Origin of the sequence: Geobacillus sp. 47C-IIb (assembly GCF_014679705.1) — a bacterium.
In the GTDB taxonomy this organism is placed as follows: domain Bacteria; phylum Bacillota; class Bacilli; order Bacillales; family Anoxybacillaceae; genus Geobacillus; species Geobacillus thermodenitrificans.
In genome coordinates, this window is the sequence record NZ_CP061473.1 from 545,001 (window position 1) to 600,719 (window position 55,719).

General features: G+C 52.0%; 61 protein-coding genes and 1 rRNA gene (2 of these 62 running past the window's edge). 11 read left to right on the top strand and 51 right to left on the bottom strand.

The genetic code is table 11. From position 1 onward, the window contains the following. Positions 1–782, bottom strand: a 16S ribosomal RNA gene (locus IC804_RS02660) (it extends 775 nt beyond the left edge of the window). Between the two features lie 600 nt (positions 783–1,382). Between IC804_RS02660 and IC804_RS02665 the strand changes: the two genes are divergently transcribed. Further along, entirely contained in the window at positions 1,383–1,673 is a 291-nt protein-coding gene (locus IC804_RS02665) for a hypothetical protein (RefSeq protein ID WP_008879552.1), read from the top strand. Positions 1,674–1,737: 64 nt separating this feature from the next. After that, entirely contained in the window at positions 1,738–2,181 is a 444-nt protein-coding gene (locus IC804_RS02670) for an Hsp20/alpha crystallin family protein (protein WP_008879553.1), read from the top strand. Positions 2,182–2,196: 15 nt separating this feature from the next. On the opposite strand, the gene IC804_RS02675 is transcribed toward IC804_RS02670, so the two are convergent. The 4 genes from IC804_RS02675 to IC804_RS02690 are packed head-to-tail and all read right to left on the bottom strand — an operon-like array spanning position 2,197 to position 6,972. Beyond that, complete coding sequence (locus tag IC804_RS02675) at positions 2,197–3,219, bottom strand: LacI family DNA-binding transcriptional regulator (protein ID WP_081157159.1); 1,023 nt, start codon at positions 3,217–3,219, stop codon at positions 2,197–2,199. A 56-nt stretch (positions 3,220–3,275) separates the two neighbouring features. Further along, complete coding sequence (gene galT / locus IC804_RS02680; RefSeq protein ID WP_081157160.1) at positions 3,276–4,802, bottom strand: UDP-glucose--hexose-1-phosphate uridylyltransferase; 1,527 nt, start codon at positions 4,800–4,802, stop codon at positions 3,276–3,278. Positions 4,803–4,804: 2 nt separating this feature from the next. Then, positions 4,805–5,791, bottom strand: a complete 987-nt coding sequence (galE, locus tag IC804_RS02685; protein WP_008879556.1) for a UDP-glucose 4-epimerase GalE — start codon at positions 5,789–5,791, stop codon at positions 4,805–4,807. Further along, entirely contained in the window at positions 5,788–6,972 is a 1,185-nt protein-coding gene (locus tag IC804_RS02690; RefSeq protein ID WP_008879557.1) for a galactokinase, read from the bottom strand. The genes galE and IC804_RS02690 overlap by 4 nt, the downstream gene beginning before the upstream one ends. 157 nt (positions 6,973–7,129) lie before the next feature. On the opposite strand from IC804_RS02690, the gene IC804_RS02695 reads away from it, so the two are divergent. Continuing rightward, positions 7,130–7,912 carry an EcsC family protein gene (locus IC804_RS02695; protein WP_029760954.1) on the top strand — a complete coding sequence of 261 codons (783 nt, stop codon included), beginning with the start codon at positions 7,130–7,132 and terminating at the stop codon, positions 7,910–7,912. 57 nt (positions 7,913–7,969) lie between these two features. On the opposite strand, the gene IC804_RS02700 is transcribed toward IC804_RS02695, so the two are convergent. The 7 genes from IC804_RS02700 to IC804_RS18800 form a co-directional block, all read right to left on the bottom strand. Next, positions 7,970–10,159: an alpha-galactosidase gene (locus IC804_RS02700; protein ID WP_081157161.1), complete on the bottom strand. Its 2,190-nt coding sequence runs from the start codon at positions 10,157–10,159 to the stop codon at positions 7,970–7,972. Positions 10,160–10,316: 157 nt separating this feature from the next. Beyond that, on the bottom strand, positions 10,317–11,969 hold the full coding sequence (locus IC804_RS02705) for a glycerol-3-phosphate dehydrogenase/oxidase (protein WP_008879560.1): 1,653 nt from the start codon (positions 11,967–11,969) through the stop codon (positions 10,317–10,319). Positions 11,970–12,144: 175 nt separating this feature from the next. Next, positions 12,145–12,711: a glycerol-3-phosphate responsive antiterminator gene (locus IC804_RS02710; RefSeq protein WP_008879561.1), complete on the bottom strand. Its 567-nt coding sequence runs from the start codon at positions 12,709–12,711 to the stop codon at positions 12,145–12,147. 15 nt (positions 12,712–12,726) lie between these two features. Further along, positions 12,727–12,882: a hypothetical protein gene (locus IC804_RS02715; protein WP_008879562.1), complete on the bottom strand. Its 156-nt coding sequence runs from the start codon at positions 12,880–12,882 to the stop codon at positions 12,727–12,729. Between the two features lie 16 nt (positions 12,883–12,898). Next, positions 12,899–14,296, bottom strand: a complete 1,398-nt coding sequence (locus IC804_RS02720) for a HAMP domain-containing sensor histidine kinase (protein ID WP_029760956.1) — start codon at positions 14,294–14,296, stop codon at positions 12,899–12,901. Continuing rightward, complete coding sequence (locus tag IC804_RS02725) at positions 14,293–14,967, bottom strand: response regulator transcription factor (RefSeq protein WP_008879564.1); 675 nt, start codon at positions 14,965–14,967, stop codon at positions 14,293–14,295. Before IC804_RS02725 ends, IC804_RS02720 begins: the two co-directional genes overlap by 4 nt. Before the next feature lie 226 nt (positions 14,968–15,193). Further along, positions 15,194–15,316, bottom strand: coding sequence for a hypothetical protein (locus tag IC804_RS18800; protein WP_008879565.1), 123 nt, complete (start codon positions 15,314–15,316; stop codon positions 15,194–15,196). A 230-nt stretch (positions 15,317–15,546) separates the two neighbouring features. Between IC804_RS18800 and IC804_RS02730 the strand changes: the two genes are divergently transcribed. Then, positions 15,547–16,011: an Hsp20/alpha crystallin family protein gene (locus IC804_RS02730; protein WP_008879566.1), complete on the top strand. Its 465-nt coding sequence runs from the start codon at positions 15,547–15,549 to the stop codon at positions 16,009–16,011. Between the two features lie 172 nt (positions 16,012–16,183). On the opposite strand, the gene IC804_RS02735 is transcribed toward IC804_RS02730, so the two are convergent. Next, positions 16,184–16,378: a hypothetical protein gene (locus IC804_RS02735; protein WP_190300704.1), complete on the bottom strand. Its 195-nt coding sequence runs from the start codon at positions 16,376–16,378 to the stop codon at positions 16,184–16,186. A 63-nt stretch (positions 16,379–16,441) separates the two neighbouring features. Here IC804_RS02735 and IC804_RS02740 point away from each other — a divergent pair, with 63 nt between their 5' ends. Together IC804_RS02740 and IC804_RS02745 are read left to right on the top strand one after the other, a co-directional pair. Then, complete coding sequence (locus tag IC804_RS02740) at positions 16,442–16,627, top strand: hypothetical protein (RefSeq protein ID WP_008879568.1); 186 nt, start codon at positions 16,442–16,444, stop codon at positions 16,625–16,627. Next, entirely contained in the window at positions 16,627–16,881 is a 255-nt protein-coding gene (locus IC804_RS02745) for a sigma-G-dependent sporulation-specific acid-soluble spore protein CsgA (protein ID WP_008879569.1), read from the top strand. Before IC804_RS02740 ends, IC804_RS02745 begins: the two co-directional genes overlap by 1 nt. A 44-nt stretch (positions 16,882–16,925) precedes the next feature. On the opposite strand, the gene IC804_RS02750 is transcribed toward IC804_RS02745, so the two are convergent. Further along, the gene (locus IC804_RS02750) at positions 16,926–17,270 is read right to left on the bottom strand and encodes a YppG family protein (RefSeq protein WP_008879570.1); all 345 of its coding nucleotides are present in this window, start codon (positions 17,268–17,270) and stop codon (positions 16,926–16,928) included. 184 nt (positions 17,271–17,454) lie between these two features. On the opposite strand from IC804_RS02750, the gene IC804_RS02755 reads away from it, so the two are divergent. Together IC804_RS02755 and IC804_RS02760 are read left to right on the top strand one after the other, a co-directional pair. After that, positions 17,455–17,655: a YppF family protein gene (locus tag IC804_RS02755; RefSeq protein WP_008879571.1), complete on the top strand. Its 201-nt coding sequence runs from the start codon at positions 17,455–17,457 to the stop codon at positions 17,653–17,655. Positions 17,656–17,739: 84 nt separating this feature from the next. Beyond that, complete coding sequence (locus IC804_RS02760) at positions 17,740–17,910, top strand: hypothetical protein (protein ID WP_008879572.1); 171 nt, start codon at positions 17,740–17,742, stop codon at positions 17,908–17,910. A 72-nt stretch (positions 17,911–17,982) separates the two neighbouring features. Here the strand turns inward: IC804_RS02760 and IC804_RS02765 are convergent, their stop codons facing one another. Next, a complete protein-coding gene (locus IC804_RS02765; protein WP_008879573.1) occupies positions 17,983–18,345 on the bottom strand; it encodes a YppE family protein in 363 nt (120 codons plus the stop codon). A gap of 114 nt (positions 18,346–18,459) precedes the next feature. Next, complete coding sequence (locus IC804_RS18450) at positions 18,460–18,915, bottom strand: hypothetical protein (RefSeq protein WP_223812884.1); 456 nt, start codon at positions 18,913–18,915, stop codon at positions 18,460–18,462. Here IC804_RS18450 and recU point away from each other — a divergent pair. Beyond that, positions 18,914–19,519 (top strand): Holliday junction resolvase RecU, encoded by a 606-nt coding sequence (gene recU / locus IC804_RS02775; RefSeq protein WP_081157162.1) that lies wholly within the window; start codon positions 18,914–18,916, stop codon positions 19,517–19,519. The two genes, IC804_RS18450 and recU, sit on opposite strands and share 2 nt — an antisense overlap. A gap of 33 nt (positions 19,520–19,552) precedes the next feature. After that, a complete protein-coding gene (locus tag IC804_RS02780) occupies positions 19,553–22,279 on the top strand; it encodes a transglycosylase domain-containing protein (RefSeq protein ID WP_190300664.1) in 2,727 nt (908 codons plus the stop codon). A 128-nt stretch (positions 22,280–22,407) separates the two neighbouring features. Here IC804_RS02780 and IC804_RS02785 read toward each other — a convergent pair whose 3' ends face one another. The 18 genes from IC804_RS02785 to IC804_RS02870 form a co-directional block, all read right to left on the bottom strand. Beyond that, positions 22,408–22,917: a YpoC family protein gene (locus IC804_RS02785; protein WP_011887679.1), complete on the bottom strand. Its 510-nt coding sequence runs from the start codon at positions 22,915–22,917 to the stop codon at positions 22,408–22,410. Further along, a complete protein-coding gene (gene nth / locus IC804_RS02790) occupies positions 22,895–23,566 on the bottom strand; it encodes an endonuclease III (RefSeq protein ID WP_008879578.1) in 672 nt (223 codons plus the stop codon). The genes IC804_RS02785 and nth overlap by 23 nt, the downstream gene beginning before the upstream one ends. 78 nt (positions 23,567–23,644) lie before the next feature. Continuing rightward, positions 23,645–24,352, bottom strand: a complete 708-nt coding sequence (locus tag IC804_RS02795; protein WP_008879579.1) for a DnaD domain-containing protein — start codon at positions 24,350–24,352, stop codon at positions 23,645–23,647. Between the two features lie 68 nt (positions 24,353–24,420). Next, entirely contained in the window at positions 24,421–25,713 is a 1,293-nt protein-coding gene (asnS, locus tag IC804_RS02800) for an asparagine--tRNA ligase (protein WP_008879580.1), read from the bottom strand. Between the two features lie 233 nt (positions 25,714–25,946). Continuing rightward, complete coding sequence (locus IC804_RS02805; protein ID WP_008879581.1) at positions 25,947–27,128, bottom strand: pyridoxal phosphate-dependent aminotransferase; 1,182 nt, start codon at positions 27,126–27,128, stop codon at positions 25,947–25,949. 21 nt (positions 27,129–27,149) lie between these two features. Next, a complete protein-coding gene (locus tag IC804_RS02810; protein WP_008879582.1) occupies positions 27,150–27,629 on the bottom strand; it encodes a cell wall elongation regulator TseB-like domain-containing protein in 480 nt (159 codons plus the stop codon). A 5-nt stretch (positions 27,630–27,634) separates the two neighbouring features. Continuing rightward, positions 27,635–27,805 carry a YpmA family protein gene (locus tag IC804_RS02815; protein WP_008879583.1) on the bottom strand — a complete coding sequence of 57 codons (171 nt, stop codon included), beginning with the start codon at positions 27,803–27,805 and terminating at the stop codon, positions 27,635–27,637. A gap of 393 nt (positions 27,806–28,198) precedes the next feature. Further along, the gene (gene dinG, locus IC804_RS02820) at positions 28,199–30,934 is read right to left on the bottom strand and encodes an ATP-dependent DNA helicase DinG (RefSeq protein ID WP_081157164.1); all 2,736 of its coding nucleotides are present in this window, start codon (positions 30,932–30,934) and stop codon (positions 28,199–28,201) included. Positions 30,935–30,984: 50 nt separating this feature from the next. Continuing rightward, on the bottom strand, positions 30,985–31,368 hold the full coding sequence (gene panD, locus IC804_RS02825) for an aspartate 1-decarboxylase (RefSeq protein ID WP_008879585.1): 384 nt from the start codon (positions 31,366–31,368) through the stop codon (positions 30,985–30,987). 12 nt (positions 31,369–31,380) lie between these two features. Next, positions 31,381–32,250 (bottom strand): pantoate--beta-alanine ligase, encoded by an 870-nt coding sequence (panC, locus tag IC804_RS02830; RefSeq protein ID WP_008879586.1) that lies wholly within the window; start codon positions 32,248–32,250, stop codon positions 31,381–31,383. Further along, complete coding sequence (gene panB, locus IC804_RS02835; protein ID WP_029760965.1) at positions 32,247–33,086, bottom strand: 3-methyl-2-oxobutanoate hydroxymethyltransferase; 840 nt, start codon at positions 33,084–33,086, stop codon at positions 32,247–32,249. Before panB ends, panC begins: the two co-directional genes overlap by 4 nt. A gap of 260 nt (positions 33,087–33,346) precedes the next feature. Beyond that, the gene (locus IC804_RS02840) at positions 33,347–34,336 is read right to left on the bottom strand and encodes a bifunctional biotin--[acetyl-CoA-carboxylase] synthetase/biotin operon repressor (RefSeq protein ID WP_008879588.1); all 990 of its coding nucleotides are present in this window, start codon (positions 34,334–34,336) and stop codon (positions 33,347–33,349) included. Beyond that, positions 34,294–35,508 carry a CCA tRNA nucleotidyltransferase gene (locus IC804_RS02845; protein WP_008879589.1) on the bottom strand — a complete coding sequence of 405 codons (1,215 nt, stop codon included), beginning with the start codon at positions 35,506–35,508 and terminating at the stop codon, positions 34,294–34,296. The genes IC804_RS02840 and IC804_RS02845 overlap by 43 nt, the downstream gene beginning before the upstream one ends. After that, on the bottom strand, positions 35,505–36,641 hold the full coding sequence (bshA, locus tag IC804_RS02850; RefSeq protein ID WP_008879590.1) for an N-acetyl-alpha-D-glucosaminyl L-malate synthase BshA: 1,137 nt from the start codon (positions 36,639–36,641) through the stop codon (positions 35,505–35,507). The genes IC804_RS02845 and bshA overlap by 4 nt, the downstream gene beginning before the upstream one ends. Beyond that, positions 36,638–37,348 (bottom strand): bacillithiol biosynthesis deacetylase BshB1, encoded by a 711-nt coding sequence (bshB1, locus tag IC804_RS02855; protein ID WP_029760967.1) that lies wholly within the window; start codon positions 37,346–37,348, stop codon positions 36,638–36,640. Before bshB1 ends, bshA begins: the two co-directional genes overlap by 4 nt. A gap of 5 nt (positions 37,349–37,353) precedes the next feature. Next, complete coding sequence (gene mgsA, locus IC804_RS02860; protein WP_008879592.1) at positions 37,354–37,788, bottom strand: methylglyoxal synthase; 435 nt, start codon at positions 37,786–37,788, stop codon at positions 37,354–37,356. A gap of 31 nt (positions 37,789–37,819) precedes the next feature. After that, the gene (gene dapB / locus IC804_RS02865; RefSeq protein ID WP_008879593.1) at positions 37,820–38,617 is read right to left on the bottom strand and encodes a 4-hydroxy-tetrahydrodipicolinate reductase; all 798 of its coding nucleotides are present in this window, start codon (positions 38,615–38,617) and stop codon (positions 37,820–37,822) included. Next, on the bottom strand, positions 38,614–38,949 hold the full coding sequence (locus IC804_RS02870; RefSeq protein ID WP_029760968.1) for a nucleotide pyrophosphohydrolase: 336 nt from the start codon (positions 38,947–38,949) through the stop codon (positions 38,614–38,616). The genes dapB and IC804_RS02870 overlap by 4 nt, the downstream gene beginning before the upstream one ends. Before the next feature lie 159 nt (positions 38,950–39,108). Between IC804_RS02870 and IC804_RS02875 the strand changes: the two genes are divergently transcribed. After that, the gene (locus tag IC804_RS02875; RefSeq protein ID WP_008879595.1) at positions 39,109–39,978 is read left to right on the top strand and encodes a YitT family protein; all 870 of its coding nucleotides are present in this window, start codon (positions 39,109–39,111) and stop codon (positions 39,976–39,978) included. A gap of 109 nt (positions 39,979–40,087) precedes the next feature. Here the strand turns inward: IC804_RS02875 and ypjB are convergent, their stop codons facing one another. From ypjB to trpE, 17 genes are all read right to left on the bottom strand, one after another. Further along, entirely contained in the window at positions 40,088–40,876 is a 789-nt protein-coding gene (gene ypjB / locus IC804_RS02880; RefSeq protein WP_008879596.1) for a sporulation protein YpjB, read from the bottom strand. Positions 40,877–40,992: 116 nt separating this feature from the next. Then, positions 40,993–41,592 carry a lipoprotein heptaprenylglyceryl N-acetyltransferase LhaT gene (locus IC804_RS02885; RefSeq protein WP_008879597.1) on the bottom strand — a complete coding sequence of 200 codons (600 nt, stop codon included), beginning with the start codon at positions 41,590–41,592 and terminating at the stop codon, positions 40,993–40,995. 77 nt (positions 41,593–41,669) lie between these two features. Continuing rightward, positions 41,670–42,434, bottom strand: a complete 765-nt coding sequence (locus IC804_RS02890) for a menaquinol-cytochrome c reductase cytochrome b/c subunit (RefSeq protein ID WP_008879598.1) — start codon at positions 42,432–42,434, stop codon at positions 41,670–41,672. Positions 42,435–42,484: 50 nt separating this feature from the next. Beyond that, positions 42,485–43,159 (bottom strand): menaquinol-cytochrome c reductase cytochrome b subunit, encoded by a 675-nt coding sequence (gene qcrB, locus IC804_RS02895; protein WP_081157165.1) that lies wholly within the window; start codon positions 43,157–43,159, stop codon positions 42,485–42,487. Between the two features lie 3 nt (positions 43,160–43,162). After that, positions 43,163–43,672 (bottom strand): menaquinol-cytochrome c reductase iron-sulfur subunit, encoded by a 510-nt coding sequence (qcrA, locus tag IC804_RS02900; RefSeq protein ID WP_008879600.1) that lies wholly within the window; start codon positions 43,670–43,672, stop codon positions 43,163–43,165. Positions 43,673–43,815: 143 nt separating this feature from the next. Next, the gene (locus tag IC804_RS02905; protein ID WP_060476032.1) at positions 43,816–44,271 is read right to left on the bottom strand and encodes a YpiF family protein; all 456 of its coding nucleotides are present in this window, start codon (positions 44,269–44,271) and stop codon (positions 43,816–43,818) included. Between the two features lie 85 nt (positions 44,272–44,356). Next, a complete protein-coding gene (locus IC804_RS02910) occupies positions 44,357–44,890 on the bottom strand; it encodes a ReoY family proteolytic degradation factor (protein WP_008879602.1) in 534 nt (177 codons plus the stop codon). A gap of 56 nt (positions 44,891–44,946) precedes the next feature. Further along, positions 44,947–46,203, bottom strand: coding sequence for a tetratricopeptide repeat protein (locus IC804_RS02915; RefSeq protein ID WP_060476033.1), 1,257 nt, complete (start codon positions 46,201–46,203; stop codon positions 44,947–44,949). 283 nt (positions 46,204–46,486) lie between these two features. Beyond that, positions 46,487–47,770 (bottom strand): 3-phosphoshikimate 1-carboxyvinyltransferase, encoded by a 1,284-nt coding sequence (gene aroA / locus IC804_RS02920; protein ID WP_081157166.1) that lies wholly within the window; start codon positions 47,768–47,770, stop codon positions 46,487–46,489. Positions 47,771–47,796: 26 nt separating this feature from the next. After that, positions 47,797–48,900: a prephenate dehydrogenase gene (locus IC804_RS02925; protein WP_008879605.1), complete on the bottom strand. Its 1,104-nt coding sequence runs from the start codon at positions 48,898–48,900 to the stop codon at positions 47,797–47,799. 88 nt (positions 48,901–48,988) lie between these two features. After that, positions 48,989–50,086 carry a histidinol-phosphate transaminase gene (gene hisC / locus IC804_RS02930; protein ID WP_008879606.1) on the bottom strand — a complete coding sequence of 366 codons (1,098 nt, stop codon included), beginning with the start codon at positions 50,084–50,086 and terminating at the stop codon, positions 48,989–48,991. A 32-nt stretch (positions 50,087–50,118) separates the two neighbouring features. After that, positions 50,119–50,925, bottom strand: a complete 807-nt coding sequence (gene trpA / locus IC804_RS02935; protein ID WP_008879607.1) for a tryptophan synthase subunit alpha — start codon at positions 50,923–50,925, stop codon at positions 50,119–50,121. After that, entirely contained in the window at positions 50,909–52,123 is a 1,215-nt protein-coding gene (gene trpB / locus IC804_RS02940; RefSeq protein WP_081157167.1) for a tryptophan synthase subunit beta, read from the bottom strand. The genes trpA and trpB overlap by 17 nt, the downstream gene beginning before the upstream one ends. Positions 52,124–52,235: 112 nt before the next feature. Next, positions 52,236–52,895, bottom strand: a complete 660-nt coding sequence (locus IC804_RS02945) for a phosphoribosylanthranilate isomerase (protein ID WP_008879609.1) — start codon at positions 52,893–52,895, stop codon at positions 52,236–52,238. Next, complete coding sequence (gene trpC, locus IC804_RS02950) at positions 52,882–53,658, bottom strand: indole-3-glycerol phosphate synthase TrpC (RefSeq protein WP_008879610.1); 777 nt, start codon at positions 53,656–53,658, stop codon at positions 52,882–52,884. Before trpC ends, IC804_RS02945 begins: the two co-directional genes overlap by 14 nt. Further along, entirely contained in the window at positions 53,651–54,670 is a 1,020-nt protein-coding gene (trpD, locus tag IC804_RS02955; protein WP_008879611.1) for an anthranilate phosphoribosyltransferase, read from the bottom strand. The genes trpC and trpD overlap by 8 nt, the downstream gene beginning before the upstream one ends. Beyond that, positions 54,664–55,719: the 3' portion of an anthranilate synthase component I gene (gene trpE / locus IC804_RS02960; RefSeq protein WP_008879612.1), read on the bottom strand. It continues 471 nt past the right edge of the window; 1,056 of the gene's 1,527 nt are visible here — the last part of the coding sequence; its start codon lies off the right edge, out of view; the stop codon is at positions 54,664–54,666. The genes trpD and trpE overlap by 7 nt, the downstream gene beginning before the upstream one ends.

A 55,719-nucleotide genomic window follows, 5' to 3' on the forward strand; every position in this document is an offset into this window, starting at 1 on the left:
CACGCTTTCGCGCCTCAGCGTCAGTTACAGGCCAGAGAGCCGCCTTCGCCACTGGTGTTCCTCCACATCTCTACGCATTTCACCGCTACACGTGGAATTCCGCTCTCCTCTCCTGCACTCAAGTCCCCCAGTTTCCAATGACCCTCCACGGTTGAGCCGTGGGCTTTCACATCAGACTTAAAGGACCGCCTGCGCGCGCTTTACGCCCAATAATTCCGGACAACGCTCGCCCCCTACGTATTACCGCGGCTGCTGGCACGTAGTTAGCCGGGGCTTTCTCGTGAGGTACCGTCACCGCGCCGCCTTATTCAAACGGCGCTCCTTCGTCCCTCACAACAGAGCTTTACGACCCGAAGGCCTTCTTCGCTCACGCGGCGTCGCTCCGTCAGACTTTCGTCCATTGCGGAAGATTCCCTACTGCTGCCTCCCGTAGGAGTCTGGGCCGTGTCTCAGTCCCAGTGTGGCCGGTCACCCTCTCAGGCCGGCTACGCATCGTCGCCTTGGTGAGCCGTTACCTCACCAACTAGCTAATGCGCCGCGGGCCCATCCGCAAGTGACAGCCGAAGCCGCCTTTCAACCAAAGACCATGCGGTCTTTGGTGTTATCCGGTATTAGCTCCGGTTTCCCGGAGTTATCCCGGTCTTGCGGGCAGGTTGCCCACGTGTTACTCACCCGTCCGCCGCTGACCAAACAAGAGCAAGCTCTCGTCCGGTCCGCTCGACTTGCATGTATTAGGCACGCCGCCAGCGTTCGTCCTGAGCCAGGATCAAACTCTCCAAAAGAAAGTTGATTGGCTTGCGCTTCGTTTCGTTCAGTTTTCAAGGAACAAGGATAAGGAATTTAACCTCATTGCGACATTTATTATTATAAATCATTCTTTCAAAATGTCAACTATCTTTTTATTTTTCTCTTTTCATCACCGCACCTGTTCTGTCGCGGCAATTACTCATTATACTCACCATTTATTATTTGTCAATAGTTTTTTGTGATCGTTTTGCTTTACGATCATTTCATCAGTGCACCTCGGTTATTAGCCTAGACACTGTTTTTTATTTTATATATGTTATGACTTTATGTCAACTACTTTTTTGATAAAGCAATAACCCGTTTCGTATCCAGAATGGACAGCCAAAGCTGCATACAGAAATCTTCAGCTGGTAAATCGCCCTCCCTGTATGAAGATAAAGGTGGGTACTTTGCAGCTTTTATCTTTCCGTATAGACAGAACATGAAATTCGTTCATAAACCACAATCGCCACTCTTTACATAAGATTGACTCGCGAGTATCCTCTCGATCGCCGTATGCTATAATAAGGAGAGAATTTCGGAAGATCATCAATAGCTGACAACAAGTAACCGTCATAGGGAGGCAGAATATAACGATGGATCAACCGTTTTCTGCATTGCTTGATGCCTATCGCCGTCTTTGGCCGAACCGGTCGCTGACGTCGGAATCGCTCAATGAACAGGAAAGCAAGTCTCTTCTATATGAAATGATCATTCAAGAGCTGCGCGATGAGTGGACGCATCCGCGCGTACGGCAGACACCCGAAGTGAAGTTTTACTATGCCATGAAGCGAGTGTCCTCCGCTGACTTGCCGAATGACATGAAAATCGCACTTATTCAAGCATATTTGACGGCAATGGAACAATTGCAAGCGAATCATACATAAATCAGGAGAATCCGACTCACACTACTGAACGGAAAAACATTTCATGTCAAGGAGGAAAGCAGCTATGGCGTTAATTCCGTATGATCCGTTCCGCCATTTAGAATCGATCCGTCGCGATATGAACCGCTTTTTTACAAGTGATTTTCCGTCGCTGTTTGCCCATACGGACGAACATCACTGGATGCCGCGCATGGACATGCATGAAACAGCCAACGAGTACGTCGTTTCATGCGATTTGCCAGGGCTTGAGCGAAAAGAAGATGTGCATATTGATGTAAACAACAATATGTTGACGATCAGCGGCACCATTCAGCGCCATCATGATGTCAAAGAAGAACAAATGCACCGGCGCGAACGCTTTTTCGGCCGCTTCCAACGCTCGATCACGCTGCCAGCTGATGCGGCGACGGAAAACATTCGCGCGACATACAAAAACGGTGTGCTCGATATTCACATCCCAAAAACAGCGGCAGGAACGAAAAAGCGCGTCGACATCGAATTTCATTAATGAAAAGGGAGCGGCTTATTGACCGCTCCCCTTTTTATCGATCTCGCTGCTAGCACGGACGACGAGTTCGGTCGGCACGATGACTTTCTTGCAAATCGTCCGTTTTGTCGTCAACCGTTCGATGAGTAGCTCAACAGCTGTTTCCCCCATAAACTCAGTATACACTTTCACTGTCGAAAGCGGGGGATGGAGAAATGCCGCAGTCGGAAGATCATTGAACCCGACGATGGCTACGTCCTGAGGAACAGCAATCCCCGCCTCATGCAACGCGCGTAAAGCGCCGATTGCCATCGAATCGCTGGCGATAAAAAACGCCGTCGGCAAATCACCTTTGGCAATCGCTTCTTTCATCAGCCGATAGCCATCTTCAGCAGTAAAGGCGCCAATCCATACATCACGCGAGTCGTACATCTCTTTGACGTATAAGTATTCGTAAAAGGCTGTTTCGCGCTCATCGCGGATCGGCGTCTCCCCATCGACATATTCGCGGCCGCCGATATACCCGATTTTCGTGTGCCCAAGCTGAAGCAAGTAATCCAACACCGTGATCGTCGCTTGGCGCAAGTCGATGACGACCGAGTCAAACTGACGTTCATCAGGTGAACAGTCGACGAACACGATTTGCTTCGCTCCTCGAGCAAAGTCGCTCACTTCTTTCGGTCCGAATTTCCCGACAGCGATGATACCATCAAGTTCCTTCATCCGTTCAATCGGATAAGCGCCGTTCTGTTTGAACAATTTGACAAGTTGGATGCCACGTTCAAAACATTCTTTTTCCACTCCAAGACGGATCGCCATATAATACGGGTCATCGATTTCCTGACGTTCGGAATACCAATGAATCAGCCCGAGGCGAAACGATTCGCGCGCCTGCTGGCTTCGTTCCCTTAGTGTTTTGTAGTTCAGCTCTTGAGCAACTTCAAAAATGCGCTTTCTCGTCTCATCCGAGACGGATAGTGTTGTATCATAATTGAGCACGCGCGACACTGTCGCGACTGAGACACCGACTTTTTCAGCAATTTCTTTTAGCGTAGCCATAGTCTGTTCGCGATCCCTTCCTTATGTTTCATATGAAACGAGTTTTTTCGCCGCATTTATACAAAGGACGACATGTTTGCAATTGCATAGCTGAGAAAGCGTCGGAACGCATCCTTCCCTCGCTTGTCCCGTTTAAACACCCCAGCATGCTCTAACACGGTGACAAACCGCTGCCCAACTTCATTGCGCAACAACTCGTAAACGTTGTCTTTCGTAGTATACGGATTAGCTGAGAGAATGGATTCATACCAGTCCCAATGTTTAAGCATGGTTTCATCCCAGTCTTCTTTTTTCGTCCGGTGCACAAGATAATCAGCCAACGTCTCGAGCTCCAAGGCAAGTCGACCCGGCAACACCGCCAATCCCATGACTTCAATCAAGCCGATATTTTCTTTTTTGATATGATGTAGTTCTTCATGCGGATGAAAAATGCCGTACGGATGTTCCGTGGACGTCCGATTGTTGCGCAACACGATGTCAAGTTCAAACAAATGACCACGACGCCGGGCGATCGGGGTGATCGTGTTGTGCGGAACATCACCACTGTAGGAGATGATGTCAACATCAGGATCGCTGTACGCCCGCCACGTGTCATACAGGCGTACCGCTGCTTCCAACACTTCCTCTTTCGCTCCTGTTAAGCGGATAACTGACATCGGCCAACGGACAATACCTGCCGTCAATGACGGAAACGAAGGAATGGAAATGTATTCCTCGATCTCCGCATTTTCCATCGCAAACGTATAGCGTCCGCCTTGAAAATGGTCATGTGTTAAAATCGAACCGCCGACAATTGGCAAGTCAGCATTCGAGCCGATAAAATAATGTGGAAACTGTTCTACGAAATCAAGCAACCGTTCAAGCGTTTTCCGATCCATTTTCATCGGCACATGCTCGGCATGAAAGACGATACAATGTTCATTGTAATACACGTAAGGGGAATATTGAAAATACCACTGCTCGCCTAATAAAGTGATAGGGATGACGCGATGGTTGGAGCGGGCAGGATGGCCCCACGTTCCTTCATACCCTTCATTTTCTTTGCACAACACACATTTCGGATACGACGATGATGGCATCTCTTTTCGTTTGGCGATTTCTTTCGGGTCTTTTTCCGGTTTCGCCAAGTTAATGGTGATATCCAATTCTCCATAGATGGTTGACACTTTCCAGTGCTGATTGTTGGCGATGCGCGCCGTTTGAATGTAATTGGACGCTTGGCTCAACGAATAAAACCAGTCCGTCGCCTCCTGCGGGTCGCGGCGGTATCGCTCGTAAAAGGCGCGGATCACTTCCGACGGCCGCGGCATGACGCAGTCCATCAGTTTCGCATCCCATATATCACGCTCGGTCATCGTATTCGTTTCCAACAATCCTTGTTCATACGCCCAATCGATGATGGCGTTCAACACCCGATCGGGAGAGGCCAAAGGAATGTCTTTGGCCTCGGCGGGCTGCCATTCCGTGAGCTTCAGTGTCGCAAGCAGGCGGTTGCGCGCGTACACCACATCTTCCGGCGCTAACAGACCACGATGTTGAGCATAATGAATCAGTTGTTCAATCGCCGCAAAGATCGTTTCCATTGTCATACACCCCGATAACCGTTTGGCCGTGCTTGATGCCATTCCCATGCCGAAGCGACGATATCTGTAATGAACGGGTAGTTTGGCTCCCAGCCGAGTTCGCGCTTCGCTTTGTCGGACGAGGCGACGAGTTTCGCCGGGTCGCCTGGCCGCCGTGCCATGACACGAGCCGGAATCGGATGCCCGGTCACTTGCCGCGCCGCTTCAATCACTTCTTTAACGCTAAACCCGTTGCCGTTGCCTAAATTGTATACATCACTATCCGCCCCGTTTCGCAGTTTGTTAAGCGCCAAAACGTGGGCATCAACAAGATCGAGCACATGAATGTAATCACGAATGCACGTACCGTCCGGCGTATCATAGTCATCGCCGAAAATGAAAATTTCCTCGCGCTGGCCGAGCGGCACTTTTAAAATCAACGGAATCAGATGCGTCTCCGGATTGTGATCTTCGCCGATCGTCGTGCCATACGCCCCAGCGACATTGAAATAGCGGAGCGAAATCGAGCGGATACCGTAGGCGCGATCTGCCCATTTCATCATTTTTTCCATCGCCAGCTTCGTTTCTCCATATGCGTTCGTTGGCTCTGTCGGATCAGTTTCGACGATCGGGATTTGTTTCGGTTCCCCATACACCGCTGCGGTTGAAGAAAAAACAATTTGTCTAACATCAAATTCCTTCATCACTTCAAGCAACACTTGTGTGCCGTACACATTGTTGTCGTAATATTTCAGCGGCTCTTCCATGCTTTCACCAACCAATGAGTTGGCCGCAAAATGGATCACCGCCTCAATATCATACTGCTGAAACACCGTGCGCAAAAAGTCGCGGTCGCGAATATCCCCTTGGCAAAACCGCGCATCCGGATGCACCGCTTCTCTGTGCCCGGTCTGCAAGTTATCAACAACAATGACCTCTTCCCCTTTTTCGAGCAGACGGTACACCGCATGACTGCCGATATACCCTGCCCCGCCACAAATCAAAATCATCGGCACATCTCCTCCATTTCTATCAGTTCACGCGCCCCATTGCCAACGTCAACGACATAAAAGCTCGCTTCATAGCCGATTTTTTCGGCATATGTCCTTCCAACTTGTTTAACGAAATCTTGAATAGATGCTTTTTTCACCACGTTCACCGTGCAGCCACCAAACCCGGCGCCGGTCATGCGCGCCCCAATCGTTCCTTCGTGCGCCCACGCCGCTTCAACGAGCGTATCGAGCTCAATGCCCGTCACTTCATAGTCGTCACGCAGTGACATATGCGACTGCTTCATCAGCTCGCCAAAACGAACGAGATCTCCTTGCTCAAGCGCTGTGGCCGCCTCGAGCGTACGCTCGTTTTCCGTCACCGCATGGCGGGCCCGCTTTTGCTCAAGCGGGGAAAGAAGATGAGCATATTGAGTCAGCTCTGCGCTCGTCAGTTCACCAAGCGAGGCGATGTTCCGCACCGTTTGCAGTTTCGCGAGTGCCGTTTCGCACGTCGTCCGCCGCTCATTGTACGCTGAATCCGCCAAGCCCCGTTTTTTGTTCGTGTTCGCAATAACAATGAAATAGTCGTCGAGCGCAAGCGGCAAATAGCGATACTCAAGCGTTTGGCAGTTCAATAAGATCGCCGAGTTTTGTTTCCCCATGCCGACGGCAAACTGGTCCATAATGCCACAATTGACGCCAACGTATTTGTTTTCTACGTTCTGGCTCATTTTCACAAGCTCCAACTGATCGAGCTGCCGCTCAAACAAGTTGTTTAAGGCGACGGCCGTCACAAGCTCAATCGACGCCGATGACGACAATCCCGCGCCGTTTGGAATCGTGCCGTAATACAAAATGTCTAATCCGGTCCCTAGCGGGCCGAGCGCTTGAAAGGCAGCGATGATCCCTTTCGGGTAGTTCGCCCAGCTATGCTCTCTCCGATATGACAAATCATCATACGGCACAGTAATGACGCCAGTTTCTGGGAAGTTTTTTGAATACAGCCGCACGAGCGGCACTTTCGTTTGTCGCACAAGCGCATATGTGCCAATCGTAAGCGCACACGGCAACACGTGCCCGCCGTTATAATCAGTATGCTCGCCAATCAAATTGACGCGGCCAGGGGCGAAAAACATGCGGATGTCTTCTTCTAGCCCGCCGAAAAGCTTGGTAAATTGCTGTTTTAACGTGGAGATCATGGAAGGGCCTCCTTAAAAATCAAATTGAGTTATTCTCTTTTTTGTAAATATTTTAGTAAATATTTTATTTAAAATCAATTGTGAAACACGATCTTTTTTTATACGTATAAACATTCGAGTATTGATTCACCTTATTTATTAAAGGAGGCGGAACGGAATGGAAGCTCGACAAACGCTGAAACAAGAACTTGACGCCATCACTGCTTGGGAACGTTCCCAAAAAGACCTTTGGTTTTGGGAAAAGCTCGGCCGCTTGCCGTTTCAAGTGCTCGACAAGCTGACGCCAAAAATTGTTCATCGAAAGCTCGGGCAATTGCTCGACGAATTAGGAAGCTATATTCAAAACGGCGGGAAATACTTAGTGAAGAAAGAGAACATATTGGAACGTCTTGGTGTCACGTCGCTCGAGGAAGTGCCGTATTTGCCGCTTGAGACCATGGATCGCGTGTGCGATGAGTTGATCGCGGCGCGCGTGACGTTCGCACAGCTGCAAGGAGCAGCGACTGGGGTTGGCGGGGCGTTGACGCTGGCGGTAGACATCCCTTCTTTGCTTGGGCTCGCGTTGAAAACACTGCAAGAGATCGCCATCGTATACGGATACGACCCAAACGAAAAACAAGAGCGCGTGTTTGTTGTCAAATGCTTGCAGTTTGCCGCGGCGGACATCGTCGGAAAAAAAGCGATTTTAGACGAAATTTCTTCATTTTCCAGTCAGCGTGAGCATGTCTTTTCCGAGCTGCAAGGCTGGCGGGAAGTGATGATGACGTTCCGCGACCAATACGGATGGAAAAAGCTGTTCCAAGCTGTGCCAATCATCGGCGTCATCTTCGGTTCGCTGTTTAACAAATCGTTTATGGAAGACATCGCTGAAACTGGGAAGATGCTTTATCGAAAGCGCCGCATCATCGAGAAGCTCAAACAATTTGAACCCGATGTCTAAACGACAACGGGTTCGATTCGTTTAGGTTGGTGCATAGGCTCCAGCGAGAACATCTCTTCATCGTTGAACAGCTTTCAATCGCCACATCATGTTAATGAAATCACCCAAACGGTACGGCAAGGCTACTCCGGCATACATCAGCTCGTCGCCCCCGTAAACACCCAGCCCCTCAACTTCATAGTCTTGATTCGGGTCAAGCCCCTTAAGGCGCAAGTATGACAGCGGGGCGTTCGCTTCGGCCAAAACACGGAAGTAGGCGACAAGCGCCTCCGAGCGGTCGGCAGAGACGAACATCCATGCGGCTTCGTTGCCCGCAAACGGGCTTAACAGCCGATAAAACGTGCCGAACTGGACAAGATGACGCACGTCTTTGTAAAATGCCACCTGTTCTTTAATGGTTTCCTTTTCTTTTTCCGTCAACTTCGTAATATCAAGCTCATAGCCGAAGTTGCCCGACATCGCGACATGGCCGCGCGTCTTGAGCGGCGTCATCCGCTTGACCTGGTGGTTCGGTACAGCCGAGACGTGCGCCCCCATGGCACTGATCGGGTAAACGAGGCTCGTGCCGTATTGAATTTTCAGACGTGAGATGGCATCCGTATTGTCGCTCGTCCACGTTTGTGGCATATAGTAAAGAATCCCCGGGTCAAACCGTCCTCCCCCTCCCGAACAGCTTTCAAACAAAATGTACGGAAAGCGCGAAGTAATCTCGTCCATAACGCGATATAGCCCCAGTATATAGCGATGCGCCGTTTCGCGTTGGCGCTCAGGCGGCAAGGCAGCCGAGCCGATTTCCGTCATATGCCGATTCATGTCCCACTTTACGTACGCAATCGGAGCGCTCGCAAGCACATTCGAGATGGTTTCAATGATATAATCACATACGTCTTGGCGGGAGTAATCGAGCACAAGTTGATTCCGCCCTTCAGAGCGCGGACGGTTCGGCACATGGAGGACCCAGTCCGGATGTTTGCGGTACAGCTCACTGTTGGGTGACACCATTTCCGGCTCAATCCATAAGCCGAACTGCAGCCCAAGCTCGTTGACTTGTTTCGCTAGTCCGTCTAAACCGTGCGGGAGTTTGCGCCGATTGACCACCCAATCACCGAGGGAACGACGGTCATCATCGCGCTCACCGAACCAACCATCATCGAGCACAAACAGCTCGATGCCCAGTTCCGCGGCCGTTTTCGCAATGTTGACAAGTTTCTCTTCGTTAAAATGAAAGTACGTCGCTTCCCAATTGTTGATTAAAATCGGGCGGACGCGGTCGCGGAACGTGCCGCGAGCTAGGCGGGTGCGATATAGTTCATGGTACGTCTGCGACATCCCATTTAACCCTTGATCAGAGTAGACCATAACGACTTCCGGTGTTTGGAACGATTCGCCCGGTTCCAATAGCCACGTAAAATCAAACGGGTTGATCCCCATAGAGACGCGGGCCGTTTGAAACTGATCGACTTCGATTTGAGCAAGGAAATGACCGCTGTACACAAGGCTAAACCCGTACACCTCACCTTGGTGCTCATCAGTGTTTTTTCGCACGAGGGCAATGAACGGGTTTTGCTGGTGGCTGCTCGCACCGCGGCGGCTTTCAGCCGCTTGCACCCCGGTGAGAAGCGGACACCGCTCCACCCAACGCTCGCGCGCCCATGCCCCCGGAAGATGAATCCAGTCGTAATCGGCATCCGGAAAATCAATGCTCATGCTCAACGCCCGCAACAGTTTTAATCGCTCATTGCCGTTGTTTTCAAAACGGACCGCCCGCGTGATGACATTCCACTTTTCGTAAACGGTATACTGCAACGTCACTCGGAGGCCAATGAGTCCATCTTCAAGGACAATTTCCAATGTTTCTGCCTCGTGTTCGTGTTCAACATATGTCGCCGGCAGTCCGTTAAGTCTAGGCTTCCCCTTGTAAATATGATGCGTCTTATAGCGCAAATCGGTCACCGTCGAACCATTCTCAAGCTGTACTTGATACGCCGGAGCGCGAAAATCGCTGTTACCGTAGGCCGGGTACTCTTGCGGCAGCGTATCGAGCGAAAACGTGCGATCGGATGGGACGGGGTTGGCGGAAAAGGCACGGTTTAGCCGTGGAAATCCCCGCGCAGCCTGGCAATCCCGCACCGCTTTCCCCCAATACACGTGCGCCAAATAGCCGGAGTGGAAAAGGCGCATGATATAGCTTGTTTTGTCCGCTCGCAAATGAAACTGCTTCGTTTGCGGATTGTAGGTAATCGCCATCCTCTTCCCCCGCTTTCATCTTTTCTTTATTTTACGTAAACTTTACGTGAAAATCTAGCAAAAAAGTACCCGTATTCGAGCCTGATAGGTGCTATGGATCCTCTTTATCGAGCATCTGTCCCCACTAAAATTCTTCTATTTGTTTACGATCCTCCGGTCATCCCCCCACTGCTAACACCGCTTGGCAGAGAGCTTGCTCCAGCTCCTTCGTATACACTGCTGTCTGCTCCTCTGTCCAATGTAAATAGCTGGCCATAAACGCAATGACTGCTTCTTTTTCCCGGCGGACAGAATCAATGTCAAACAACAGCGAACCGGTGCGGCGGATGAAATAGTCGACGGGTTTGACAGCCATTTCTTCTTCAATCGCGTAAACGAGGCGGACGAACGTTTCTCGCGTTAAGCCAGATGAGCGATCGTATTGCCTGCTTAAAGCAAACAACCGATCAACGTTCGTACCGTATTGTTTTGCCAGTCGTGCCCCTTCTTCTTTCGTCCATCCATAACGTACCGCCTCTTCCGCTTTTTTGGCGATGAATGCCGGCAACTCGCGTGAGCCGCCGACATCGCCGCCGGAGATCGGCAACTGTTTCGTTTGACATGGCCGGAACGTTTTTTGTTCCTTTTTCTCAAGCTGCTTGGCGACAAGATCGACGACCGTTTCCGCCATTTTTCGGTAGCCAGTCAGCTTGCCGCCCGCGATCGTAATGAGCCCCGACGGCGATGTCCAAATTTCATCTTTGCGGGAAATTTCCGACGGATCTTTCCCTTCTTCATAAATGAGCGGGCGGACGCCGGCCCAACTTGATTCGACATCATCAGCCGTGATGCCAACCGATGGGAACATATACCGGATTGCTTTCAATAAGTAATCGCGGTCTTCTTCCGTCATCGTCGGATGGGCAGGGTCGCTGTCATAAAACGTATCAGTCGTGCCGACATACGTTTTTCCATCACGAGGAATGGCAAATACCATGCGGCCGTCCGGCGTATCAAAATAAATTGCCTGTTTGAGCGGAAACCGCTTTTGATCAATGACAAGATGGACACCTTTTGTTAACTGGAGCCGCTTATTCGTTTTCGAGCCGTCTTTGTCACGCAATGTATCGACCCATGGCCCGGCGGCATTGACGACTGTTTTCGCACGGATGTCATACGTCTGCCCGCTTAGCATGTCACGGCAGCGGGCGCCGATGATGCGACCACGGTCGTCATATAAAAACTGTTCTGCTTTCGTATAGTTGACGGCGTCGGCGCCAAGCTCGACCGCCTTTTTGATCACTTCGATCGTCAAACGAGCGTCGTCAGTCCGGTATTCGACATAGTAACCACCGCCGAGGAGCCCGTCGCTCTTTAACAGCGGTTCTTTTTCTAACGTCTGCTTAGCATTAAGCATCGTCCGCCGCTCGCTCTTCTTCACGCCGGCTAGCCGGTCATACAGCCATAAGCCGACAGAGGTGCTCCACTTGCCAAACGTCCCATCGCGATAAATCGGCAGCAACATCCACTCCGGTGTCGTGACGTGCGGGCCGTTTTCGTAAACGACTGCTCGTTCACGCCCAACTTCAGCGACCATTTTCACTTCGAACTGTTTTAAATAGCGCAAACCTCCGTGAACGAGCTTCGTCGAGCGGCTCGACGTCCCAGCCGCAAAATCTTGCATTTCAACAAGCGCCGTTTGCATGCCGCGTGAAACCGCATCAAGGGCGATACCGCCACCAGTGATCCCCCCGCCGATGACAAGCACATCATACGTTTTTTCACTCATAGCTTTAAACAACTCACTCCGCTGTCTGCTTGAAAAAGCCATCGATTAGTCCCTCCTGTGCAAAAAAGACAAAAAGAGACCATGACAAACACGATAAGCGTTCTGCCTACCATGTATGCATGGTCTCTCCATGTCTCCTGACTGATGATTAACTTGTTGATTTTATTATAGCAGATTGCCGCCCGTTTGGCTAGCTCGATGCTTCAACGATCTCCGCCTACTCATCGCCATCCCGATCGTAGTGGCGCCATAGCGCTTCGTTTGACGTCGTCACCGCCGTTGCGCCAGCTTCTAGCGCCCGCTTGACATCGTCTGGAGTGCGGATGAGTCCGCCGGCGTAAATCGGTTTCCCGGTTCGCTCCTTTACCTCGCGGATAATGTGCGGCATCGCGCCCGGGATGACTTCAATATAGTCGGGATTGGTTTTCGCGATCAGCTGGTAGCTTTTCTCCAAAGCGTGCGAATCAAGTAAAAAGATGCGTTGCACGGCTAGGACGCGTTTTTGCCGCGCCTTCATAATGACGCTCGCCTTCGTCGAAATGAGGCCATGCGGGCGAAACTCTTGGCAAAGGTATTCCGCCGCATGTTCATCATGGCTCAGCCCTTGCACTAAATCGGCGTGAATGATAAGCCGCTTGCCATGCCGACGCGCATAATCGAAGATGCTTTTTAGTTGGGCAATATGTACTTCGAGCAGCACCCCGATTTCATAGCCGCTCGCCAAAAAGGCATCAAACTGCTTCATCGTTTTCATAGCCGGAACAATTTGTTGTTTCTTCCCCATTGCCCTCTCCCTAGTCTATCCTCTCATTTTATCGACCTCGTCTAAGCACGACAGTGACATCATTGTTCGCGGTTTGCATGTCGCGATTTTCACTCCGCGCTTGCGGAACTTCTCCACGACATGATGAATCGCTTTTTTGCCCACCGCCTCTTCTTCATGAAAATGCCCCATTGTCTCAACTCCTCTCCTATTCTGCTTTCGGAATGGCGAGCTCAACCGTTGTTCCTTGACCGGCTTCGCTTTCCATCGTAATTTGCCCGCCGTATTTATCGATCATTTCCTTGGCGATCGAAAGACCGAGCCCGGCGCCGCCTTGTTCGCGGCTGCGCGCCTTATCGACGCGATAAAAACGTAAAAAGACGTTTTCCAGCTCTTCGCGTGGAATGCCGATACCATAGTCGCGGATGGCCACCGTAACAAACGATCCTTCCTCGCGCAACGAAAGAGCGATTTTTTTGACCTGTTGAGAATATTTTACCGCATTGTCAAGCAAAATGAACAGCAATTGTTCAAAATGATGTTTTGCGATCGCTACGCGCGCCAACGGTTTTTCCGGTTGATCAACAATGAATTGAAAATCCGGGTGCAAAATACGGAAATTTTTCACAATTTGCCCGATGGCTGCGGCAGCATCAATAGGCGTGAGCTCTTTTGGCACTTCCATCTCCTCGGTACGCGATAGATCAAGCAGCTCAAGAACAAGGCGCTTCAGCCGTTCTGCCTCTTTCACCGCCGCCTCAAGCGATTCTTCCAAAATCTCTGGATTGTGCTTGCCCCACCGCTGCAACAAGGAAAGATGGCCTTGCAAAATGGCTAGCGGTGTCCGCAATTCATGGGACGCATCCTCGACGAACTGCTTCTGCAGGGCAAATGAACGTTCAATTTCGTCCATCATGCTGTTGAACATCATCATGAGCTCGGTGACCTCGTCACGCGCCGAAGGCACATCGATGCGCTGCTTTAACCCGTTGTTTTTAATGTCGGCCATCGTTTTTGCCAACGTTTTCAACGGCCGGATAAAGCTTTGTGCCACAAGCCGTCCGGCGAGCGCGCTCGCTGCCATGGCCGCAAAACCAAGCACTGTCATAATGACAAATAGCGTGTTCGTCACTTGTTCGAATTTCGTCAATCGGCGGGCGACTTCAATCGTCCCAGACAAGTCCCCGATATGAAGCGGTTGGCGAAGCAACAAAAACCGCTCATTGTTGATGAAGTGTTCATCCATTTTCAGCTTGTCAGGCACGCCGCCTGTTGACAGCGATACTGTCGCACCGTTGGAAACAGAGACGATAACGTTTCCGTCACGGTCGGTGACACGAATGAGCTGATAGCGCTCATTCAGTTTTTCGAGAAACGAACGGCTGCGGCGAATATCTTCCCATGATACATTACGTTTTTCAGCGTAATAAGTTTCAATTTCTATCACAGTTTGTTCCATCGTTTTTTCTTCTTCGTTGAGCAGCCATTGCCTCACAATATGGTATTGCAAAAATGTGAAAATAAAATACGTAATAAAAATCGCGCCGGCGGATAAAACGGTCAGCTTCCCTTTCAACGACAGACGGTGGAGGCGAAGTCGTTTCATGGCCGCATCACATATCCCGCGCCGCGCACCGTTTGGATGTACCGCTCTTTATTGTGTTCGTCAAGCTTTTGCCGTAAATAGCGGACATAGACGTCCACAACATTCGTCTCCACCTCAGTGTCAAATCCCCATACTTTCTCAAGTAGCAAATCACGCGTCAACACAACATTGATATTTTGCATAAAGGCGACGAGCAAATCATACTCACGTTTCGTCAATTCGATAAACGCATTCCCTTTTTTGACCGTACGCGCCTGCATATCGACGACTAAGTCTTTAAACGTCAACACTTGTCCGCCCGATTCAGGATGAACGCGGCGAAACAAAGCGCGGATGCGGGCGAGAAGTTCTTCAATCGCAAACGGCTTGACAATATAGTCATCTGCTCCGTTATCCAACCCCATGACGCGATCAAATACGCTGTCGCGCGCCGTGATCATGATGATTGGCGTCGATTTCGCCGCCCGAATGCGCCGGCAGACTTCCATGCCGTTTAAGCTTGGCAGCATAACATCAAGTAAAATGAGATCCCACGGTTCAGAGAGAGCGAGCTCAAGCCCTTCGCGCCCATCTCCGCATACATGCACATCGAATCCTTCATGCATCAAGTCAAGTTCCAAAAAGCGAGCCAACCCTGCTTCATCTTCGACCAATAAAATCCGTCCATTCATCGGCCATTCCTCATCTCCTGCGTCTATTTTCTTTTCCCGCTCCGGACTTAATTCAATTTTACTACAAAAGCGAACCGGCGGCGGCGACCGGCCTTCGAAATGAAACAGGCGGCTGTTTTGGCCGCCCCGCTTCGGGTGGATTCTAAAACAGCCGCCCGTCTTCACGTACCTTTCGCTGAGCTGGGCCGTGTACACGCTCTAACCGCTGCCTGCATGGATATTCCCGCTACGAGTGGCGGTCAACAAACCAATCGACAATAGCTTGAACGATTTCAAACGCTTGATAAGAAAGAAGCGATACGGCAGTTCCAGAGAAAAACAACGTTACAAGCCAATGAATCCAATGCATGGCACTGCCTCCTCCCTTATCGACAGTGATGCCATTATATCCGGTGTAAATGAAATCTACATGAAAAATCGCTAAAAAACACAGAGTGACTTTTTCGTTTTTCATACATACATTGAAAGTGAATCGCATTGCTGATCAATGGTTGACAACGGTTAGGGGAATATGGTCGAGCAGAGACATCCAAGCACGCTGGATCCGCTACTTCAAAAAACGAAAGAGAGGGGAGCGCGATGAATGAACCGTTTCAGCCGCCAGCCGGCAGGGGAGGAGATCACCCATTCCACCATTTACGGAAAATGGTAAATCAATGGTTTGATGAACGGCCGCTGCAAAAATTATTTGAAACACTTGACGACTACTTCGCGCAAACATTTGCTGAAGCATATATCCCGATCGAAGTGAAAGAAACGAAACACGATTACCAACTCATCGTCCGGCTGCCCGACATCAAACGGGAGCAAATCAGCCTACAATGGCACGAAGACGGGCTGCAGCTTATCATCGATCATCAGGAAATGATCGAATCAGCCGACGCCAACGGTCATGTATACGAGCGACAGCAAGCGCGGCGGCGCGTGACGAGGGTGATCCCGTTTCCGTATCCGGTTGCCGAACATGAAGTGAAAGCGTCGTTCCAAAACGGCACGCTCATCATCCGACTGCCGCAAAAGCGGAAATACATTGACATTGAGTGAATGAACATCGTTGAGACAACGCGTTTGGCTGAGAAAATAAGTGAGAGAACGGTCAAAAAACATCGTACAAACGGCCTTGCTGTCAAAATTCAAAAACGCGCCCTTTGTCGGCCCAGGCGCGCCGTAAAAAAGCCGTTCCCGATATCGGGAGCGGCTTTTTTGCATTCGTCTTCTATTGTTTATGCGACGGGCTTCCGTATCGGTTGTTGTTTTCCGGTGTCGGATCTTTTTGGATGTCCCATTCTTTCCCGATTTCTTCGCGATTGTTTGGGTATTTGTTTTTCCGTTTTCGATTGTCGTTCCGGTTCGTCACTGTCTGCTCACCCCCTTGCTGTTTGCCATTAGCTTGCGCGTTTTTCCACCGCATAAACGAGACATACATACTTTCGCTGTTGGTAAGCTACGCTACTTGGTAGGAGGTGCAAAACGAATGACGAAACTGCCTGACTTTAAACAGCTGAACGACCGGCTGATCAATGAGCCGTCTGATGAGCCGATGTTGGTGATTAAAACGAACCTCGATCCGGAGCGCATCACAGATGAAAATCCATATGCAAAAGGCAAAACGAACGTCAGCCGGACGTTTGCTTCTTTTTTTGAAGGGGGCAAACCGTAATGGAACAAACGCTCGCCTATTTGCGGGAAATTTTGTCTAACTACTTGGATGGTCACGATGATACGCCAAAGCGCATCTACAAAAAGCTAATCAGCAAACCGTATCAGGGGGAAGGAGAGTTTGTCCGTGACTTGACGCAAGAAGAGAGCGCCTTTTTGGACCGCATTTTGCCTCATGAGATCCGCTATGCGATGGATGAGCGCGATTATGAGCGCGTCTATCAGCTGAATGAAGTATACGAGCTGCTGATTTAACGGTGCGAAAGCCGCTTCCCCTACCGAACGGGGGAGCGGCTTTCTCATTTTTTAAACGTGCTGAGCAGCCCTTTTAACAAGCCGTTCACTTGATTGACTGTATTGATCATCTGCCCCATCGTATTCATCATTTTGTTAATATCGTACGTCCCGTCGTTGTTTTTAAACTGGGCGAGAAAAGACGGGCGCGGTGGCGGCAGCAACGGCTCCGGCTTCGGATATGGCATCGGGTACGAAGGCATCGCAGCATGGAATGGTGCAGCGTGAGGCCAATGGGCAGGCGGTGATGAAATGTGTGAAGACCAATGGTTGAGATAAGGCCCATGACCATTTAGACTATATGGCCCATGAATGGGTGGCGGCGGAACCGGGCGCGGATAACGGTACATGTTCGTTCTCCCCCATTTTTTGATCGTCGATTTTTCCTTCAGGCTGCCACTAGTATATGTGCCAATACTGAGCGGCGTGCGCGCGGACATGTCATCTCTTGTCGGAAGTTTTAATTTTCGGAAATCAATTTTTTCCCCTACTTTCATGGTACGATGTAAAAAAGGGGAAGGGGGAAAAGCATCAATGGGTATTGCTGAATTGAAACATAAGTTCATGGTGGTCAAACATTGCGAACCAGCTGAGGCGAACGAACTGCTCGATTTTGCCCGCCGCCTTTATTTGCGCGGGGAGATTTCGCTCGCCGAGTATCGCGACTTAGTGCGTGATTTAGAAAAAGCTGGAGCCTATCAACCGAATGAAACAGGAGAATTCGCAGGACTTTAGACCTTAGGGGAGCTTTTCCCTTCTTTTTTTTTTGCATATTTCTCACTCAAACGCCCCATCGTAATATAAAGGGGGTGTTGTGCAATGGGACGAGGCGTGCATTTCAATCATAAACGAAAAGGCCATGATCACGAAAAACCGAAACATGGTGAACCAGCACCGCCAAAGCATACCGAACGGGTCGAATATGAGATCAACACCGTCGCTACCGCAGAGAGCGGCCCTGTTTCGATCACAACAGGAAAAGACACATAAGAAAAAAGCTGTCTCCCTCGGCAAAGGGGGCAGCTTTTCCATTTCGAGATGAAAACATCGCTCTTTTTCAGCCTAGCTTGTTTCGCCAAGCCGATCCTTGACAAGGTCGAGCGTATAGGCAACCGCCTGGCTGTATTGCTTGATGCGGCGGTTGGGAACGGATGGATAAAATGCCTCAACGCTCAGTTTTGTCATATGATCAACCGTTGCTTCAATTTGTCGCTCGTGAACATATTTCGGCTGCGTCTGGCGAATCCAACGGGAAGCGGCCTCTTTCCATCGTTCGGCGGCTGCCTGCACTTCCTCCGCAAATGGTTTAACTTCGGCAAAAAAATCTGGCTCTTGATTCCGTTCGCGAGCACGCCGGGCAATCGCCAACAGCTGTTCATTGTACTCGTGAAGCTGTTCCGTCAGCGCTTTCAGCTCTTCCCCCATGGCGGCCCTCCTTGCGTATATTGATGAACTCAGTTTGAAGAATGTCCAGTGCAAATGCCGATCCGGAACGTCTGCGAACTGTTGGTATATGTTTCATCATATCATATCAACCAGCTACACCAAATACAATTTTGATGAAAGCCGCAGCTCGGTTCCCCCTTTTCCCCCGTCAAGCCGCCGTTCTACACCGGCGATTCTCCCTTCGAGATGCCCGAGCTGCTCCTTATTTTGCGCATACTGTTCTTCAATGACATCAGCAATGACTTGTTCCATTTTGGCATCCACCTGCTCAATGAGCGCGACAATTTCCTGGAGCTGTTTTTCAATTTCTTCTTTTTTGACGAGCCGTTTTTCCATTCCTTCTCCCCCATTTCTGGCATGATGATATTCCATTCGCGACGGGAAGAACAACTCCCTGCTACGGCGACAAAAGTAGAACGTATTCGGCAAAGAAAGTGAGAAGCGGCCGCCATTCGACAAGGACGGCAAGGTCGCCCCATTAAAGAAAAAGAGCGCACATTGCTTGAACGTATGGTATAATAAAAACCATTCAAAGGAGATGAACGCCATGGCATTCAAATACCCGGGCGGAAAAGAGTATCGCGGAAACAGACTAAACGCAGCGCGCCAGCCGATGGCGGCTGATTACGCCAACCGTGGCATGACGCTCGAAGAAGACTTAAATGCGACGAATGAATATTACCGGGAGCGCGGCATCGCCGTCATCCATAAAAAGCCGACTCCGGTGCAAATCGTCCGCGTCGATTATCCGAAACGGAGCGCCGCCGTCATCAAAGAGGCCTATTTCCGGCAGGCGTCGACGACCGACTACAACGGCGTCTACCGCGGCAAATACATCGACTTTGAGGCAAAGGAGACGAGAAACAAAACGTCGTTTCCGCTGAAAAATTTCCACGCTCACCAAATCCGCCATATGGCGCAAGTCATGGCCCACGGCGGCATTTGCTTTGCGATTTTGCGTTTTTCCCTGCTCAATGAAACGTATTTGCTTGACGCCTCCCACTTAATTGCCCGCTGGAATGAACAAGAAGCCGGCGGGCGAAAGTCGATTCCGAAGCGGGAGATCGAGCAATATGGGCATTATATCCCACTTGGCTATCAGCCGAGAATTGATTATATTAGTGTAGTAGAAAAAGTGTACTTCACCGTATGAGGTGAAAACTTGTAAGAAAGGCAGGATTTGCTTATGTCTGGTGAATATCGTTCTCGTGTGGAACGAAAGCAGGCAGAGAAACAGGCGAAACAAGCGAAACAAAAGAAGGCGAAAAAGAAAAAAGGACTATCGTGGTTGAAAACGATCGCCATTGCCATATTGCTTGTGATTTTTATCGGAGCGGCAAGCGGCGTGGCGGCGTTCGCCTATTTCGTCAAGGACGCTCCCCCGCTTGATGAGACGAAAATCAAAGACCCGCTCTCTTCAACCGTATACGATATGAACGGAAAAAAATTCGCCGAACTTGGCGGCCACAAACGAACGTACATTTCGTATAAAGACGTGCCGAAAGTGCTTGAAAATGCCGTGTTGGCAACCGAAGATGCTCGCTTTTATGACCATCACGGCATCGATGTTGTCCGCTTAGTCGGCGCCGTCGTCGCCAATTTTCAAGAAGGATTCGGGGCAGAAGGCGGCAGTACAATCACCCAACAAGTAGTGAAATTGTCGTTCCTGTCGCCGAAAAAAACGTTGGAGCGAAAGGCGCAAGAGGCGTGGCTCGCTCTGCAGCTTGAGCAAAAATATTCAAAGCAAGAAATTTTAGAAATGTACTTGAACAAAATTTATTATTCAGACGGCATTTACGGCGTTGCCCGGGCGGCAGAATATTACTTTGGCAAGACAAACTTAAAAGAGTTGACGCTTGTGGAAGCGGCGCTCTTAGCCGGTATGCCGCAAAGCCCGAACCGGTACAATCCATATGACCATCCGGAGGCGGCGAAAAAACGGCGCGATACTGTTTTGTCGCTCATGGCGAAACACGGCTTCATCAGCCAAGAAGAGGCGGAAAAGGCGAAACAAGTGCCGATCCAATCGATGCTTACCGAACGGAAAAAACCGCAAAGCTCCGTGCCGTATGATGCCTTCATTGACGAAGTGATCAAAGAAGTGACTGACAAAGCGAACGTTAACGTCTTTGAAGACGGACTGAAAATTTACACCACGCTTGATCAAGAAGCGCAGTCGCATGTCGAAAAACTATTAAACTCAGAGCAGTACTTCACCAATAAAAAAGACTTACAATCGGCTATCGCCCTCGTCGATACGAAAACAGGCGCCATTCGCGCTTTAGGCGGCGGGCGAAACCGCGATCATGTCCAGTTCGGCTTTAACTACGCCATTCAGCCGGTCGGCCAGCCCGGTTCGGCGATTAAACCGATTTTAGACTACGGACCGGCCATTGAATATTTAAAATGGTCAACTGCACACATTATCGTTGATGAACCGTACACGTATTCAGACGGCACACCGATCCGCAACGCCGATCGGACATACAAAGGACCGGTGACGATGCGCTATGCGCTTACTTGGTCGCGTAACATCCCGGCGTTAAAAGCGTTCCAAGCGGTCGGCAAAGAGCGGGCGCAAGAATTTGCCAATCGGCTTGGCATGGGCTTTGATAAGGTAGAGGAAGCGTACTCGATCGGCGGTGTCGCACGCTATGTGTCGCCGCTGCAAATGGCCGGTGCCTACAGTGCCTTCGGCAACAACGGTTTGTATACCAAACCGTACGCGGTGACAAAAATCGTCTTCCCGGACGGCACGGAAATGGATTTAAAACCGAAGCCGAAACGGGTTATGCAGGACTACACCGCTTACATGATCACAGATATGCTCAAATCGGTCGTCCGTTCTGGTACAGGGCAAAGCGCCAACGTTCCGGGGGTTGAGGTGGCCGGCAAAACGGGGACGACAAACTATGGCCCGTCCGGCGCCAAGTTTAATTTACCGGAGAGCGCTGTGCCGGACAGTTGGTTTGTCGGCTATACACCAAACTATACCGCCGCTGTTTGGACCGGTTTCAGCAAACGAAGCAGCACCGCAAATCTCAGCAAGGCGGAACAAAGAATTTCGCGTTCGCTCTTTAAAGCGCTCATCTCTCACATCGACGACGGCAGTGGGAAATTCGAACAGCCGGACAGCGTGGTGAAAGTGCCGATTAAAAAAGGCACGAATCCACCGAAACTAGCAAGTAAACATACGCCGGCAAGCGAGATTACGTATGAACTGTTCGTGCGAGGCTCCCAACCGACAGAAGTAGCGAAAGACGAACCAAAAGAACTGCCATCGGTGAAAGGCTTAACCGCTTCGTATGACCAAGCTACCAATGCGATTTCTGTCACTTGGTCGTACGATAAACAAACCGACAATACGCTCTTTGAAGTGCGCATCAAAGACGACCAAGGCCATACGGAAACTGTGACAACGAAAGACCTGAAGATGACGATCGCGAACCCAACGCCAGGCGCTTCGTATACGATTGCCGTCTATGCGAAAGATGGCGAGCGGATGAGCAAACCAGCCATCACGAACGTCCGCATCCCTGGCGGTGAGCAAGGTGAAGGCCCGACAACGCCGGATGATGAGGAAAATGGTGATGATGGCCGGAATGATGGACATAACGGGCAAGATGGCAACAGCGGAAATAACAACAATGGAAACAACGGCCAAGGGCAACAGCCTGGGCAACAACCTGGACAACAGCCTGGGCAACAACCTGGACAACAGCCTGGGCAACAACCTGGACAACAACCTGGACAACAACCTGGACAACAACCTGGACAACAACCTGGACAACAACCTGGACAACAACCTGGACAACAACCTGGACAACAACCTGGACAACAACCTGGACAACAACCTGGACAACGGCAAGGACAACAGCAAGGGCAGCAGCAAGGACAACAACTAGGGCAATAGCCAGGACAATAGTAGTGCCTCTGCACTGACGACACCAACAACGCTGCCGAATACGAACGTCTCTGGCGCGAACGGTGAAAACCGTCAATAACTCAACTAAGTTGCCAAATAAAAAACGGATGACCCATTTATGGGGTCATCCGTTTTTTCATGGCGATTTGTTTGCCAGCGAGCTTCTCTGTCTCAACAAACAGCTCGTGAAGCTGAACAAACGCTGGGTATAAATCCGGACGGTCGAAAATAAACTGCAGCCGCTCAACGGCGTTGGCAGGTTTATACGGCAGTGCCGCCACCATCTCCTCCCAACGGACTACATTGGTTGCTGGCTGGCCATTCAGCCAGCAGAGCGCCGACAGCAAATACGACAATCCACGCACGATCGGGCTGCGGGCGGCGCGTCGGTCGCGGCGGGCGAAACAGAGTTCGAGTTCCTCTTTTTCTTCTCGCCAAAGGGCAACGAGCGCCGGCAGTGAACGTTCGATTTCCTCCCACGGCAGTGGAGGAATGTGGACGATATCGTAATAAAACGGCACGTGTTTAAGCAGGCGCGGAAACGGTTCATTAGGAAGCGTATCACGCATTTGGCCGTCCGGGAAAAAGAGCGGATGGGCGAACTTAGTCGGCACGCGCACGTTCATTCTCCTTCTTTCGCATCCGTTTTTTTCCTTCACGGCATAAGTGCAGAAGCGGGCATACCGGGCATTGCGGCGCTTGTGCCTTGCAATGGTAACGGCCAAAAAAAATCATCCGATGGTGAGTGATCGACCATTCCTCTTTCGGAATTTTTCTCATCAACGTTTGTTCGACTTCGAGAACTGAGTCATTCCAGCGGCAAAAACCGAGCCGTTTGCTGACGCGCTCGACGTGCGTATCAACGGCAATGGCCGGTACGCCAAACGCGACGGATGCGACAACGTTCGCTGTCTTCCGCCCGACGCCGGGCAGTTTCATCAATTCGTCGCGGTCGCGCGGCACTTCACCGTTGTACTCCTCAATTAACATCGCGCACAGTTTTTGAATGTTTTTCGCTTTGTTCCGGTATAAGCCAATTGAACGGATGTCTTGTTCCAACTCTTCAAGCGGCACCGCAATGTAGTCATGCGGTGTCTTGTATTTTTCAAATAGCCGCTTCGTCACTTTATTGACGAGGGCATCGGTGCATTGCGCCGATAAGACGACCGCGATCAACAGTTCAAACGGATTGCGGTGCACAAGCTCGCAATGCGCATCAGGAAACATGTTGGCCATCTCATCCAAACAGTAGCGAATTTGCTGCTTTGTCAACACCGGTTTCCTTCTCCTTTCGCCATCTTCGGTCCATCTGTCCATGTTGGCCAAACAAAAACGAGAGACAATGCCTCTCGTTTATGAGTCAAGCCAGTTAAAAAACGGAATCGTCTGCTTAAATTCCCCTGTCGCTTGTTTCACCGGGCGGGCGGACGATTTCGGCTTGCGGAATTTTTTGCCGTAATCGTGCGCCTGTTCGATCGTCCGGATTCCATTCTTTTTCCACTCGAACAAAATGCGGTCAATGTAGCGGAAATTCAATTTCCCTGATAGCACCGCCTCGCGCAGTGCTGCCTTAATGATGGCCGGCTCATGACCGTCCTGGTCGATCCACATCGAGAGTGTTTCGCACTCAAATGGGGAAAGCGGGCGGCCAAACTCCTGCTCAAATATCGTATACAAGCTTTCTTCTTCTTTTTGCTGACCGATTTGCCCGTCTTTGACGGTCTGTGCGTACAAATGATGTACCAACTGTTCCCAGAGCGGTTCCAATGTATATTTTTCGCCGCGAACGCCACGTTCGTCCGTATGCTCCTCAATGCCGACCATTCCTTTTTGCAAAAGCCGACGCACCATCTCCATACATTCTGCCGCCGAAACAGTCATTTTTTCAGCCAGCTCAGCCGGTGTCGGGAAGACGATGCCTTCTTCCAAAAACGATTGCATATGCAAAAGCAAAACGAGCTCCCCTTCGCTCAAGCCAAGCTGCTTATAATGGTCCAGCAACAGTTTCGGAACGACGACGCTTCCTTGCGCCAGCCATTCGGCCACCTTTTTCTTTTCCATGCCGATGCACCTCAACTATAGTATAACATGACACTAGCGAAAAAACCCCCTTTTTGCAGGGGGTTTTTTTACGGGTATAGACGGTTGAGCAACCGCGGAAACGGGATCGTCTCGCGTACATGCTCAACGCCGCAAATCCAAGCAACCGTTCGCTCGAGGCCGAGCCCGAATCCGGAGTGCGGCACGGAACCGTATTTGCGCAAATCTAAATACCATTCATATGCTTCAAGCGGCAAATGATGCTCCTCGAGACGCTGCTTGAGCAGCTCATAATCATGAATGCGCTCGGAACCGCCGATAATCTCCCCGTATCCCTCCGGCGCGATTAAATCAGCACATAGCACGACGTCCGGACGGTTCGGATCTGGCTGCATATAAAACGGCTTTAACGACGTCGGGTAGTGAGTGATAAACACCGGCTTGTCGAAGCTTTCAGCGATGGCTGTCTCATGCGGCGCACCGAAGTCATCGCCCCATTCGATATCGGTAAACCCTTTGTCATGCAGCAGCTTGATCGCTTCGTCATACGTTAGACGCGGAAACGGCGGCTTGACAAGCTCAAGCTTGGTGACGTCGCGTCCAAGGCGCCCGAGCTCAAGTTGGCAACGGCTAAGCACCGACTGTACGAGATAAGAGACATACTCTTCTTGCAGCCGCAAATTGTCTTCAAATTCGTAAAACGCCATTTCAGGCTCGATCATCCAAAATTCGATCAAATGGCGGCGCGTTTTCGACTTTTCGGCACGGAATGTCGGACCGAACGAAAACACTTTACCGAGCGCCATGGCTGCTGCTTCCATATATAGCTGGCCGCTTTGCGATAAATAGGCATCCTCGTCAAAATACTTCGTATGGAACAGCTCGGTCGTTCCTTCCGGTGCGCTGCCAGTCAAAATCGGCGCATCGACTTTGACGAAGCCACGTTCGTTAAAAAACTCATACGTCGCACGGATCAATTCGTTGCGGATTTTCATGATCGCATGTTGGCGCCGCGAACGAAGCCAAAGGTGACGATGATCCATTAAAAACTCGACACCGTGTTCTTTTGGCGTAATCGGATAATCGACCGCTTCATTGATGACCTGTATGTTCGTCACCGAAAGCTCATAACCGAACGGTGAACGCTCGTCGACGCGCACCGTGCCGGTCACATAGAGCGACGTTTCTTGCGTCAGCGTTTTCGCACGTTGAAATACCTCTTCTGAGACGTTCGCTTTTTCAACTACACCTTGAATAAAGCCAGTCCCATCACGCAGCTGTAAAAAGGCGATTTTTCCGCTCGAGCGCTTGTTCGCCAACCAAGCGCCGATCGTGACTTCTTGACCTACATATTGGTTCACTTCAGCAATCGTCGTTTTCACGTACACATTCCCTCCAATAATCGACACGTCCATCTCATTCGCTATTATATCGTTCTGGCGAAACGACGGCAACGGCCAAGGAAACCTTTCGCCTCTGGCCGGCTCGGCACAACCGTAGAAAACAGTGCGGGGCAACCGCTAAAAAATCATGCATCCGGCTGATTTTCGCGAAATCACCGCCGCTGCAGCGGGCGCGGAAAAAGCGGCTTTGCTTTGGGCAAAGCCGCCGCTTGTTAAGCGCGCGCTTCCATAAACCGGTGGATGCGTTCCACGGCGGTTTCCAGTGCATCGAGCGATGTCGCGTATGACAAGCGAACGTTATCCGGCGCTCCAAACCCAGAGCCGGGCACAAGCGCGACTTTCGCTTCCTCCAACAAGGCAGCGACGAACTCGTCGACCGTGCGGCAGCCGGCCATTGCAGCCGCTTCGCGGGCGTTCGGGAACAAATAAAACGCCCCTTGTGGCTTAACGCACGTGAATCCTGGAATTTGCACGAGCTTGTCGTAAATGATATTGAGCCGTTGTTCAAACGCTTGGCGCATTTGTTCGACCGGCTCCTGCGGCCCGCTGTAAGCAGCGATGGCCGCGTATTGGGCGATTGACGTCGGGTTGGACGTGCTGTGGCTCGCCAAATCTGTCATTGCCTTAATAATATCTTTCGGCCCCGCCGCATAACCAATGCGCCAGCCCGTCATCGAATGCGACTTTGACACGCCGTTAATGATGACTGTCTGCGCCTTCAGCTCCGGCGACAACTCAGCGATGGACACATGCTTCGCCCCGCCGTAAGTCAATTTTTCATAAATTTCATCTGACACGATCAATACACCATGCGCTAGGCACACCTCACCAAGCGCCTTCAACTCTTCGGCTGTATAAATCATGCCAGTCGGGTTGCTCGGCGAGTTGATGATAACCGCTTTCGTCCGCGGCGTGATTGCCTGTTTCAGCTGCTCCGGCGTAATTTTAAAATGATTTTGTTCAAGCCCTTCGACGTAAACCGGAACACCGCCCGCCAGTTTCACTTGTTCCGGATAGCTCACCCAGTATGGCGTCGGAATGATCACTTCGTCGCCTTCATCGAGCAATACTTGGAACAGCGTGTAAAGGGCGTGCTTCGCTCCGACGCATACAATCACTTCAGCCGGCTCATAATCCAAGCCTTGGTCGCGGGCGAATTTTTTTATAATTTCCTCCTTTAACGCCGGCAAACCGCCCGATGGTGTATATTTCGTATGTCCTTCGTTCATTGCCTTGATGGCGGCATCAAGAATGTGCTGTGGCGTGTTGAAATCCGGTTCGCCAGCTCCGAGACCAATCACGTCATGCCCGGCCGCTTTTAGTTCTTTTGCTTTCGCCGTAATGGCCAAAGTCGCCGATGGCGTCAGCGACGCCACCCGTTTTGCCAATTTCATCGTTTCTTCCCCCTCATATGCTCAACGTTGAAAACTGTACCTCTTTAAGAATGAACCATCGGCAAAATGGAGGTAATAAAACGAATACCTTCCTTCTGCATCGATATATGTCAACTCCCAAAGAGGTACGCCCTTTTCCATGCCAAGCGTCACGTCAATCACGCGTTGCGGATGTCGGTCGCGTTGTAAAATGGCGCGTGCTTCCGCTTCGCTAATGCCGCTATTTGCTTTCTTGACGACGATATCCCCCTTTTTTTCCGGCACCCAAACAACGACGTCTGTCTCCTCTTGTTTCGTCCGGCCGATGAATACGGTGCATGCTTCATCGCCATAATATGTATAGACTTTCTTCACGTCGACAAGCCCAACCGCTTCCTTCGCCCGCGCAAACGCTTTTTCCACCATTGACCGTTTTGGCACCATCGCCTCACCGTAAATCGACCATGCCTGCCAAATGAGGATACCCAAAAAAATTAGAGCAAGCCATCCCCACTTTTTCATGGCGATCACGTCCGATAAATCGTAAAGACCGCTTGGCGTTTATCGTTTTCATCCAAAGCAAGCCCAAACATCAAATTGTCGCGCTTCAGCGTCCGATTCAAGCAGTCAACAATTTTGTACAAATCATCGGAATGCTGGATTTTGACGGTGGCGAGCACTTCAATTTTGCTTTCCATTTTCGTTGTTTCCTCCTGTACGGCGCAAATTTTGTTACTTATACACGCCGGCGGCTCCGGCAACAATACAAATACAGTAAGGTTATGATCACAGTTGCGCTTCTTCACGCCTCTGCGGCCGAGCCGGCGAAGGTAAACGGCGAGGCTGCAAGCTGCCATCGCAGTTGTGCTTCTTCCCTATTATAGCAGGTTTGCCTGACCATTTCATAACAAATTTGCCCGCCTACACCTCCAACGCAAATTTGCTTCTTTTCTCCCCCCGCTGTACGCGGGGTATTTTTTTGCCAGCTGCCATCTTTAATCTTTAGATTGCACCGTTTCATTTCTCTTTATGAACGTCTTGTACAGCCGTCCCTCTCCCTGAAAACGAACCGACTGTTCATCCCGCTTGTCTCATGAAAGCCATGCATCCGCTTTGTCAAGCAGCTCGGAAAGCGTTCCATCATATACCGACAGCGGCGGCAGAGAAGCGAGAAAATCAGCGCCGTATGAAGCGGTGGTCAGCCGACGATCGAGAACAAACACGGCGCCTTTGTCCTGCTCGGTGCGGATGAGGCGGCCGAATCCTTGCTTAAAGCGGAGCACCGCCTCGGGAAGCGACAACTCGTAAAACGGATCACCGCCGGCGGCGCGAATCTGTTCACTTTTTGCCTCCATCACCGGATCATCCGGAGGCGCAAATGGCAATCGGGCGATAATGAGTGCATCGAGTGCCGAACCCGGTAAATCAATCCCTTCCCAAAAGCCACTCGTCCCAAACAGCACGGCATGATCAAATTGCAAAAATGTTCGCAAGAGCTTGGCCGGGCTGCCACTTTGCATTCCTTGAGCAATCAAAACGAACGGCTCGTCCGCTTCTTCCGTTTTCAGCGCTTCAGCCGTCATTTTCAACAGCTCATACGACGGAAACAACACAAGCACCCGCCGGCCAACGTGCCGGGCGATCGAGAGCACGGCCGCTGCTGCCGCTTCGGCGTATGTCTCAAGCGGCACGGCAGAAACAAGCGGCATATCCGTTGGCACAAAGAGCGCGACCTGCTCCTTATAGCGAAATGGCGCCGGAAACGAGTGACAGATCGGATAAAAATCATCCAAGCCAAGACGCGTCGTCATATAAGAGAATCGACCGCGGACGGCAAGTGTGGCTGACGTCAAAATCACGCTCCGTTTTTTCATAAACAACTGATCGGCAAAAAAGTCAGCAAGATCGACGGGTTGCGAATAAAGCCGGACAGCGTTTGCCGCCCCTTTTTCATCGGCTTCAATCCAGCGGACCGTTCCTGGCTCCGCTTCGGTCAGCAGCCGAACGAGGGCGTTCATTTGCTGATTTAGCGCCGCAAGGTCGGCGGCCAGCGAGGCCGGCAGTGTGATAGCGTCAGTCATAGCAACAGGTAAGATTGGCTTTGCCTCTGCAAGCAGCGCCGCCGTCAAATCACGCAAACGCCAACATAGCTCAACAGCCGCCTGCCACGTGCGCCCATGCTCGTCCGCCGGTGAAAAACGGCAGCGGCAACGCCCCGCCCGCGCCGGCTTTCTCTCTAACGCATAACGGCGCAGCAAGCGGAACAGCTCGTCCCCTTCAAATTGCAGCCCTTCAAGATGCCGTTGGCAACGAGCAAGGACGGCTTTCACTTCGCCTTGCTCTGCTTCCAGCCATTTCGTGAGCGTTTGCGCCATTTTGGCAGTTAACAAGCGAAATGACACATAGTCGATCCGCTCGCCAAAATAACGAGCAGCGATATCCTCAAGCCGATGCGCCTCATCGATGATGAGATGGCGAAACGGCGGCAAAAGCGGCGTAGAGGCAGTCAAGTCATGAAGCAAAAACGCATGATTGGTAATGACAATATCAGCCTGTTCGGCACGTCGTTTCGCCTGAGTGAAAAAATAATGCCGTCCGCCGTCCTCCTCTTCTCCGATGGCAAGCGCGGACAACAAGAGACGAGCGCCGGATGATACGTTCAATTCATCTAAATCACCGCTATCTGTCTCAAGCAGCCAGACCAGCATCTGACATTTCAAGAGCGCCGCATCGTATGTATCGCACGGCTCAGGCAAAAACGAAGCAAATTTGTCAAGGGAAAGGTAGTTTTGCTTCCCTTTCAAGACGGCGACGCGAAGCGGGGGCGGCACGACTTGCCGCAGCACCGACAAATCGCGGCGGATGAGCTGCTCTTGCAGTTGGAGCGTATGTGTGCTGATGACAACCCGTTCTTGTCGCTCGCAAGCAAAAAAGGCAGCCGGGATGAAATAAGCAAGCGATTTGCCAAGCCCTGTTCCCGCCTCAATAAGCGCATGCTGAGATGTAGACAGCGCCTCATAAACGAGTTGCATCATTTCCCACTGCCCTTCACGCCGCTTGTAGCCAGGAAGCGGAAGGGACGGCGCTTGTTCATAAAAGGCTGCAAATGAGACCGAAGCGAGGCGCTTCTCATCATCGCCTGATTCCGGCTTTGACGCCGGCTTTTTCAGCGCAATGCCGCGGTAAAGGGCGATGGTATTGTCCATCGGCGCTTCTTTCTGTTTTTCAGTGATGACAAGATCAAGAAGTGAGTAAATATCGCTTTTCAAATGGTGGGCAAGACGCCGCAACTGTTCGAGTGTCACAAGCGGCAGACGGCCAAGCCGCTCAAGCAAGGCGATGAACAGCTTCGCAGTCACTTCCGCATCGCTGTCCGCTTGATGCGGACGATCATGGCGGAGGCCGAGCTGTTTGGCCAAGTCACCAAGCTTATAACTTTCCGCTGTCGGCAGTACGATGCGAGCAAGCTCGACCGTATCGATCGTCGGACCGGTAAACGGCGGCCACCCGGCTCGTTCGAGTTCGGCTTGCAAAAACGGCAAATCAAAATCGACATTATGAGCAACAAAGTACGCGCCTTCCATCATAGCTGTAATCTCGTCCGCCTTGTCAGCAAACAGCGGCGCTCCCTCAACTGTCTGTTCGTCAATGTTCGTCAGCTGTTGAATGAACAACGGGATGGGTTGTTCCGGGTTAAAAAAGCTGGCAAACCGCTTGACGATCGAGCCGTCCTCAACGACCGCCATGCCGAGCTGGATGATTCGATCGCCTTTTTTCGGTACGTTTCCCGTTGTTTCTAAGTCAATAATAACAAAGCGCATTGCCATCAATGATCACCTCAAAACGAAAAGGGGCGGAAAGCCCCTTTTTTGCCCCATTATAAAATCGTATGTGCCGGCTCTTCAGCAATGAGCTGTGCGATGCGGTTGTTTTCGTCCATAATGGCAACTTTCGGCCGATGCATAGCGATTTTTTCTTCAGGAACGAGCGCATACGAAATGACGATGATGATATCCCCTTTTTGCACAAGGCGGGCGGCCGCACCGTTTAGGCAAAAGACGCCGCTGCCGCGCTCTCCGGGGATGATGTACGTTTCAAAGCGGGCCCCGTTATTATTGTTCACTATCTGCACTTTTTCATTAGCCACCATGCCAACCGCATCTAAAATATCTTCGTCGATTGTAATGCTGCCTACATAATCCAAGTTTGCTTCCGTTACACGGGCACGATGAATTTTGGCGTTCATGAGTGTACGAAACATGGGCGATCCCCCCTAATCCTCTTGTCTATGCGCCTTAGGCAGCTCAAGAATGATATTGTCGATCAAGCGGGCGCTCGCAAACCGAACGGCAACCGCGACGAGCACCGTTCCGTGAAGCGTTTCAAGCGGCGCCAAATCCGGATACGAACACACTTCGACATAATCAATTTCAGCGTGCGTATGTGCTTCAATATGCTCTTTCACAAGACGACGAATGGCATCAGCGCTCCGCTCTCCGCCATCGACGGCTGCCGCTGCCGCGCGCAGCGCCTGATAGAGCGCCGGCGCCTCCTCTCGTTCTTGCGGCGATAAATAGACGTTGCGCGAGCTTTTCGCCAGCCCGTCGGCCTCGCGAACCGTCGGTACCGGCACGAGCTCAATCGGGAAATTGAAATCGCGAATCAAGCCGTCGACAACAGCTACCTGCTGGGCATCTTTCAGACCGAAATAAGCGCGGTCAGGCATGACGATATGAAACAGCTTAGTAAGCACCGTTGCCACGCCGTCAAAATGGCCGGGGCGCGACCGTCCACAGAGCACATCCGTGCGTGCTTTCACGACGACTTGCACCGTGAGCGGCCCCGGATACATCTCGCCTGCCTCCGGATGAAACAGCACGTCAACTCCGTGCTGTTCGGCGATATGCCGATCGCGCTCAAAATCGCGCGGATAGCGGGCAAAATCTTCGTTCGGCCCAAATTGAAGCGGATTGACAAAAACGCTTAAGACGACAATGTCATTTTCCTGACGCGCCCGATCGATGAGGGCGGCATGTCCTTCATGCAAATAACCCATTGTCGGGACGAACCCGATCGTTTTTCCTTCGCGGTGGTATTGACGCATCAGCGCCTGCATTTCACTAATCCGATCAACGATGATCATGATTGTTTTCCTCCGTATAAGGCCACCCATTCTTCTTCCTTCATCGTAAACGTGTGCGCCGGCTCCGGAAACTGGCGCAGTTTGACATCAGCGATATAGTTGGCCAGTGCCTCGACGATCGTCTCTTGAATGGCAGCGTATTGTTTGACAAACTTCGGCACGCGGTTGACACCGTAGCCAAGCAAGTCATGGTAAACCAGTACCTGGCCGTCGACTTCCGCCCCGGCACCGATGCCGATGACAGGAATGGTAAGCTCTCGGGCTACAGCCGCCCCAAGCTGCTTCGGTACACACTCTAAGACGAGCGCGATCGCTCCTGCTTGTTCGCACTGTTTCGCATCATTGAGCAGCTTTTTTGCGCTTTCCGCATCTTTGCCTTGCACTTTATAGCCGCCAAGGACGCCGACAGATTGCGGCGTTAGCCCGAGATGGGCGACGACCGGCACGCCCGCTTTCGTCAGTGCGGCGATCGTCTCAACGACTTCATCCGCCCCTTCGACTTTGACAGCGTTCGCCCCCGACTGTTGCATGATGCGCCGGGCGTTTTGCAACGCCTCTTCCTTGGAGGCGTGGTACGACATAAACGGCATGTCCGTGACGATAAACGTGTTCGGCGCACCACGGCGGACCGCCTTCGTATGGTGGATCATGTCATCGACCGTCACCGGGATCGTCGAGTCGTAACCGAGCACGACCATGCCGAGCGAATCGCCGACTAAAATCATATCCACCCCGGCCTGTTCAGCAAGCTTCGCCGATGGAAAGTCGTAGGCGGTCACCATCACGATCGGCTCGTCCGCCTGCTTCATGCGGAAAAAATCGGCTTTCGTCTTCACCTTTGTTCCCTCCTCTTTGATTGCAGAGGAGATGACGCGACCGAAACAAAACGTCCTTCTTTCCCGCCTTGAGAAAGAAGGACGCCATAAACCACCGTCGGTTTCGTTCACCCCTCTGTCCCAGTCCTTCTGCAAGGATCAAGGCAGATTATCTTTATTCATTCATTTTGCCGGCGCGGTGCAGTTCTTTTCGACAAAGATACTGCCCTTTTCCTCGCCTTGTATTTTAACAAAATTGTCACAATTTTTCCAGTGGAAATTTACAGTTGAATATCGGCCGAATGAATATAATGAAGTTGGTTTTGTTCATCCTCGAGGATCAGCAGACCGTCATCGGTAATGCCGCGCGCGATGCCGCGTATCACCTTGCCCAATGTCCTTGCTGTCACCGGCTTGCCAATCGAAACCGCGTATCCTTCCCAAAGAAGCTTAATTGGACGGAAGCCATGCTCCAAATATTGCTTATATAACCGCTCAAGCTGAAGTAAAATTTCTTGGATGAGCGGCGCGCGCTTTATGCGCTCCCCTTTTTCGATGGCAAGCGATGTGGCGATGTCGCAGATATCCTCGGGAAATTGCGCACTCGTCTGGTTCACGTTAATGCCGATGCCGATGATGACCGAACGGACGCGGTCAGGGTCGGCCTGCAGCTCGGTTAAAATGCCGACACATTTTTTACCGTGAAGCAAAATATCGTTTGGCCATTTAATGTCCGGGACAAGCCCGGTTACTTCTTGAATCGCTTGACTGACCGCCACGGCAACAAGCAACGTCAACTGCGGCGCCTGCTGCGGGGGAATGGGCGGCCGCAAAATAAGGCTCATCCAAATACCGGTTCCTTGTGGGGAAAACCATTTCCGGTCTAAACGCCCGCGCCCGGCTTTCTGCTCCTCGGCGATGACAAGCGTCCCTTCCGGCGCTCCCTCATATGCCAGCTTCGCCGCGATACGCTGCGTCGAATCGACTTCCTCAAAAAAATGGATCTGATGGCCAAGCGTTTCGGTTTTCAATCCGAGTTGGATTTCGTTTGCCGTCACCTTATCCGGCGTGCTCACGATTCGGTAGCCGAGGCGGCGCACCGCTTCGAGTTCAAACCCTTCTTTGCGCAGCTCCTCGATATGTTTCCATACGGCCGCCCGCGAACAACCGAGCTGCTCACTGATCTTTTGTCCGGACAGAAATTCACCGTTTGCCTCGGCAAATAGTTCTAACAGTTTTTTTCTTGTGTCCGACTGCGCTCCATGAGCCATGCGTAAATCCGCTCCTTCTCGTTTTCAACTTCACCGTTGACGACCGCCCGCCATATGGCATCCAGCGTCTCTTTCACCCACGGACCGGCTGGTTTCCCGATCCAATCAATGACCACTTTGCCGTTAACCGCCAGCTCACCTTTCGTTTTGATCGGCAAGGCGGCAAAGCGGCGACGCAGCTCGTCATGTTGCGGTTCGTACGGCTTTCCGGTCAAAGCAGCGCGGACCACCTCAACCGAAAGTGCCCGCTTGAGGCCGGCCAAAAACAGCTGCTCATTCGTCCACGCGGCCGGTTCAGGGACAGCAGCGAGCGTCGCCAAAATGGCGCCAGCTTCATCGATCACTTTATTCGGTAGCTTCCATGCGCGCAAAAACGGACGGCTCTCCTTGACGCCAAGGGCGTGGCACAAAAGCGCCCACCGCTCCTCGCGCGCCGCGAGCCAAGGCCAGCGGTACGCGGCCGCTCGTCGCAGCCACTCGCCTTTTTCAGCCAACCCCGGCAAATAGGTGGATAGCCCTGTTTCGGCCAAAAGCGGCAACGCTTCGGCAGCAAACGGGCCGGCGAGCAGCTTTTCCATCTCCATCGTCATCCGCTCAACCGAAATATGGGCGAGAAGCGGTGCGTTGGCGATGATCGCCTTCTTCGTGTCGATAGCGAGTGAAAATCCAAGTTGACTGACAAAGCGGACGGCCCGCATCATGCGGAGCGCATCTTCACGAAACCGCGCGTCCGCTTCTCCGACAGTGCGAATAAGCCGCTTTTCGATCGCCTCTTGTCCCCCGAACGGGTCAATGATTGTCCCGTGCTCGTCCATGGCGATGGCATTCATCGTAAAATCGCGCCGTTTTAAGTCTTCCTCAAGAGAACGAACGAACGTCACCGACTCAGGACGGCGGTGGTCTTCATAGTCGCCGTCGGTGCGGAACGTCGTTACTTCGTAGGCCGTTCCTTCGTGCACGACGACGACTGTACCGTGTTTCGAGCCGACATCAATCGTTTTTGGGAAAATCGCCATCACTTCGTCCGGCAAGGCGCTCGTCGCAATATCGACATCGCCGATCGGACGCCCAAGCAACAGATCGCGCACCGCGCCGCCGACAAAATATGCCTCATAGCCATGCCGATTTAGCTGTCGGATGATACCAAGCGCCTGTTGGAATGGCGGTTTCATCCTCTCACCTTCCTTGCTGCCAGTGAAGCATACAGCTGCTCATACTGCCCGACGATATCGGACGAACGGAACTTTTGCTCGACCGTTCGCACCGCCTCTTTTGCCATTTCGCTATGCAAACGGCGGTCGGTTAGCAGTGCGAGCGCTTTTTGAGCCGCTTCTTCGACATCGCCGAGCGCACATAAAAAGCCGCTTTTTCCATCTTCAATCACTTCCGGAATGCCACCAATCGCCGTGCCAATGCACGGGATGCCACACGCCATCGCCTCTAGTAAAACGAGCCCGAAACTTTCTTTTTCCGACAAGAGCATCATCACATCACTGATCGAATACAGCTCTTCCAGTTTGTCCTGTTTCCCTAAAAATCGGACGTCGTCGTTGAGCCCGAGTTCTTTGACGAGACGGCAGACGACAGTCATTTCCGGGCCGTCGCCGACAAGCAAGAGCTTGGCCGGCACATGCTGACGCACGATGGCAAACGCGCGCACCACATCAGGCACGCGCTTTACTTTCCGGAAATTAGAAACGTGAATGATGACGTTCTCCGTTTCACCGATGCCGTACTCCTGTCGCAAATGGCTCGCTTCCCGACGGTGGTAGACGCGTTCGTCAACAAAATTGTAAACTGTATGGATCTCTTTTCGCACATCAAGCAGTTCGTACGTCTGCTGAACAAGGGCGCTAGACACCGCTGTGACGATGTCCGACTGCTCGATGCCGAACTTGATCATATCGGAAAGCGACGGGTCGTAGCCTAACACGGTGATATCGGTGCCGTGCAACGTTGTGACGATCGGCAGTTCGCCAACCATTTGCCGCGCCAGTACGGCGCAGACTGCGTGTGGAACGGCGTAATGGGCATGAAGCACATCGAGCTGTTCCCGCTTCGCTACCTCAGCGATTTTGCTCGCTAGCGCCAAGTCATACGGCGGATATTGAAAAACAGAATATTGGTTGACGCTCACCTCATGGTAGTAAATGTTTCCGTATACTTTGTTCAGCCGAAACGGCATGCTTGACGAAATAAAATGAATTTCATGTCCTCTTTCGGCAAGCAGTTTGCCGAGCTCAGTGGCAACGACCCCTGAGCCTCCGACCGTCGGATAACAGACAATTCCTATTTTCAGCTTCATCGCACTCCCTCAAATAAGTCGAAAAGATGAATAGGTGTTTTTGCCAAAAAGCCTTCGGCATACTCCGCACCGATTTGCTGGCCGAACCAGCGCTCGCGGCTTTCGATCATCTCAATGTAGTTGTTTGTCAGCGGGGTGTCAACCGAACCAGGTCGTTTTTCAAACTGGCTTTCATAGGCGCGCAGGCTCGCCAGCTTGTCCTGAGCTGTTTCGCTAATATCGACAAGGAAATGCGGACGGCAAAAGGCATTAATCATATAATAATACACCGAGCGGACGCGGTGCGCATCGCCAAGCTCGCCGTCTCCATATCGGCGGATGCCGGCGGAAAAGACCGCCTCCTCGACAAGGCGGGCGCATTGCCCGTGATCTGGATGGCGGTCTTCCCAATACGGGGCGAATACAAGCCGCGGCCGATAGCGGCGAACGACCGCAACAATACGGCGAATCGCCTCTTCTTCGACATAAAGACCGCGGTCAGGCAGCTCGAGATTCAACCGTTCCGATACACCGAGCCTGTGGGCCGCTTCAGCCGCTTCTTTCTGCCGTTCGTCAACGGTTCCGTTGGACGACAGCTCTGCCTTTGTTAAATCACAAATGACAGCGCGGTATCCGCGCCGCACATATTTGGCGATCGTCCCGCCCATGCCGATTTCGACATCATCCGGATGGGCGCCAAACGCTAACAAATCACATGTTTCCACCATCGCTGTCACCTTTCTGTTTCCTTTTCCTCCCCGCTTTTCGCCCGGCCGTGGACGATGTTGCGCCATGCCAAATCACCGCGCTCCAATCCTCGAATGAGCAGCTCCGCCGTCCCAATGTTCGTTGCTAACGGCACAGCATAGACGTCGCAAAGGCGCATCAATGCGCTAATGTCCGGTTCGTGCGGCTGGGCGGTAAGCGGGTCGCGGAAAAAAATAACGAGGTCCATCTCATTGCGGGCGATCATCGCTCCGATCTCCTGATCGCCCCCGTACGGCCCGGACTGAAAGCGATGGACGGCGAGTCCGGTCGCTTCCTGAATGCGCAAGCCGGTTGTGCCCGTGGCGTACAGTTCATGGTTTGCCAGCACAGGCGCGTAGGCGGTCGCAAACGCCACCATCTCCGCCTTTTTTTCGTCATGGGCAATTAACGCGATTTTCATCTTGTTCTCTCCCCCGTTTGCGCTGTTTGCGCTATTCCAAAATATGTTCAAGCCCGTAGACGAGCGTATGTAAATGCATAACCGTTTCCACCGCTAGTTTCACTCCAGACATGAATGAGCGGCGGTCGAGTGAATCATGGCGGATTGTCAGCGTCTGTCCCTCGCCGCCGAAAATGACTTCCTGATGGGCGACAAACCCTGGCAGGCGAACGCTATGAATCGGAATGCCGTCGTATGCAGCCCCACGTGCGCCGGCAAGCGTTTCTTTTTCATCCGGATGGCCTTGTTTTTTCGACGGACGCACTTCAGCGATAAGCTGTGCGGTTTTCAGGGCCGTCCCTGATGGCGCGTCAAGCTTTTGGTCATGATGTAGTTCGATAATTTCTACATCAGTGAAATATTTTGCCGCCATGCGGGCAAACTTCATCATCAGCACCGCGCCGACAGCAAAGTTCGGGGCAATGATCGCACCGATTTCGTTCGTCTCAGCGAGCTCCGTCAGCCGCTCGATATCTTCCGGCGTGAACCCGGTCGTGCCGATGACTGGACGGACGCCGTAGCGCAGCGCCAGTTCAGCATGTCGTTTTCCGACCTCGGGCGTCGTTAAATCGATGAGCACATCCGGCTTCACCTCGGTAAAGCAGCGGACAGCATCAGTATAAATCGGAGCGTCGATGCCGGCAAATCCATCGATGTCGGCCAAATTTTGCCCGTCATAGCGGCGGTCAATGACCGCAGCCAGTTCAAAATGGTCTGTTCTTTGCACAAGTGCCACCGCTTCACGGCCCATGCGGCCGCGTGGCCCGGCAATGACGATGCGAATCGTCATTGAGATTCCTCCTTTCGCGTCCAACGGTCACGGTCGCGGATCCGGAACTTGTCCATCACCCGGTCGTGCGCCTCCTGCAAATCAATGTTGAGCGAATTGGCAAAACAGATGAGTACAAACAACAAATCGCCCAGCTCTTCTTCCACTGTTTTTTCTTTTTCCGTTACCTTTTTCGGCTTTTCCCCATAATAATGGTTCACTTCACGCGCCAGTTCGCCGAGCTCTTCTGTCAGCCGCGCGAGCATGGCGAGCGGGCTGAAATAACCTTCTTTAAACTGCCCGATATATTCATCCACTTCGCGTTGCATCTGTTTCATCGTTTTCTCCTGCATGACCATCACCTCGTCTGTTTCCATGTTAGCGAAAAGCGGCGCATTTGACAAATGTTTTCGCCAGTCGTCAATTTTCCCTGCTTTCGACCATCGTTGCCTGCGCAGGCAAGTTCCTCTATAATTAAGGACGCCGACTATTTTTGTGGACGGAGGGACGATATGATTTTCGGCTTAAAAATGAAAAACAGTTTATTTATTTTGCTTGGCGCTGCTATTTTTGCCTTCGGCCTCGTCCATTTCAACATGCAAAACAATTTGGCGGAAGGCGGTTTTACCGGCATTACGCTTCTTCTTTATTTTTTGTTTGGGCTTGATCCGGCCATCACCAACTTGGCGCTCAACATCCCGCTCTTTTTTATCGGTTGGAAGCTGCTTGGTCGTCAAATGTTTCTTTATACCGTGCTCGGCACCGTCGCCGTTTCAATGTTTTTATCCATTTTTCAACGCTACATGATTCATATGCCGCTTCAGCATGATATGACGCTCGCGGCGTTGTTTGCCGGCGTTTTCATCGGCGTTGGCCTCGGCATCATCTTCCGCTACGGCGGCACAACCGGGGGTGTCGACATTATCGCCCGCCTCGTCTATAAATATAAAGGCATCAGCATGGGCAAAACGATGTTTGCCTTTGATGCCGCCGTCATTACACTGTCGCTTCTTTACCTTTCGTACCGCGAGGCGATGTATACGTTAGTCGCCGTCTTTCTCGCCGCCCGAGTCATTGATTTTATGCAAGAAGGCGGCTATGCGGCGAAAGGGGCGACGATCATCTCAGAAAAAAGTGAGGAAATCGCCAACCGGATTTTGACGGAAATGGAACGCGGCGTCACCGTGTTAAAAGGACGAGGTTCGTATACGAAGCGCGACCGTGACGTCTTATATTGCGTCGTCGCTAAAAACGAGCTGCCACGCTTAAAAAACGTCATTATGTCCGTTGACCCGCACGCCTTTGTTGCCGTCACCGATGTGCACGATGTGCTTGGTGAAGGATTTACGCTTGATGAACAAAAACGACCGCTTGAACAATAATAACCGGAACGGCGCTCGCGCGGGCGGCATACGCTGAATTCGCTAGATGCCATCCAATTCAAACATAAAAAGGAGGGGGAACCCTCCCCCTCCGAAAGCGAGGCGGCGCCTATTCTTCCGGCTGTCGCGCCCGCTTTTCCTCTTTTTCCCCTTTGTATTTCCGCCAGCCGACGTATGTCAGCGTCAACACAATCACTCCGCCAGTCGAAATCATCACCCAAATGAGTGATGGATCAGCTTCATCTTTTTTCACCCCGTCAAATAGCGCTTCGACATCGCGGCGTGCAGCGGCGAGCTGCTCTCGTTGCTCGTTTTTGGCAAGCTGCCAAAATGAGGCGGGTTGCAGTGCTTCCAGATTGCCGTCAACCTTTTTGGCCGCTTTTGGCGGTACATCAATTTTCACACTCGGCTCAATTAATGTATAGCGATCAATAAATTGGCGAAAGGCAGCGTCATATGCCTCTCTCTCCCCACGTTCCGCCGCCTTTTCCATCGCAGCGAACGCCTCCATGACAGCCGGCTTCATCTCTGACCAAAGTGGCTGATGCGTCGATTGGACGGCATCAACTACGAGACGGAACTGCGTAAGAGCAGCGATTTTGTCTTCCGCTGGAATCGATGCTGTCATGGCCTTTACCGCGTGTTCGTGCGTCACAGTCACCGCCCTCAGCTCGTCAGCCGATTTTAACCGTTCTCTCGCTCCAAGAGCGAAAAACCGTTCAGAAAAATAAAGGAGCACTTCTTTGGCTTCAGCAAAACGCTCATTTTTCGCCAATTGCAGCGCCTCGTCGGAAATGTCGTCAAGCTGTTTCCAACTTTCCATTGATTCGGCCGCGCCAACGAGCGCTGGCCATAAAAAGGCGATCGATAACAACATGGCCAGCCCGATTCGTTTCATCCTCGTCCCTCCCTCATTCACTACTACAATGTATGAAGGAGTGGACAAGAGTAGACCAAGCAACTGCGATCAAGCGATAGGGCAAATTTTCCTCCCTTGTTACTCCTATTCCACTGCTATGCGGGAGGAAGCGAGAACGACTGTCGCCGTGTGCGGATGCCAAGCCAATACGCCACGGCAATGGAGGCAATGCTGAGCCAAAACGTAAAATAACCGATTTGATCAGCATAATGATCCAACATATGATAACGTGGCATCATGCCAAATACGTAGTCGATGACATCGTTATGCAGCGTCCAAACCGCTGCCAAAGCAAGATGAACCGGACGAAATCGGTAAAGCGGAGCGTACAGCATGCCTTCGACCGCCATGGCCCCATGGGAAACGATGAGCATCCATCCTGCCCAGTCAAGCGTTCCGGTGACGCGCCAAACGAGCACGTTCATGACGACCGCCCAAATCCCGTATTTGACAAGTGTCACAAGGGCAAGGGCTTCAAACAGCGGTGTCTGCCGACCGAGCAGCCAGGCGCCGAGAACGATGAGAAAAAAAAGACTCGCCGTCGGACTGTCGGGCACAAATGGCAAAAACAAGGGCGGTGTTTCCGCCAACTGATAACGATACCAATAATAGCCGTAAACGGTGCCGGCAGCATTCACAAGCAAAAGTAGCGAAACAACCGGCCGGGAAGCGAATATCGCATAAAGCCATGCCATCGTTTGCACCTCATCTCAATTCAATGTAGGTACGAAAAAAGCTGACTAACGCGAGTCAGCTTTTTCGTGTGAAACGATTATTCAGCTTTTAAGCCGGCGATGAATTCCGCCATTTTTTGCAACTCTTCATCCGTGCCTTTAAAAATGCCACCCGGCATGCTTCCTTGCCCTTCTTTAGCGATCTTCGCAATCTCTTCTGCTGTCAAGCCGGTGCCAACAAGCGACGGACCGGCACCACCGGACAAGTTTTCCCCGTGGCATGACGTACACGTATTGGCTTGAGCGATTTTATAGCCTTCAGCGTTCGTATCAATTTCCACTTCCGCACGAATTTTCCCTTGTTCAGCCGCTTTTTCCCAGTCGTGCGTGACGACCGATTCCCATGTCAAATAAACGATCGCAGCAAGAGTAAGAAGCATCATGCCTGTCGCCACCGGGCGCTTCCACGGACGGCGCTCCGGACCGCGATCCAAAAACGGAGCCAGCAACAAAGCGCCAAACGCCAACCCCGGCATGACGATCGCGCCGATGACTGTATACGGACCGGACGCATACGAATATTTGAGCAATTGGTATAAGAATAAGAAATACCAGTCAGGCAGCGGGATATACGTCGTGTCCGTCGGGTCGGCAATCCGCTCGAGCGGCGACGGGTGGGCGACGGTCAAACATAAAAAGCCAACGAGAAAGACCGAACCGACAAGCCATTCCTTTAACAGGAAGTTCGGCCAAAACACTTCCGTTTTCCCGGGATACTCTGAATAGTCCTTTGGAATATTCGGTTTTCGTACCGCGGGAATACGGGAATCGCCGACAAATTTCATTCCTTTTCCGCGATGCATTGCGTGATTCCCTCCTTTTTTCTATCGCCTCAAAACGTCCAACCGACCGATCATAGCGGACCGGAAATGCCTTGTCTGCGAATCATTAAAAAGTGCGCTGCCATTAAGCCAAGCAAAGCCGCCGGCAAGAAGAACACATGAATCGCAAAGAAGCGCGCCAACGTCTGGGCACCGACAATTTCCGGATCCCCGGCCAACAACGTTTTGATCGCCGGACCGATGAGCGGCACTGCTTCAGCGATTTGCAGACCAACTTTCGTCGCAAACAGCGCTTTCATATCCCAAGGTAACAAATAACCGGTAAAACCAAGCCCCATCATGACCATGAAGATCAGCACGCCGACGATCCAGTTCATTTCGCGCGGCTTTTTATACGCCCCTTGGAAAAAGACGCGCAGCGTATGTAAAAACATCATGACGATGACCAAGCTTGCTCCCCAATGGTGCATGCCACGCACGATTTTGCCGAACGCCACTTCGTTTTGCAAATAATAAACCGACTCCCACGCGTTTTTAATGTCCGGGACATAGTACATGGTTAAAAACATGCCTGACAAAATTTGAATGACCGTGACAAAAAACGTCAGTCCGCCAAAACAGTAGACAAAGGCGGAAAAATGATGAGCCGGGTTGACGTGCTCCGGAACTTCGTGATCGGCGATATCCCGCCATAAAGGCGTAATATCTAAGCGTTCATCGACCCAGTCATACAGCTTGTTTAACACGCATTACGCCTCCCCTCTTGGTTTCGCCTTGCCTAAATACAGCTTTCCGTCTTTCACTTCGAACTCGTAGCGGTCAAGCGGAGCTGTCGGCGGCGTCCCCGGAACGTTCGTGCCGTCTTTCGTATAGAGCCCGTAGTGGCACGGACAGAAGAAATGATTCGGGTTGTTTTTGTCCGTATTCCAGTCGACCGTACAGCCAAGGTGTTTACAAACCGGTGACAGGGCGATAATGTCCCCTTTTTCATCCTTATACACCCAAGCTGATCTCGGTTCTTCCGACTCGTACCAAGCGTCTTTCACCTTCACTTTAAAGTCGAAGCGCTTCGGTTCGGTCGTGATCTCTTTGACGTCCGCTACCGCGACCATATCCGTGCCTGCCGTCTCTCTCAAGATCGGGTCAAAGGCGAAGCGGAGCATCGGCATAAGCATTCCTGCTGCCATAAAACCGCCGACGCCGGTCAGCGTGTAGTTTAAAAATTGACGTCTCGTTACGCGATGTTTGTTGTCGCTCATCGTCTTCCCCCCTCTATGCAAAGTCAAGTCCACACCGGACAATTTTACGTATAACACAATGGAAAACTAGGACATTCTAATGATAGCTCAATTGCTGGACAAGGTCAATATCACAAACGGCAAAACGTGGGACTTTGCTTTGCCTACCTTTTCGTCCAGCGGTTAACGAAAAAGCGGAGCAGCTCAGCGGCCTGCTCGCGGACGAGTTCATGCTTATACGACTCATCCATGCTCTCGAGCGGAACGGTCGGAACGAGCCAAAAGCGACTGGCCTCCGTCCCCTCTTGCCATGTGCGATCGCACGTCACATAAAACACATGTTCCATCCCTTCCTGCCTAAGCCGGTTTGTCCAATTCGCCAGCCTTTCCAACAGCTTATCCCGTTGTTCATCCACAAAATAAACAAACGGCGGCAACAAAAACACGCGCCCCCTCAGCTGCCGCTCGACCTCGGTGGCGACGAGCCCGACAAGCTCCCCGCCGGAAGCGAGCCGCCTCGCTCCTTGGCCGACAGCCACCGGCAAAAGCGGAACGAGCGCCGTATCAATGTAGTCGCGCTCTTTTTCGTAGGTGGCGACGTCTCCGCTTGTCCATTTCATCGCTATTCCCCTTTGCCATAAAGTTTGTTCCTTATCACCATACCATATTTTTCGGCAAAAGAAAAACCTTGCCTGCGGCAAGGTGTTACAATTTGTTTAATTCATCGGTCAACCGGCGAAACGCCTCTTCGTCGTGGCGATCAAGCGCCTCATCGATCAGTTTCATGAGCCGCTCACGCCGGAACTCATAAATGGACCGTTCTAAAAATTGCTCAGCAAGACGCTGATCGTTTTCGCTCACTTGCGCCTGCTTCGGTGCATACGGGTTTTCTTCAAGTACAGCAACATATTGCGGCGAGTGAAAAGAAGCGCGGAAATTGAGCTGAATGTAAATATCTTCGTCACGGTTCAACCGGATATCATGGAACGATTTCTCCGCATCGGTCGTCATCACATTGCCTTTGTAAAAGCGAAACGGCACATCATCCACGCAGTGGGTCGACATGACGATGCCGCGCGGGCAATATTGGGCGTTCTCAACAAAATGCACCTTTTGCATCAGCTGGTCATGGCTCATCAAATAGTTTAAAATCCAAACACATTCGCGCCGTTTCAACTGATAATGGCTTAAAAACCAACGGATGAACTCTTTTTTTTCATTGACGGATACGTGCGTCATTGTGCGCTTCCCCCTCGATCGGTTTCCAAGAAAGAGGTTCGATCACCGCTTCTCCCCTACTCTTCGAGCTCAAGCAGCATCTCGGCCGCCTCCGTGTGGCTCGGGTCCAAACCGACGATTTGTTGAAATATTTCTCTCGCTGCAGCCCGATTTCCTTCCTCGATGAGAAAATATCCGTACTCTTCAAGAAAATCGACGTTATTCTTAAAGAAATTATATGCCTCAGCGTAATGATTTAATGCATCGTCATACATCTCGAGTCGATGTTTGGCGCGCCCTAAATCCCATTCAAACTGCGGATCGTATTCACCGTCAGCCATCGCCCGCTCCAAAAGCGCCACTACATCCTCATAGCGCTGTTCGTGAAGCCAAAGCGCCGATAAAACAGTAAGTGCCTCAATATAGCCGCCATCGATCTCGAGCGCCTTTTTCAGCTGCTCTTCCGCTTCATCCGGTTTGTTCAGCTTTAAAGCCAGTTTGCCGATATAAAGACGGAGCTCTTTATTCCACTCATCGATTTTTATCCCTTCAAGCGCCGTCTCATAACTTTTTCGGAGCTGTCCTTCTTGTTCATAAGCTTTCGCCAAATATAAGTAAAGGGGAGCATAGTCTGGATCGAGCTCTTTTAAGGCGCTGAGCTTGTCGATGGCCGTTTGTGCATAACCGGCCTGTAGGGCTGTGAATCCGTAGGCGAACAATGTCCGGCTGTCCGTTTTTTCGTTGAGCGCTTCTTCATAATACGGGAGGGCCGCCTCAAACTCCCCGGATCGGGTGAGCGCCTCGGCAAGCCGTTCCACCAAGAGAACGCCAGCCATCTCGCGCGTGCTTTTTTGCACTTGTTCATAAAACGGCACGCTTTTCGCGTATTCGCCGAGCGAAAAATACAATTCCGCCAAGGCGAATTGGACGACCGGCTCATCCGGTGCCTTTTTATACGCTTGGCGCAATTTTCGCTCGCTCACTTCCGTCAGTCCTTGCATTTCGTATAAGTCAGCGGCTAGCAGGCACGCCCGAACGAACTGTGGATCGTCTTCACCGATCTCGTCCAAAATGGCGAGCGCTTCATCTTCAGCTTCCAGTTCCGTATACACTTCAGCCAAAAACAAGCGGATGTCGCCATCATCCGGATAGCGGGCGGCCAACTCCTCGAGCAGCCCTTTTGCCTCCTCCGGCATTCCCCATGCATACAAGCAGTCAGCAAGCTCATATTTCTCCTCATCGCTGCCATACTTTTTCACTTTCGGGACGAGCGCCAATGCTTTGTCAACATTTCCGTTTTCCACCAGACGAATGATTTGTTCAACGCGTGTCATTTCCGTGAACCTCTCTTATCGCGACAGATTGTTGTTTAGTGGGCGATGTTATCCGCCCTCTCCCTGTCTGAATATTTATGTACTACTGCAATGGGAACATGATTAATCATAATCGACAATGGTCGTTTCAGCAACCGAACCGCTCGCCACCCGCCAACGCGCTGTCTCGTAAAAAATGTATCCGCTTTCAAAAAGTAAGGAGAAGCCATCCCTCTTATTGACAACATATGAATGATCAAAGCAAAATATGCCCCTCGCCCACTTGGGGCGAGGGCGCTTGAGGCTACAGCAAAGAACGTAGATCGGCAAAAAAGGATGGATAGGAGACGGCGACCGCTTCCGGACGCTCAAGGCGAGCCGTTCCTTTCGCGCAGCACGCAGCGATGGCCAGCATCATCCCGATCCGATGATCACCGTGGCTGTCGACGACAATCCCGTCGGCATAAAGCGCCGTTTTGCCGCGAATGATCATGCCATCGTCGGTTGCTTCAATATCAGCACCAAACTTTTTCAGCTCGGCAACGACTGTATCGATTCGATTCGTTTCTTTTACTTTCAACTCACTGGCATCTTTAATGATAGTTGTCCCTTCCGCTTGCGTCGCCAACAAGGCAATGATTGGAATTTCATCAATCAGCCTTGGAATGATATCACCACCAATTTCAATGGCGTGAAGCGTCGATGTGCGGATTGTAATATCGCCGATCGGCTCCGTTTCCTCATTGCGGATATGGTCAATCGTAATGTCGGCTCCCATTCGCTCGAGCACATCGATGATGCCTGTTCTTGTCGGATTTAAGCCAACGTTTTTCAGCGTAATTTCACTGTTTGGCACAATTGCGCCAGCGACGAGGAAAAAAGCAGCCGATGAAATGTCGCCAGGAACGTAAATGTGCGTCCCGCGTAAGGACTGCGGACCGGCAATAGAGACGGTTAGACCGTTGACATTCACTTCGCCGCCAAACAACCGAATCATTCGTTCGGTATGGTCGCGCGAGCGGTGCGGCTCAGTGACGGACGTCACTCCGTCAGTAAACAAACCGGCAAGCAAAATCGCCGACTTCACTTGAGCGCTCGCCACCGGTGAGGTATAGCGGAGCGGGCGAAGCGCGCCGCCGCGGATCGCAAGCGGGGTATAGTTTCCGCCATCACGCCCGTCAATGTGTGCTCCCATCTCACGGAGCGGCTTCGTCACCCGCGCCATCGGCCGTTTGGCAATGGACTCGTCGCCAACAAGGCAAGCATGAAACGGCTGACCGGCCAAAATGCCAAGCAAAAGGCGCGCCGTCGTGCCGGAATTGCCGACATCAAGCACGGCGGCCGGCTCACGAAGCCCTCCGGACCCTGCCCCTTCGACGATGACGTTCGTCCCGTCTTGATGAATGTCGACACCAAGTTTGCGGAAACAGTCAATTGTACTTAAACAATCTGCACCAGGCAAAAAATGATCGATCACCGTCCGTCCGGAAGCGAGCGCCCCGAGCATGACAGCGCGATGGGAAATCGATTTGTCGCCGGGCACCTCAATCGTTCCCCGAAGCGAGAATACGTTCGTTGGCAGCTGCATGCAACATCCCTCCACTGTTTTTCTTGCTACCCTTCATATGTCGCAAAATTCGTATGTTTGGCGAGGCACGCTTTCGCCCGCGCCCGATCATCTTCGCTTTGGAAGCTAAGGCGGAGCACTCCGTAAATTTCCTCGCGCGTCTCAATAATGCGGATGTTCGTAATGCTGATGTTTTCCTGAGCTAAATAGCCGGTTACCTCGGAAATAACCCCCGGGTAATCCGGTACGTCAACATACAAATCGTAAAACGACGGAATCGCTCCCTTTGTCCGCACAGGCAGCCCATCGCGGAACTGTTTCGCTTCAAGAAAATAATGATAAATAGCAATGCTGTTTTCTTCCTCGACAAACGAACGAAGCCGTTTCATTTCGGCGATCCAGCGGTCAAAAATGGCGAGCAGTTCGCACTTATTATGGATAAAAATGTCCCGCCACATTTCCGGATTGCTTGACGCAATGCGGGTGATATCGCGGAAACCACCGGCCGCCAACCGGCTGACGAGGTCGTTTTCGTTTTCATACTCGCGCGCCTGATGAACAAGGCTCGCCGCAATCAAGTGCGGAAAATGGCTGATCACCCCAGTGATGCGGTCATGCTCTTCCGGAGTTAAGACGACAAACTGCGCTTTCGTTCCGGAAAGCCATTGTTTCAGCTTATCAACCTGCTGCGGTGGAACTCCGTCCGTCGGCGTCAAAATGTAAAAGGCGTTTTCAAACAAATGAGCCCGCGCCGCTGCTACACCGCTTTTATGCGACCCAGCCATCGGATGGCCGCCGATGAACGCCACGCCATGCTCCAAAAGGCGCTGCGCACCTTGAACGATGCGCTGCTTCGTGCTGCCGACGTCCGTGACGATGACGCCGTGCTTCAACCGCTCACACGGCATGGAGGAAAGCAACAATTCCGTCTGCATGACCGGAGTGGCAAGAACAATCAAATCGGCTTGCCTAAACCCGTCCTCTACACAATGGACGACTTCGTCGATCACTTTAAGCGAACGGGCCAAACCGAGTTGATGGTCACTGACGTCATAGCCGATGATCACTGCTTCTGGATGTGCTTTTTTAATGGCTAAAGCAATCGACCCACCGATCAAGCCGAGACCGACAATAAACACGTTTCCTTCCAACCCAACCCACCTTCTTTATGTAAAAATGTGCCCGCTGCTTGCTAAAAGCAACGGGCTGGCCTTCCTGACCAATTCACTGTCAACCTGGTCAGGTGAGCTGTTTTTCGCGAAGCATGTGCGAAATCGTTTCAAACACCCGGTCATTTTGCTCTTTCGTGCCGACGGTGATGCGCACGCCGGTCGGCAAACCGAGCGCCTTGCCGGAGCGGACGATAATGCCACGCTCGAGCAAATATTGAAACACTTCATTGCCGTCCATACCAAAATCAATGAACAAAAAGTTCGTTTGCGACGGATAGTACTTCAGGCCGTGTTCTTCACAGAAACGATAATACCGTTCAAGCTCGGCACGGTTTTGTTCGACACAGGCACGGATGAACGCTTGGTCATCAAGCGCGACCGCAGCAGCCGCTTGGGCGATGGTCGACGTGTTAAACGGCTCGCGCGCCGGTTCGACGGCACGAATGAGCGACTCACTGGCAATGCCGTAGCCGACGCGAAGCGCAGCAAGCCCATACGCTTTCGAGAACGTACGCATAATAACAAGCTGTTCGTATTCTTGTAACAGCGGCACCGTTTGCGGATAATCGTCCGCCGTTACGTATTCATAATACGCCTCATCCAAAACGACAAGCACGTGCGACGGCACACGATCTAAAAAGGCGCGCAATTCTGTCTCATTCACATACGTGCCGGTCGGGTTGTTCGGATTGCAAACCCAGACAATGCGCGTGTTTTCATCAATTTCCTTAAGCATCGCCTCCAAATCATGGCGCCCGTCAACAAGCGGCACTTCGCGCACTTCAGCCCGCTCGATGATCGCGTTATGGCGGTATTGCGGAAATGTTGGCGTCGCCATCACCGTGTTCGTGCCCGGCTCTAAAAAGGCGCGGCAAAAAATTTGTACGACTTCATCCGAACCGTTGCCAAACAACAGCTGTGTTTCCTTCACGCCGAGATGGTTGGCCACTTTTTCGCGCAATGCGCGGGCATAACCGTCCGGGTAGACGGCAAGGCGATCAAGTTCAGCAGCGATGGCAGATTTCACCGTCGGCGATGAGCCGTATGGATTTTCATTGGAAGCTAGTTTAATAATCTCAGAAAGACCGTATTCCTGCTTCACTTCCTCAATCGATTTTCCCGGTTGGTACGGGGGGAGTCCCCGAAGTTGCTCCTTTACTTGCATGGATATCGCCCACTCCTTTAAGTCGGAACTTTTTAGCGCGAAGAACACGGCTCCCGAAGCGGCGCGGCGAGCGAACGGGCATAGGAGGCAAATTCAGCGATAGCCGCATTCTTTTCTTCCGAGGTCTGCAGGCGCTCAAGCAACTGTTCGATTTTTTGCACGAGCGCACTGCCGACCACGACTCCATCACAGGCGTCTTTCAGCATCGCCACTTGTTCCGGTGTTGAAATGCCGAAACCGACAACGACCGGGACACGGCTATGCCGCTTTACTTCACCTAGGAAATGGCCAAGCGACTCCGGCAGTGTCTCACGCACGCCCGTGACGCCAAGCGAGGAGACACAGTACAAAAACCCCTGCGCCGCTGAAGCAATCTGCTCAATTCGCTGCTTTGATGTCGGAGCGACAAGCGAAATAAGCGGAAGGCCGAACCGCTCACTGAGCTCGAGGAGCGGGCCGCTCTCCTCAAACGGCAAGTCGGGAATGAGCACGCCGTCGGCGCCATTTTCTTGCGCTAAAGCAAAAAAGGATTCTTCTCCTAATTGTAACACAGGATTATAATACGTAAAGATAATAATCGGAATTTTTACTCCTTTTTTTCGCATGTCGGCAACAAGTTGAATGGCTTTCGGCAGCGTCATTTGTCCGGCGAGCGCCCGGGCGGCGGCGCGCTGGATCGTCGGCCCATCAGCGAGTGGGTCAGAGTACGGAACGCCAAGCTCCAACACGTCAGCACCGGCGTCTTGCAGCGCCAAAGCGAGGTCAACAGTCAAATCAGCAGACGGGTCGCCGGCAACAATAAACGGAATAAATAACGATCGGTTAACGGGCAGACGCAACGTCTTCACCTTCTTTCACCCCAAGATGGCGCATCATCATTTGCACATCTTTATCGCCGCGGCCGGACAGGCAAATAAGCACCGTCTCATCCGGCGTCATTTGGCGGGCAAGCTCGACAGCTTTGGCCACCGCATGCGCCGACTCAATGGCTGGAATGATGCCTTCAGTTTGCGCCAGAAGCTGAAACGCAGCCACTGCTTCTTCATCGGTCACACTCTCATAACGAACGCGGCCGATGCTGGCCAAATACGCATGTTCCGGACCGACGCCAGGGTAATCAAGGCCGGCGGAAATTGAATACGGTTCAATAATTTGCCCGTACTCATCTTGTAACAAGTACGTCATTGCCCCATGGATAACGCCTTTTGTCCCTTTTGTAATCGTCGCCGCATGGTGCGGAGTATCGATTCCTTTGCCGGCCGCTTCCACGCCGACGAGACGGACATCGTCTTGCAAAAACGGATAAAACATGCCGATGGCGTTGCTGCCTCCGCCGACGCAGGCAACAATCACATCCGGCAGCGTTCCTTCGCCGGCGAGAAACTGTTCTTTCGCCTCATCGCCGATCACGCGCTGAAACTCGCGCACCATTTTCGGGTACGGATGCGGGCCGACAACCGAACCGATCATGTAAAAATGGTCATCGCAATGGGCGACCCAATAACGAATCGCCTCATTTGTCGCATCTTTTAACGTCCGGTTGCCGCTTAACACCGGCACAACTTCGGCGCCTAACAGCTTCATCCGAAACACGTTCAACTCTTGCCGCTTCATGTCTTCCTCGCCCATAAAGACGATGCATTCCATACCGAAGTGAGCGGCCACCGTCGCTGCCGCAACCCCGTGCTGCCCAGCGCCGGTCTCAGCGATCAATTTTTTCTTGCCCATCCGTTTCGCCAAGAGCGCCTGGCCGATAGCGTTGTTGATTTTATGGGCGCCGGTGTGGTTTAAATCTTCGCGCTTTAAATAAATTTTCGCCCCACCAAGCTGTCGTGTCAAATTCGGTGCAAACGTAAGCGGAGTCGGCCGCCCCGAGTAGTGCTGCAAAATCCGGATATATTCTTGCCTGAACGACTCGTCGGCAAGCGCTTTGTCCAGCTCGGTTTCAATTTCCTCAAGGGGGAGCATGAGCGTCTCTGGAACAAACTTGCCGCCAAAATCACCAAATCGCCCGTGTTCATTCGGAACGTGTTCCATCATCAAAGCCACCTTCTTTTTTCTTAAGATTAAATGACGAATTTCGTGTGAAAGCGCACCTCTCGATTGCCGAAGCGGCGCTGTTTCATCGTCCGAGCATGGAGCGAAACGATCATTTCGCGCCTTTTCCTACTGCGAGATACTGTTTTGTTTTTTCTTCTATCTGCTTCATCTTAGCCGGGTCTTTGCGTCCGTCTGTTTCAATGCCGCTGCTAATGTCGATCCCGTCGGGACGATAGGCGAGCAGCCGCTCGATATTGTCCGGGGTGATGCCGCCGGCGATGAAGCACGGCACACCTTGGCGTGCTGCCTCTTCCAAATAGCGCGGCACCGCCTCCCAGTCAAAAGAGACGCCCGTTCCTCCCCATGCACCAGCGACGCGGCTGTCGACAACGTAGCCGTCAGCTACCCCTGCATATTGCTTCATCGTCTCGAGCGCCCCATCGTCGTGATGAATCGCTTTCCAAACCGAGAGCCGTGTCGCTTCCTTTACGACGGCCAGCTCAGCTGGTGTCTCATGACCATGGCATTGGACGACATGAAGCGGCAGCTGTTCGGTGACAGAAGCGATCTGATCAACAGAGGCATTGACAAAGACACCGACGAGCTGCTTATCGCCGAGTGATGCTAGTGCTAACCAGCGCTTCACCTCCTCAGGTGAAACGTTCCGTTTGCTTTCAGTAAAAATAAAGCCAAGATAATCCGCCCCGCTCGCGAGCGCGACTTGCACATCGTCCGCCGAACGGTTGCCGCAATATTTAAGACGAACCATTGCCATCATCCTCTCCAAACAGCCGGTAAACCGCCCGTTCGACATCCGCTTGGCGCATGAGCGACTCACCGACAAGCATCGCCTGTACCCCGTATGAGCGGATCGTTCGTACATCACGGTATGAGCTGATCCCGCTTTCGCTGACGATGACGCTCGACGGCGGAATGAGGGAAGCGAGCGCTTTTGTCGCCTCAAGTGTTGTGACAAACGTATGCAAATCGCGGTTGTTAATGCCAACCACTTCAGGCGTAAACCGAGCCAAAATCCGCTCAAGCGTTTCTTTCGCATGCACTTCCACTAAACATTCCAGCCCGATGCTGTACGCTTCTTGATAGAGCGCCTCGAGCATTTCCGGCGGCAGCGCTTCGCCGATCAATAAAATTGCATCCGCCCCGAGCCGGGCGCTTTCTTCCACTTGCCGGCGGTCGATGATGAAATCTTTGCGCAACACCGGGATGTTGACCGCTTCTTTCACTTCCTGCAAATAGCGGCGGTGCCCTTGGAAATAGCGCTCGTCCGTCAGCACACTGATCGCATCAGCCCCCGCGCGCTCATACGCTTTGGCAATGGCGACCGGATCAAAGTCCGGGCGGATGATGCCTTTAGACGGAGACGCTTTTTTTACTTCGGCGATTAGCCCGAGCGCCCGCCGCGGCCGGCGGAGCGCCGCCGCGAAAGGACGGCGTTTCGGCTCCGGCAACGGTTCCGGCAATGTCAATGTGTCAAGTTCCTCTCGTTTTGTCGCTAAAATTTGCTCAAGCATCACGGACCACTTCCTTTGCCCGCAGCCGCTGCAACTGCCTATAAGCAGCGTTGGACAAAATAGCGTCTTTCGCCATCGTCACCCCATCAGCGATCGTTTTTGTCTTGCCGGCGGCGTACAAGGCGACACCGGCGTTTAAGGCGACGATATTCACGGCGCTCTCCGGCGCTGTCACGGTCATGACCGCTTCAAGCAATGCGGCGCTTTCTTCCGGATTATGCACCTGCACATCAGCAAGCTCTCCGCGAGGCAAACCGACTTCTTCCGGGGTGATGACAAAGCGGCGAATCGCTCCATCTTTCAGTTCAACAACATCAGTTTCCGTGGCGATGCTGCATTCATCGAGCCCATCGCGACCGGTGACGAACAGCACATGCTCCGAACCAAGGCGGCGCATCGTTTCCGCTAGTTTCTCGGCGTAGCGGGTCGAATAAACACCGACGACTTGCCGCTTGCAACGTGCCGGGTTGGCAAGCGGGCCGATCAAGTTAAAAACCGTGCGAAAACCGATTTCTTTCCGCGGCCCGGCGGCATGTTTCATGGCTGTGTGATACAAAGGGGCGTACAAAAATGTTAATCCGTTCGTTTCCAACGCCTCCTTGGCGGCGTCTGGCGACGATTGAATATTGATGCCAAGACGCTCGAGCACGTCGGCGCTGCCGCTTTTTGATGAAACAGCGCGATTGCCGTGTTTGGCAACTTTGACGCCGAGCGATGAAATGACGATTGCCGCAGCTGTTGAAATGTTGAACGTCGCCGCTCCGTCACCACCTGTGCCACACGTGTCGATCACATCATCACCGGCATCAATCGCCATCATCCGGTCACGCATGGCTCGCACAAACCCGGTCAGCTCGTCGACCGTCTCCCCTCGCAGGCACAACATCGACAACAAACTCGCGATTTGGCTGTCTGTCGCCGCCCCATCCATGACGGTGGCCATCGCTTCATATGCTTCTTCTTCCGTCAACGTTTTCCCTTCCGCACATTTGGAAAGCAGCCGCTTCAACATACGATCCTCTCCCCTTTGACAAATAGTCGTTCTGCTTGTTCAATGGCGTTCATTAAGGCGCTTGCTTTATTGCACGTCTCTTTCCACTCAAGTTCTGGGACGGAGTCAGCGACGATGCCCGCGCCGGCCTGCACGTATGCATAGCCATCTTTGATGACCGCCGTCCGGATGGCAATGCATGAGTCGATATTGCCGTCAAAGCCGATGTAAGCAATCGCCCCGGCGTACAATCCGCGAGCTGTTGGCTCAAGCTCTTGTAAAATTTGCATCGCCCGCACTTTCGGCGCTCCGCTCACCGTCCCAGCCGGAAAGGCGGCAAGCAACGCATCAATGGGGTGAACATCATCATTCAACTCACCGACGACTTTCGAAATTAAATGCATCACGTGGGAAAACTTGCCGATTTCCATCAAGATTGGCGTCTTGACCGTTCCGTATTTTGCCACCCGGCCGATATCGTTGCGTGCCAAATCAACGAGCATATAATGCTCAGCCCGCTCCTTCGGATCGTTGTACAGCTCATCAGCCAGCATCGCATCCTCTTCGGGCGAGCGCCCGCGCCGCCTCGTTCCGGCGATCGGATCGATTTCAATGCGCCGATTGCGCACTTGGATGAGTTTTTCCGGTGAACTTCCAACAATTTCTGTATCACTCAACCGGAAATAAAACATGTACGGCGACGGATTAATATGGCGGAGCAACCGATAAACGGCCAAACCACCCGCGCGGACCGGCACGCAAAAACGCTGCGACAGAACAGCTTGAAACACATCACCAGCCGCGATATACTGTTTCACCGTTTCTACGTCTTGCAAAAATCGTTCTTTTTCGTAATTGGACATCGCCTGAGCAAACGAGACAGCCCGCCCGGCTTCCTCATCTGCCGGCAACAGCGGCCGTTCAGCTTGGATTCGCACCGCTTTTGCCGCCAACGCAGCGATGCGCTGTTGGGCGGAGCGATATTTCTCAATCTTTTCCTGTTCTGTTTCACCACCATGCAACCGAATATAGTGAATAAGCAGGAGCTCACGCTTTTGGTGGTCAAAAGC

What these genes read in the sequence shown, in the direction of transcription:
- IC804_RS02805 (WP_008879581.1), bottom strand. Translation starts at nt 27,128, where the DNA reads ATGAAATTGGCAAAACGGGTGGCGTCGCTGACGCCATCGGCGACTTTG.
- IC804_RS02695 (WP_029760954.1), top strand. Translation starts at nt 7,130, where the DNA reads ATGGAAGCTCGACAAACGCTGAAACAAGAACTTGACGCCATCACTGCT.
- trpD (WP_008879611.1), bottom strand. Translation starts at nt 54,670, where the DNA reads ATGTTGAAGCGGCTGCTTTCCAAATGTGCGGAAGGGAAAACGTTGACG.
- IC804_RS02700 (WP_081157161.1), bottom strand. Translation starts at nt 10,159, where the DNA reads ATGGCGATTACCTACAATCCGCAAACGAAGCAGTTTCATTTGCGAGCG.
- IC804_RS02875 (WP_008879595.1), top strand. Translation starts at nt 39,109, where the DNA reads ATGATTTTCGGCTTAAAAATGAAAAACAGTTTATTTATTTTGCTTGGC.
- qcrA (WP_008879600.1), bottom strand. Translation starts at nt 43,672, where the DNA reads ATGAGCGACAACAAACATCGCGTAACGAGACGTCAATTTTTAAACTAC.
- aroA (WP_081157166.1), bottom strand. Translation starts at nt 47,770, where the DNA reads ATGCAGCTGCCAACGAACGTATTCTCGCTTCGGGGAACGATTGAGGTG.
- trpB (WP_081157167.1), bottom strand. Translation starts at nt 52,123, where the DNA reads ATGGAACACGTTCCGAATGAACACGGGCGATTTGGTGATTTTGGCGGC.
- IC804_RS02945 (WP_008879609.1), bottom strand. Translation starts at nt 52,895, where the DNA reads ATGGTTCGTCTTAAATATTGCGGCAACCGTTCGGCGGACGATGTGCAA.
- IC804_RS02740 (WP_008879568.1), top strand. Translation starts at nt 16,442, where the DNA reads ATGACGAAACTGCCTGACTTTAAACAGCTGAACGACCGGCTGATCAAT.
- IC804_RS02720 (WP_029760956.1), bottom strand. Translation starts at nt 14,296, where the DNA reads ATGAAACGACTTCGCCTCCACCGTCTGTCGTTGAAAGGGAAGCTGACC.
- IC804_RS02705 (WP_008879560.1), bottom strand. Translation starts at nt 11,969, where the DNA reads ATGGCTTTTTCAAGCAGACAGCGGAGTGAGTTGTTTAAAGCTATGAGT.
- IC804_RS02765 (WP_008879573.1), bottom strand. Translation starts at nt 18,345, where the DNA reads ATGGGGGAAGAGCTGAAAGCGCTGACGGAACAGCTTCACGAGTACAAT.
- dinG (WP_081157164.1), bottom strand. Translation starts at nt 30,934, where the DNA reads ATGGCAATGCGCTTTGTTATTATTGACTTAGAAACAACGGGAAACGTA.
- dapB (WP_008879593.1), bottom strand. Translation starts at nt 38,617, where the DNA reads ATGACGATTCGCATCGTCATTGCCGGGCCACGCGGCCGCATGGGCCGT.
- bshA (WP_008879590.1), bottom strand. Translation starts at nt 36,641, where the DNA reads ATGAAGCTGAAAATAGGAATTGTCTGTTATCCGACGGTCGGAGGCTCA.
- IC804_RS02845 (WP_008879589.1), bottom strand. Translation starts at nt 35,508, where the DNA reads ATGAAACCGCCATTCCAACAGGCGCTTGGTATCATCCGACAGCTAAAT.
- IC804_RS02710 (WP_008879561.1), bottom strand. Translation starts at nt 12,711, where the DNA reads ATGGGGAAGAAACAACAAATTGTTCCGGCTATGAAAACGATGAAGCAG.
- IC804_RS02840 (WP_008879588.1), bottom strand. Translation starts at nt 34,336, where the DNA reads ATGGCTCATGGAGCGCAGTCGGACACAAGAAAAAAACTGTTAGAACTA.
- IC804_RS02915 (WP_060476033.1), bottom strand. Translation starts at nt 46,203, where the DNA reads ATGACACGCGTTGAACAAATCATTCGTCTGGTGGAAAACGGAAATGTT.
- IC804_RS02890 (WP_008879598.1), bottom strand. Translation starts at nt 42,434, where the DNA reads ATGCATCGCGGAAAAGGAATGAAATTTGTCGGCGATTCCCGTATTCCC.
- IC804_RS02675 (WP_081157159.1), bottom strand. Translation starts at nt 3,219, where the DNA reads ATGGCTACGCTAAAAGAAATTGCTGAAAAAGTCGGTGTCTCAGTCGCG.
- recU (WP_081157162.1), top strand. Translation starts at nt 18,914, where the DNA reads ATGGCATTCAAATACCCGGGCGGAAAAGAGTATCGCGGAAACAGACTA.
- IC804_RS02715 (WP_008879562.1), bottom strand. Translation starts at nt 12,882, where the DNA reads ATGGGGCATTTTCATGAAGAAGAGGCGGTGGGCAAAAAAGCGATTCAT.
- IC804_RS02815 (WP_008879583.1), bottom strand. Translation starts at nt 27,805, where the DNA reads ATGGAAAGCAAAATTGAAGTGCTCGCCACCGTCAAAATCCAGCATTCC.
- IC804_RS02735 (WP_190300704.1), bottom strand. Translation starts at nt 16,378, where the DNA reads ATGCGGTGGAAAAACGCGCAAGCTAATGGCAAACAGCAAGGGGGTGAG.
- mgsA (WP_008879592.1), bottom strand. Translation starts at nt 37,788, where the DNA reads ATGAAAATCGCGTTAATTGCCCATGACGAAAAAAAGGCGGAGATGGTG.
- IC804_RS02810 (WP_008879582.1), bottom strand. Translation starts at nt 27,629, where the DNA reads ATGAAAAAGTGGGGATGGCTTGCTCTAATTTTTTTGGGTATCCTCATT.
- IC804_RS02665 (WP_008879552.1), top strand. Translation starts at nt 1,383, where the DNA reads ATGGATCAACCGTTTTCTGCATTGCTTGATGCCTATCGCCGTCTTTGG.
- IC804_RS02905 (WP_060476032.1), bottom strand. Translation starts at nt 44,271, where the DNA reads ATGAAATGGACAAGCGGAGACGTCGCCACCTACGAAAAAGAGCGCGAC.
- IC804_RS02725 (WP_008879564.1), bottom strand. Translation starts at nt 14,967, where the DNA reads ATGAATGGACGGATTTTATTGGTCGAAGATGAAGCAGGGTTGGCTCGC.
- IC804_RS02690 (WP_008879557.1), bottom strand. Translation starts at nt 6,972, where the DNA reads ATGATCTCCACGTTAAAACAGCAATTTACCAAGCTTTTCGGCGGGCTA.
- panD (WP_008879585.1), bottom strand. Translation starts at nt 31,368, where the DNA reads ATGTTTCGTACACTCATGAACGCCAAAATTCATCGTGCCCGTGTAACG.
- hisC (WP_008879606.1), bottom strand. Translation starts at nt 50,086, where the DNA reads ATGCAAGTAAAGGAGCAACTTCGGGGACTCCCCCCGTACCAACCGGGA.
- panC (WP_008879586.1), bottom strand. Translation starts at nt 32,250, where the DNA reads ATGATCATCGTTGATCGGATTAGTGAAATGCAGGCGCTGATGCGTCAA.
- IC804_RS02885 (WP_008879597.1), bottom strand. Translation starts at nt 41,592, where the DNA reads ATGGCATGGCTTTATGCGATATTCGCTTCCCGGCCGGTTGTTTCGCTA.
- IC804_RS02670 (WP_008879553.1), top strand. Translation starts at nt 1,738, where the DNA reads ATGGCGTTAATTCCGTATGATCCGTTCCGCCATTTAGAATCGATCCGT.
- galE (WP_008879556.1), bottom strand. Translation starts at nt 5,791, where the DNA reads ATGATTTTGATTTGTGGCGGGGCAGGGTATATCGGCAGTCATGCGGTG.
- IC804_RS02870 (WP_029760968.1), bottom strand. Translation starts at nt 38,949, where the DNA reads ATGCAGGAGAAAACGATGAAACAGATGCAACGCGAAGTGGATGAATAT.
- IC804_RS18800 (WP_008879565.1), bottom strand. Translation starts at nt 15,316, where the DNA reads ATGCATTGGATTCATTGGCTTGTAACGTTGTTTTTCTCTGGAACTGCC.
- IC804_RS02760 (WP_008879572.1), top strand. Translation starts at nt 17,740, where the DNA reads ATGGGACGAGGCGTGCATTTCAATCATAAACGAAAAGGCCATGATCAC.
- IC804_RS02755 (WP_008879571.1), top strand. Translation starts at nt 17,455, where the DNA reads ATGGGTATTGCTGAATTGAAACATAAGTTCATGGTGGTCAAACATTGC.
- IC804_RS02745 (WP_008879569.1), top strand. Translation starts at nt 16,627, where the DNA reads ATGGAACAAACGCTCGCCTATTTGCGGGAAATTTTGTCTAACTACTTG.
- IC804_RS02795 (WP_008879579.1), bottom strand. Translation starts at nt 24,352, where the DNA reads ATGGAAAAGAAAAAGGTGGCCGAATGGCTGGCGCAAGGAAGCGTCGTC.
- IC804_RS02750 (WP_008879570.1), bottom strand. Translation starts at nt 17,270, where the DNA reads ATGTACCGTTATCCGCGCCCGGTTCCGCCGCCACCCATTCATGGGCCA.
- IC804_RS02910 (WP_008879602.1), bottom strand. Translation starts at nt 44,890, where the DNA reads ATGACGCACGTATCCGTCAATGAAAAAAAAGAGTTCATCCGTTGGTTT.
- bshB1 (WP_029760967.1), bottom strand. Translation starts at nt 37,348, where the DNA reads ATGGTGGAAACATGTGATTTGTTAGCGTTTGGCGCCCATCCGGATGAT.
- IC804_RS02730 (WP_008879566.1), top strand. Translation starts at nt 15,547, where the DNA reads ATGAATGAACCGTTTCAGCCGCCAGCCGGCAGGGGAGGAGATCACCCA.
- IC804_RS02785 (WP_011887679.1), bottom strand. Translation starts at nt 22,917, where the DNA reads ATGAACGTGCGCGTGCCGACTAAGTTCGCCCATCCGCTCTTTTTCCCG.
- trpC (WP_008879610.1), bottom strand. Translation starts at nt 53,658, where the DNA reads ATGCTTGAGCAAATTTTAGCGACAAAACGAGAGGAACTTGACACATTG.
- IC804_RS18450 (WP_223812884.1), bottom strand. Translation starts at nt 18,915, where the DNA reads ATGGCGTTCATCTCCTTTGAATGGTTTTTATTATACCATACGTTCAAG.
- IC804_RS02780 (WP_190300664.1), top strand. Translation starts at nt 19,553, where the DNA reads ATGTCTGGTGAATATCGTTCTCGTGTGGAACGAAAGCAGGCAGAGAAA.
- galT (WP_081157160.1), bottom strand. Translation starts at nt 4,802, where the DNA reads ATGGAAACGATCTTTGCGGCGATTGAACAACTGATTCATTATGCTCAA.
- ypjB (WP_008879596.1), bottom strand. Translation starts at nt 40,876, where the DNA reads ATGAAACGAATCGGGCTGGCCATGTTGTTATCGATCGCCTTTTTATGG.